Here is a 57,671-nt window from a genome sequence, read left to right on the forward strand (position 1 = left end):
ATGGAGTTTGTCTTTACCTCTGCGATGAAATTGAAACATCGGGGGAGAGCTGGTGGAATAGCTCAAGTTCAATTTTCGTGCGGTGAATTCGCTGGTTCGGATTCCACACAACGCCCGGAGGCGTCACGGGTTGCAGAAAAAACCTGCAGATTGAACACGCCGCCCTGATACCCACCCGTTCTATCTAGACCGACGAGACATAGTACGAAGATATGATACTACAAATTCGCCACTTATCGCGAATGACCCGAGGGCGAGGAGTTGTTTTTGAAAGATGCACGCGCTAGGAGACTTGTTTTGTGTTACTTAGCAAAAGCAGCCATACGGGATGCGGAAGCCAGAATACGTGCGGAACTCGGGTCCGAGCAAATCAGGCGCTTTCGCTGTTTGCGGCACCTGTACCCTCGCGCAGCCTTCTCCAGAGTTCATCCTGCCCCATACCGGTCTTCGCTGAGTACGGAAGCAGGGAATCGATTCCGTGTGCTTTTTTTAGCGCATTCAGCGAAGCCTGCAGGCGGTTTCCCACTCGATCAGCCTTGGTGGCGACCACCAGCAGGGGACGATTCGTCTGGCGCAGGTAGTCGATCATGTGCGTGTCAGAGGACTGGGGAGGGATATTTGCATCCACGAGGCATAGGCAGAGGCTCAGGCAGGGGCGCTTGGCCAAGTATGGCTCGATGAACTCCGGCCAAGTACGAGTGATAGCCCTTGGCACGCGAGCGTAGCCATAGCCGGGAAGATCGGCAAAGACGAGTTCAGGGCGAGGACGCCCAGGCCAACGAATCTCAAAGAAGTTGATGGTCTGGGTGCGTCCAGGTGTGTTGCTGGTCTTTGCAATTTTTGCACTTACCAGCGAGTTGATCAGGCTGGACTTCCCGACGTTCGAGCGCCCAAGGAAAGCGATTTCCGGAAGATCGGGCGCAGGAAAGTGTTCGGGGGCAGCCGCCGCCAGCATGAATCTCGCAAGAACCTTCATCCCTCTATCATAGCCTTAAAAGCGGCTCGTTGAATCCACGGCACTGCCCGGCGCTGAAGGTTGTACCGGCTCGGCAGGACGAACCACGTCCTTGGCGGTTTGGCTGCCCTGTGGCGTTTCCTTCTCTTCGTGATACTCGGCTTCAGTGTTCACGGCCCAGATGTTCGACTGGTCGAGGCGGTCGCTCAGGATGTTGTCAACGGCGGTCATGGCCGTCAGCATCGAGTGGTCCTGGTTGTTGTACTTGTGCATACCGTTGCGGCCCACAAGGAAAAGGTTCTGATAGCGCAGCAGGTAGTCACGAAGCTCATCGAAACGCTCGTAGGTGCCGAAATATGCCGGGTAGGTCTTTGGCATGCGCAGGACAGTGGCGTCGAGCACGTCGGCCTCATCAATGATGCCGATGGTCGCGAGTTCGCGGCTGGCGAGCGCGGCCATGTCCTTCTCCGGCATGGTCCACAGATCATCAGTCTGATAACAGAAATACTCGACCCCGATCCAGACAGTGTTGGGATCGCGAACGAGATACGGGCTCCAGTTGTTGAAAATCTGCAGACGTCCGGCTCGCACTTCGGGCTCCTGGATGTAAATCCAGTTGTCCTTAATGAGCGTGTTGGGACTGGTGGGGTCCTTCACCACGAGCTTTTTCACCAGCAGTCCGACGGTGACGAAATCGCGATACTGAAGCCCATCGCTTATTTCGGTGATGTTGGCAGGTGCGGGCGTGCTTAGTGAGTGAATCAGCTCCTTGATGGGCATGGTCGAGAAGAAGTAATCACCCTGGAATGTCTGAGCAGTACCGGCTTGATCCTTGCCAGCAACGCTGACAACACGATCGCCTTCGACTTGAATGCTATCCACCTGAAACTGAGTGTGAACGACGCCTCCCATTTCTTTGACCTTACGGGCGACAATCTCCCAGAGCTGTCCGGGGCCGAGGCGAGGATACATAAACTGCTCGATCAGGGAGGTCTCCACCTGCTTCTGGCGAAGGTCCTGTTTCGGCTGGAATAGCTTGCGAAGGTGGTGCGCTATGGTTTTCGTGATCGAGAGCCCCTTGACGCGCTGGGCACCCCATTCGGCGCTGATTTGATCGCATGGCACGCCCCAAACCTTTTCTGTATAGGATCGGAAGAATGTACGGTAGAGCTCGCCTCCAAAACGGCTGATGAAGAACTGCTCAAGATTGTCGATGCGTTTGGGCGGGAAGAGCGAGTTCCAGAGGTAACTGAAGCCGATGCGGATCACCCTCAATAGCCCCAAGTTGGCGAGCGTTTGCGCGCTAAGCTGGATAGGGTAATCGAAAAATCTGCGCAGAAAATAGATACGAGATTTGCGCTCGCGAAGCAGCATTGTCTCCGGCCCTGAACCGACGGGGGTGTCGGCAGGCAACGGGCGCTGCTTATTCTGGTAGTGGATGAGCTGTTCTCCCGTATTTGTCGCGGGGGCAGCATGGTCGAGCGGCATCTGCTCGAGCCACCAGTTCATGACACGGTCACTCTTAGAGAAGAAGCGGTGGCCGCCAATGTCAATGCGATTGCCCTTGTACTCCACAGTGCGCGAGATGCCGCCCATATAGGTGCTCTTCTCCAGCACGACGGGCTGAATGTCCGATCGCTTAAGCAGTTCGTATGCGGCAGTAAGGCCAGCCGGTCCGGCGCCGATGATGATGGCAGTTTTCTTCATTTTTTCAATCACGCTGTCTAGTGAATGTAGGTTTCGGCATAAAGGCTGTCAACCCGGAAAAGTGCCACGTCCCGGTGAGCCAGCGGGGTGAAGCCTCCCAGATCGTGAGAAATAAAGTCTATGTCAACGCGGTGAGCGGGAACCTCATCGTCTCGAAGTTCCTGGAGCAGCCAGTTGTCGTCAGGGCCCAGTACGTAATAGTCGGGCTGGGCCGTCTGGAAATCCTTCAGTGAAACGATCGGAATGGAATAGATCTCGGGTGCCGCGGCGAGGTTCTGTTCGGGTGAATCTTCACGCTTGTACTTGCGAATCGCCTTCAGGTCCATTGGGAAGATCAGCCGTTCAGCGAGTTCCGGCGGAGCATAGTAGTGGAGCGGAGTTGCGAGCAGCGAGTCGGGTACAAGGATCATCCCTTGTTGAGGCAGCTTGGCGATGATGCGATCGAGTGCCTGGCGCTGATTACTGTAGTCTCCTGCGATGTCGCCCGCCCGACAGGCAAACCAGAGAAAGCTGATAGCGAGACAAGCCAGCGCAGCGGCGGTATTCCGTCCGAAAAGCTTGAATCCGGCGATGGCAAATGCAATGGACACGCCAATACAGAAGGGAATCACGAAACGGGCGCTGATCATGCCACTACGTAGGACGGACATCAGGTAGCCGAGCACCGGATAGCCTGCAAGCAATGTCACAGCCACGAACTCAGGGAGCCGGAGGATTGGTGTGCGCCGAAGTCCGAGCTGTAGTCGCTCATAGGCAAGCACGACGAATATGGCATAGATGATCGACACGGCGAGCCAAACGCTGGCCTCCAACATTTGCGTATAGGCGTCGATCATGAACTCTGGGTAGGGCTTGTTCCAGGCGTAGGGCGAGAAGCGTGCCACAGCGGCGCGCACGAGCGGCAGATACACCAGCAACGGCGTGGCCCCGGCGGCGAAGGCTATCCAGACACGCCAGAACACTCTTCGGCGCTGGAGGCTGGCTACGAGTTCTCCGGCGGCAAGCGGGAAAAACGCGAGCACTCCGTAGTAGTTCGACGAAAGCCCGAGAGCCAGCGAAATGGCTAGGAGAGCGGCCGCAGTGCGTTTGCGCCGCGATTCATGCGTCCAGCGCCAAGCTAGCAGAGAGATTGCGGCAAAGCATACGAGAAACGAATAGGATCGCGCCTCATAGTGATAGTCGAAGGCATGGGTTGTCATGTAGAAGAAGACTCCCACGGCAGAGAATATTGGCGAGATTCGGCGAACAAGAAATTCGTAGATGCAGAAGAGGGTGATCGCCCCCGCTAAAATCGCCGGAAGTCGAACCGCAATCTCCGAGGTCCCAAATGCGCGGATAGAACCGAGGGTGAGTATGTGCGATAGAGGCGGATTTGGATCGGCAGCGCGCATCAGCAGGTTCCAAATGGCATGGAAACTGCCTTGGCGCGCGATATTGAACGTGATGATCTCGTCGAACCAGAACGGCTTGAGGGCGGCCAAGGCGAAGGCAGCCGCAAAGTACAGTCCGAGTTGCACTGAGAGCACGACCCCACTGTGAGCATTCACAGCGGCATACAAGCGCTCGGTCCATGGCAAAGTTGGGCTAACGCCCGGTGTGGATGGGAGTGGGCGTTGCTCGACAGTCGCCATGCTTACAGCAAATCTCCTGGAGAATATTCAAGTATTACTTGTACCGTTGGGATGAGCATGTGAGATGCCATGTTGTATCCTGCCCGTACTGGACCGGGGCCAGCGCGAACCAGAGCTGGTGACTCAATTTCTTTTTTTCTCGGGTGGGGTCCGGTCGTGTAGATTGGACACGGTGGCCTTCATCTAACTGAAGTGACCGGGTGTCCTAAGGGAATGCAGAATTCGAGCCACAAATGCGGCTTGCGAACGGTGGCAGTCGTGGAGGCTTTGAAGGGCATAGCAGTAATTGCTCTCTGCCTCACGCTCCTATCTTTATTGCACAAGGATCTGGATGTGGTGGTGGACCACATCGTGGACGTGCTGCGATTGAACCCGGATTCCCGGGTGGCAGACTGGTTCTACGATCTGGCCGACAGGACGACAGGACGCGGTATCTGGACGGCAGTGTCGGTCGGTTTTGTGTACTCGACCGGCAGGCTGGTAGAAGCATATGGCCTGTGGTATGAAAGACACTGGGCAGAGTGGTTCGCCGTGATTTCCGGGGCCGTCTACGTGCCTTTTGAAGTCTTCTCGTTGATTGCCCATCCGCACTGGACAAAAGTCGTCGTGCTGATCATCAATCTGCTGATCGTGTTTTACATCCTAAGGGTCCTGCTCGAAAGTCGCAGAGAGCGTTTTGCCCAGCATCAGAAACCGTTGCAAGAGTCTGGTCCGATAAGGTCATAACGCAAGGCGTGCGGCACACGTTTATGGCGTAATTCGCTTCCATGATTGAGTTCGTCCGAGAAGCGAAATCCCTATATACCCTCTCATGAAAAGCTTGTCGGAACCAACGGCCCAGATTTTTCCTTTGTACTCCTTGCCGTTTTCCGGATCCACGACTGTTCCTCCGACCCAGTCGTCGCCCTCAGGCTTGAAGTTGCGCATGATAATCAGACCTTGAATCGGCTTATCCTTCAGCTCGCCAGAACATTTCGTGCAGACGTCACCTGGTTTGCGTCCAGGACGAGGCTCGATAACCTTGCCGAAAAGCTTGCCATTCACCAGATAAGTTTCCACCTTGCCGCCAGGCTTGCCTTGATCATTTATTACCTGCCACGTGCCAACGGCATTCTCAAGAGCTGGTGAGAGTTTCTGTGCGTGAGCTCCTGCTGTGAAACATAGCGACAAAGTAACGATGGTGGCGGTGCGGTATGCACTCAGGAAAATGTTCTTCATATTTGACCCCCTTTTCGGGCGGTAATACGACGCAAGGATTCTAAACTGCAACTTCGTTTTGCGGTGACAGGTGGAACACTTCCATTCAGCAAACAGAAAATCCCTCCGCGAAGGAGGGATTCTCTCTGAAGCCTTGGCGCGTCTTACGCTTCGGTGGCCACCGGTTCGGTGCCTTTTCGCGGACGACGGTTCGCCTGCAGGATCTTCTTGCGCAGGCGCAGCGATTTCGGGGTGACCTCGACGAGTTCGTCATCCGAAATGAACTCCAGGCACTGCTCGAGATTGAGAGTGCGGAACGGAATTAAGCGGATGGCTTCGTCGGAGGTGGAAGCACGCATGTTGGTCAGCTTCTTCTCGCGGACAGCGTTTACGTCGATGTCGTTCTCGCGTGAATGCTGGCCAATGATCATGCCTTCGTAAACTTCCACGCCGGGGCCGACGAAAAGTTCTCCACGATCCTGCAGACCGCTGAGAGCGTACGCCGTTGTGGTACCGCTGCGGTCTGAGGTGATGACACCGGCTGCTCGCTGAGGAATCACCCCGAGCCATTCGGTGTAGCCATCAAAGAGCGAGTTCATCACGATGGTTCCGCGCGTTTCAGTGAGCATCTCGCTGCGCAGGCCGATGAGGCCGCGGCTCGGTACACGGAACTCGATGCGCACGCGACCGTAGCCGTGGTTATGCATCTTGCGCATCTCGGCCTTGCGAACACCAAGCTTCTCGATGACCACACCGATGAACTCCTCGGGAATGTCCACCGTCAGCAGTTCAACGGGCTCCATGAGCTTGCCATCGATGGTGCGGGTGACGATCTCGGGCTTGCCTACTGCGAGTTCGAAGCCCTCGCGCCGCATCATCTCGATGAGGATGGCGAGTTGCAGTTCGCCGCGTCCCATCACGCTGAAGGTGTCTGGAGCAGTCTGATCGACGCGGATCGAAACGTTGGTCAGCAACTCCTTTTCGAGACGCTCGCCGAGATTGCGCGAGGTGACGTACTGGCCTTCACGTCCGCTGAACGGTGAGGTGTTCACCAGGAACTGCATGGCGATGGTGGGCTCGTCAATCAGAATCTTTGGCAACGGATCGGGAGTTTCATAGCTCGTGATCGTCTCGCCGATGGTGATTCCGGCAACTCCGGCGACAGCCACAATGTCTCCAAGCTCGGTTTCGGTGATGTCAGTGCGCTTCAGGCCGCTGAAACTGAAAAGCTTGGTGATCTTAATCTTTTCGATTTCGCCGTTGAGCTTGGCAATAGCAACTTCTTCGCCGGTGCGCAGCGTGCCATTGAAAACGCGCGCAATGGCGAGGCGTCCGAGGTAATCGCTGTAATCAAGATTGGCGACCAGAATCTGCAATGTGGCGGAGGCGTCCCCTGCAGGTGCAGGAATCGTGTTCACGATGGCTTCGAACAGAGGTTGAAGGTTCGTGCCCGGAACATCAGGATCAGTCGTAGCCGTGCCGAGCTTACCGTTTGTGTACAGGACAGGGAAGTCGAGTTGCGATTCTTCCGCATCGAGGTCGATGAAAAGGTCGTAAACCTCGTTGAGGACTTCCTGTGCGCGAGCGTCGGGACGGTCGATCTTATTGATGACCACGATGGGTTTCAGCCCAGCTTCGAGAGCTTTGCTCAGAACGTAGCGCGTTTGCGGAAGAGGGCCTTCGCTGGCGTCGACGAGCAACATGACGCCGTCCACCATTTTCAGTGCGCGTTCGACTTCCCCGCCGAAATCGCTGTGGCCCGGGGTATCCACGATGTTGATCTTGAGGTCGTGATAAAAAACTGCCGTGTTCTTGGCAAGGATGGTGATTCCGCGCTCACGTTCGAGGTCGTTCGAGTCCATGACGCGGTCCACAAGCTCTTGGTTTGCGCGAAATACGCCGCTCTGGCGCAGCATGGAGTCAACGAGCGTGGTCTTTCCGTGATCGACGTGGGCGATGATGGCAATGTTGCGAATCTGGGTGGTCAAAACCTTTAGTCCTTTTGAACAACTCGTGCAAGCTTTTTGTGGGGCGCAGCGCTTGCAGCGCGCGCATGAGGCAGGGGAACTCTGCCGCGAGTCCGTTGCACGATTCTGTGACGAAGCGAATGAACGAAAACTCAGGTATGCTGCATCGATTATATCCTGAGTGCGACATTACTGCAGCTAACGTAACCAGCAAACGTTCATTCCAGGGCGAATCTGCTTCAAAGTGCGAGAGTTGCTGCGATAAACTGCACCTGAATCATGCCAACTTCGACGATTCCCGAAGACAAAAAGCCGGCGCCGGCCGCGTCAGAGCAGGGCACGACTGCGACGCGCTGGTCACGCGTTGCAGCCAACATGCAAACGACACCCTGGCTCCTGCGAATGGGGCTGATTCTGGTGTTCGCGATCTATGTGCGAACCGTGGCCTTCTCGACGGTGTACGACGATAACATTCCGAGTTCGTGGAGTCCGCGGTTACAGGACATCGGACAGTTCTTTGTACACGATATCTTCGGCTCGGACGGGACAGCTCACTCGGTATATTACCGCCCGATTGCGATGTGCTGGGGATTTCTGCTGGGCTACGTTACGGGCGGGGCTCCGGGATGGTCGCACCTGTTTGCGGTTCTGATGCACCTGGCGGTGGTGATTCTTGCTTTCGAGTTCGGACGGCGATTGCTGCACGATGATAGACTGGCGCTGTTCTCGGCATTGTTGTTCGGCCTGCATCCCTCGAAGGTCGAAAGTGTTGCGTGGATCGGCAGCAGTGTTGTCGATGGATTAGCTGGAGTCTTCTTCTTTGCGTCGTTGATCTGGTTCCTTGATTGGTATGGGAGTAACTCGAGGACCAAGCTTGCCGGCTCGGTGCTGATGTTTACGGCAGCGATCTTTACCAAAGAGACCATGCTGGTGATTCCGGCGTTGATCGCTGTTTATTTGTGGCTCAATTCTCCGCGGGCGGAGCGAATCTCGCGGATACTAACAGCGTTGCCCGCTTACACCGTGGTTGCGGTTGTGTACATGGCAATCCGCCATCAGGTCATCAAGCCTCCGGCCGCTAGTGCTGAATACATTCACCCCACATACACTCACGCGAATCTCTGGACAGGACCATTTGCGATCTGGTGGTATGTGCGACATCTTGTCGCGCCCTGGGGGCTCGCTGTCGAATACGCGGTCACAATCTTTCACCAGCCTACATTTCGAAATTTTGTGCTGCCGGGCCTCGGCGCTCTGCTCTTGATGACGGCGGTTGCGTTGTTATGGCTGAGGTGGAAATCGAGCACAGCCGCCTTCCTGATTTTCTGGTTTGTGTTGACGCTGTCTCCTGCGGTGCTGCTCTCGACCATGGTTGGTCAGCACGAACGCTATCTCTACATTCCGGGCTATGCGTTTTGCGTGATGGTGGCATGGGCGGTTCTCAAGCTTGGCCCTTTACAGCCGAAGGTCCGTGTGTCCCTAGTGTTAAGCGTAGTTGCGCTATGGTCTGCGTTAACGTGGCATGAAACCGGATTCTGGGATTCCGAGTGGACACTCTGGCGACGCGTGGACCAGATCGCTCCGAGCCAGGCGAAGGCGCAGTTACAACTCGCCTCTATGTATGAAGACGAGAAGAACTTTGCGAAAGCGATCGAACTGATGGATCAGGCGCTTGCATATCATCCTGTGTCCGTAAAGGTCTGGGAGGCGCGTTCGGCGATTCTCCTGGATGACAAGCAGTACGAGAAGGCGCGCACGGGGCTGAAAAGAGTTTTGGAGTTGACCGAACCCGCTGCGTGTCAATCTGTCAGCGGAGACAATTGTGTATTGCGTGCCGAAGCTGCTTACAAATTGGGAAAATTGGATCTTGCGACTGGCAATATTGCAGAAGCCGAACGCGCTATGTCGATAGCGCTTAAATTGAACGAGCGCGGTCCGGGCTATCACGGTTTGCTTTCGCAGATTCGGGCTGCGCAGGGGCGCGCAGACGAAGCCAAGACGGAATCGGCAACGGAGCGGCGATATAGGATCGAGCAGCAGCGTGAGGCCAGCGCAAAAGCGCATCCGTGAGAGAATGAGAAGACAACTCACGGTGCGGTTCACTTCTGAATGATTCAGCTCACGGGTGCCGGTAAGCGATACGGCCACAAACTACTCTTCGAAAACCTGAACTGGTTGATCACTCCCCAGGACCGGATAGGTCTGGTGGGCGGCAACGGGACAGGAAAATCCACCCTGCTCAAAATCATCGGCGAGATTGAGACGCTCGACTACGGTACCATCACGCGCGGCAAAGGCGTGAGCGTGGGATACCTGCCGCAGGACGGATTGAACCTGAGCGGCCGCACTGTGTTTGCCGAGTGCCTGTCGGTTTTTGCAGATGTGCACGCAATGGAGCGCGAACTGGTAGACCTGACTCGTCGGATGAGCGAGGTCGATCCTGCCAGCGCAGAGTATGAACAGGTGAGTGAGCGTTTTCATCGCGTCCAAAGTGAGTTTCTGCATCGAGATGGCTACAGCCTTGAGTCGCAGGTAGGCGCCGTGCTGACCGGGCTCGGGTTCGGTAAGGATGATTGGCTGCGCCAGACCGAGGAGTTCAGCGGCGGTTGGCAAATGCGCATTTCGCTGGCAAAGCTGCTGCTGGCAAAGCCGAACATGCTGTTGCTCGACGAGCCTACGAATCATCTCGATCTTGAAACTCGCAACTGGCTCGAAGGGTATTTGAACGATTATCCATATGCATACGTTCTTATCTCGCACGACCGCTTCTTTCTCGACGTAACAGTGAAGAAGATCGTGGAGATATGGAACAAGGGCGTGCACTTCTATACCGGCAATTACGACAAGTACCTACGAGAGAAGCAGCAGCGGCGGGATTCACTGGTAGCCGCGTATCAGAATCAGCGCGAGCGCATTGAGCAACTCGAGGCTTTTATCTCGCGTTTCCGCTATCAGGCGACAAAGGCCAAACAGGTCCAAAGCCGCATCAAGGAACTGGAAAAGATCGAGCGTATCGAGGTTCCCGAGGAAGAGAAGACGATTCACTTCACCTTCCCTCAGCCGAAGCCGAGCGGCAGAATCGTTGCCGAATTCAGGAACGTCAGCAAGAGTTACGGCGAGAAGCAGGTTTTGCGAAACGTGAGCTTCACAATCGAGCGCGGCGAACGCATCGCGCTCGTTGGTGTGAACGGCGCAGGCAAGTCAACCATGATCAAGATGCTGGCGCAGACAGAGCCAGTATCGAGCGGTGAATACGCGCTCGGCCATAACGTTGAGGTGGATTACTTTGCGCAGGATCAATACAAGGAACTCGATACCGAAGCTCGCATGATTGACGACCTGAATATCGTCGCGCCGCGCTCGCAGACCGAGTTGCGCAGCCTGCTTGGCAGCTTTTTATTCAGCGAAGACGACGTGTTCAAGAAGATCGGCGTGCTCAGCGGCGGTGAGCGAAACCGTTACGCGCTGGCGAGGATGCTGCTGCACCCCTCGAACTTCCTCCTGCTTGACGAGCCGACAAACCACCTCGATATTCGCGCAAAGGATGTATTGCTCGAATCGCTACAGAAGTTTAGCGGCACGTGCGTTTTTGTTTCGCATGACCGCTACTTTATCGACCGCCTGGCGACGCGGGTATTTGAAGTTGCGGACGGTGGAGTAAACATCTACCCGGGCAATTACGAAGATTACCTGTGGCGTAAGGAAAACGTCGCTCAGGCGCTGGAGGAATCACTCCGCTCATCGATAGGCGGAGCTTCTAGCGCGCCCGCCGTTGCGGTGGCGGAGCCAGTAGTTGCTCCTGTGGTGGAAACGAAGCGGCGCGTGAATCCCATGAAGCGCAAGCAGATGGAGGATCGCTTGGCGAAGGTGGAAGAAGAGGTTAGCGACACGGAAGCCGCAATCGCCGAGTGTGAAGAGTCGCTGAGCCGCTTTGTAAGCGCAGAGGAGACACAGCGTGTTTCTGCTCTCCTGGAGCAAAAGCGCTCCGAATTGTCTTCGCTTGAGAACGAGTGGGCAGAGCTCAGTGAGCAGTTGGAGAGCGTCGATTAAGCTCTGCCCCAAATCAGCGTGCTTCTACTTGTAAGGGTAGAAGATGAAGAACAGCAGCGACAACGCAGCCAGTACCCACAATCCTGAATGCAGCTCGCGGGACTTGCCTTGCAGCGATTTGCAGAACGGGTAAAGCAGGAATCCTGCTGTGATTCCGACTGCAATGTTGTAGGTGAAGCACATAAGGGACACGACGGCGAAGGCCGGGATTGATTCCGTGTAGTCGGTGAAGTCGATCCGTGTAATCGGCGCTAGCATAAACAGCCCAACTACGATCAGCACCGGGCCATAAGCTTGTGGCGGAATAGCAGCCACGAACGGTGCCGCGAAAGCCGACAGCGCAAAGCAGACGGCGACTACGATGGCCGTGATTCCGGTGCGCCCGCCAGCCTCGATTCCGGTGGCAGACTCAACGAACGCTCCGGTTGTGGTGGTACCAAATAGCGGTGCGAGCGAAGTGGAAATCGCATCGGCCATCATCGGACGCTCGATCTGCGGTAAATTTCCATCCTTGTCCAGAAAGCCCGCGCGAGCAGAGATGCCAATGAGGGTGCCCATTGTATCCACGAAAGCCATGATGAAGATGATGAGCACGACTGGCAGCGACTTGGGAGACAGCGCGCCGCGCACATCTATCTGCCCGAAAATGGGCGACATACTTGCGGGTGCACCGAATAATCCATGAGGCCAGGGTGCTACGTGCGTAGCAAACGCGACCAAGGCCGTAATCACAATGCCAAGGAGAAGTGCGCCCGGCACTTTCTTGATCACCAGGGCGGAAATCAGCAGGAATCCGAAGATTGACACCAGTACGGGGGCAGCAGTGAGCGCGCCTGCCTTGACCGGAGCCCCGGCCACACCCAGTTCCACGATGCCTGTCGTGTTGAGTCCGATGAAGGCGAGAAATAAGCCGATACCTACGGCGAAGCTGTAGCGCAGCGAGGTGGGGATGGACTCCACAAGCCACTGCCGCAACCGCAAAACGGTCAGCAGGATGAATGCAATGCCCGCAATGAAGATCGCGCCCAGAGCGGTTTGCCATCGCAGTCCCAGCCCAAGACAAACGGTGAATGCGATGAATGCGTTCTCACCCATGTATGGCGCGATGGCAAAGGGGCGATTGGCATAGAAGCCCATAAGCAGGCATCCGACGACAGAGACCAGGATAGTCGCAGTCATCGACGGCCCTGCGGGGATTCCGGCGGTCTTGAGGATGGCAGGGTTTACCACGACGATGTATGCCATCGTGGTGAACGTGGTGAGCCCGGCGAGGATTTCACGGCGAAAATTGCTGCCGCGAGCCTCAACTTCGAAGAAACGGAGAAGAGCGTTCACAGAAATGTCCAGCGATGTAAGGGTATATTCCTGTTCCAATATATACCGCAGAATCGGCGCAGTGCGCGGCTGCTTGCTCGCGGCGTTCATGCGCGATAACGTCAATACAGCATGTTTGCACGAAGAACAAACTGGAACCTTGCGCTTAATCGCTTTTCGCTGGCGCTTGACGCCGCGCGCCGCAGTGGCGATCGTCTGCTGGACCTGACGGCCTCGAATCCTACGACTGTTGGGTTGGACTTCGAGCAGGAGCGCATATTGCGCTCGCTGCAACACGCTAACGCTCTCCAGTACGAGCCAGCCTCGAAGGGAATCCTGCCGGCTCGCGAGGCAGTGGCTGGCTACTATGCGCAGCGCGGTATTGCATTGTCGCCGGAGAGCATCATCCTGACGGTCAGTACCAGCGAGGCTTATTCGTACTGTTTTCGGCTGCTTTGCGATCCGGGAGACCAGGTTCTGGTGCCTTCGCCGAGCTATCCGCTGTTTGAGTTCTTGGCTGACATTCAGGACGTGGAACTCGTGCCATATGAGTTGGTGTATGACCACGGCTGGCAGATTGAGTTCGAGTCGCTGAAGCGTGCCATTACGCCGCGCTCGCAGGCAATCATGGTTGTGCATCCTAACAATCCAACCGGGCACTACACAAAGAGCTGGGAATTGGAACGACTGAACGCACTTTGTCGCGAGCACGAGTTGGCGATTGTGGCCGATGAAGTCTTTCTGGATTACGGGCTGGGGGATGAAAGCACACTGAGCTTTTCAGCGAACCACGCGGCACTGACATTCACGCTCAGCGGGCTCTCGAAAATCTGTGCGCTGCCGCAAATCAAAGTGGCGTGGATCGCCACGAGCGGTCCTGATGCCCTGGTGGAGACTGCACTGGAACGGATGGATGTGATTGCCGATACGTATCTCTCGCCGAATGCTCCGGTCCAATGGGGAATTCCTGAATTGCTGGAGACGCGGCATGGGATTCAAAGGCAATTGCGGGAGCGGGTTCAAGGTAATTTGCGGGAACTCGATCAGCAACTTGCCACCTGCAACATGACGACGAGGTTGGCACTCGACGCGGGATGGTATGCAGTACTGCGCACGTGTGCCATGCGCAGCGATGAGGATATTACGATCGAGCTGATGCAGCGCGACAGCGTGCTTGTTCACCCGGGGCACTTTTTTGACTTTCCGGCGCATGGATATCTTGTGGTGAGCCTCATCGCGCCTGAATCCGAGTTCCGCGAAGGCATTGGGCTGGTGCTCCGAAGGTTAGACGAGGGCGTATGATTTTGAAACCTTCGTGCGCGGCAGATATGATCTTTGTATGATTCACGAAATACTCGCGGTTGGCCCACTTCAGTGCAATTGCTCGATCATCGGCGACGAAACCTCGCATGAGGCGATGGTCATTGATCCCGGTGCGGATGTTTCGGAGATCCTTGCCATTGTGGCGCGCCATGGCCTGCAGGTGAAGCAGATCGTCATCACACACGCTCACCTCGATCACATTGGCGGCGCTATGGAACTTAAGAAGATCACGGGAGCCCCGATCCTACTGAATGAAAATGATTCCGATCTGGTCGCGATGCTACCGATGCAGGCACAGTGGCTGGGTATGAGGGATCCAGGCAGGGTGGAAATCGACGACAGCCCCTTCGCGGGGCAGAAGATTTCGGCAGGGAAGCTGAGTGGTGAAATCATGCTCACCCCTGGGCATACTGAAGGCTCCCTATGCATCTACTTTGAACCGGAGAAGAAGCTGATTGCGGGAGACACGTTGTTTGCTGGCTCGATTGGGCGGACAGATCTTCCGGGGGGCAGTTATCAGAAGATACTGCATTCGCTGCACACCAAGGTTCTCGATTTGTCGGATGATGTGATCGTGGTTCCGGGGCATGGGCCGCTGACGACAATTGGTGAGGAACGCGAACAGAACCCATTCCTCCAGAAATAGGGGACTGCTTGTTGTAAATGAAAAACCCCGCCAAGGCGGGGTTTTTGCGTAGAAGCTTTACTTACTTTGCCGGAGCGGTTTTCGCCGGAGCAGCCTTCTGATTGCCGAGCACCGAGCCGCCACTACCGGATCCACGTGTCGACATAATGGCCAGGGTGAACGAGGTAAGCATGAAGATGATTGCAGCCCAAGTGGTCAGCTTGGTCAGCAGGTTTGCGCCTGCGCGCGGTCCGAATGCGGTCTGGCTGCCCAGTCCACCGCCGAAGGCGGCTGCGAGATCGGCGCTGGCGCCGCTCTGGAGAAGAACGACGGCGATCAGGAACAGGCAAACAATAACGTGAATGATAGTGACCAGAACGAGTAACATGCTTTTCCTTCCCGGTGGAGGGAACACACCGGACATTTCTAAACTCTGCCTGCTTGGGACGTTTGGAACGTACAACTCCAGCCAGAAATAACCGGGGAGGACGTATGGTGCGGAAGGCGGGACTTGAACCCGCATGCCTCTCGGCGCCACCCCCTCAAGATGGTGTGTCTGCCAATTCCACCACTTCCGCACTGCTATCGCCACGGCGCATTGACTCGGCCGCAACGATCAATCCAGCTTCCAAAGAACGTGTACAGAGGCAGTTCGAGTATAACAAACTCGGCGTACTTGGGAAGCCCTTGTCAGCCCTTAGTCGAACATTGCTGTGGAATTCCGGCCGTGATTGCCCTCAACGGCCGGAATTACCGGTTCAAACTACCACTTTACGATCTTCACAAAGGAGTCTGGCTTGAGGCTCGCTCCGCCGACGAGCGCGCCATCGACATCGCTTTGCGAGAGCAGGGCATGGGCGTTCTCGGGCTTCACGCTTCCGCCGTACAGAATGCGAAGCTGGCTCGCGTACTCTTCGCCAAAAACATTGGCCGCTTCTTGGCGGATCAGGACGTGAGCTTCGTTCGCCATCTCGGGAGTAGCAGTCAATCCGGTGCCGATGGCCCATACCGGTTCGTAAGCCACGACCATTTTGGCAGCCTTACGGGCGGAGATTCCGCTGAAGGCGCGCGTGCACTGACGACGCAGAACGTCTTCGGTGACACCGGCCTCGCGCTCCTCTTTCACCTCGCCCACGCACACGATCGGAGTCAACCCTGCCTCGCAGGCCACCTTCAAGCGGCGGTTCACGGTGTCGTCGGTCTCGCCGAAGTACTGGCGGCGTTCGGAGTGTCCAATGATGACCCACTTGCATCCTGCGCCGATGAGCATTTCGCCGCTGATCTCGGCAGTGAAGGCGCCTTCTTTTTCCCAGTAGATATTTTGCGCGCCAATTTCGATGTTAGAGCCCTTCGCCTTTTCAACCACTGCCGCGATATCGACAAAAGGCGGGCAGACGACGATCTCGTCACGCGTATGATCGGCCACCAGCGGCACGAACTCTTCCATGAACTGACGGGCCTGTTCAGGGGTCTTATACATCTTCCAGTTTGCTGCGATGATCTTCTTGCGGCTCATAATCGCCTCATGTCTTTCCAGAGAAAATGAATCAATCGATTGCGACGGCTGCGAAAGTCCAACTCGACGCATTGCGCCGACGCTGTTCGTTCTTCGCAGCCTGTATGAATATCGACAACATATCAGGACTGAACAGCACGAAACGCACTTCCCGGACGCTGCGCGTTTCGATCAACTCTTCAACTACAGTACGAACCGCGATCTCCGCAGCGGCTTCCGGTGGATATCCGTAAACTCCGGTGGAGATGGCGGGAAAAGCTACAGAGTGCAGGCCCAGGCGGTCAGCCAGACGCAGCGAGTTTCGGTAGGCGCTGGCAAGAATGCCAGTTTCGCCTTGCATGCCGTCGCGCCAGATTGGTCCTACGGTGTGAATGACGAATGCCGCGAGTAGCGCTCCGCCCGTGGTTTGGACGGCCTCACCGGGAGGCAGGTGCCCCTGGCGAGCGACGATTTTCTTGCACTCTTCCAGGATCGCCGGGCCTCCGGCGCGATGAATGGCGCCATCGACGCCACCGCCTCCCATCAAACTGGAGTTTGCGGCATTGACGATGGCGTCAGTGGTCTGTTTCGTTATGTCACCGGCCTCAAAGAAGATTTGGGAGCCATCTCCGAGGCCCAGCCGAACGATGCTTTTCACGTCGTCTCGTGAGACTACTTGTCAGTCAGGGCTTCCACGCCGGGCAGTTTCTTGCCTTCGAGGAACTCGAGCGATGCGCCGCCACCTGTGGAGATGTGGGTGATTTTGTCGGCCACACCTGCCTTGTGAACGGCAGCCACGCTATCTCCGCCGCCAACAATCGAGGTAGCTCCCGGATTGTCAGCCACAGCGGCAGCGACCTTCGTCGTGCCCTTGCTGAACTGGTCGAACTCGAAAACGCCCATGGGGCCATTCCACACAATGGTGCGTGCGCCGGCGATCTCTTCCGAGAACTTCTCGATTGTCGCGGGTCCAATGTCGAGCGCCATCTTGTCGGCTGGAATCGGTTGCCCTTCCGGAAGGACCGTAGCTGCCGCGGTTGCGTCGAACTTGTCGGCTACGACGTGATCGACGGGCAGCAGTAGGCGAACGTTCTTCGCTTTGGCTTCGGTAAGCAGTTCCTTGGCGAGGTCGATCTTGTCGGCTTCCAGCAACGACTTGCCGATCTCCTGACCCTCGGCTTTAAGGAATGTGTAAGCCATGCCTCCGCCGATGATGAGTGCATCCACCTTAGGCAGCAGGTTGCGGATCACGCCGATCTTGTCGCTGACCTTAGCGCCACCGAGAATCGCCAGGAATGGCTTCGCGGGATGCTCGGTCGCCTTGCCAAGGTATTCAAGTTCCTTCTCCATCAGCAGGCCCGCGGCGTTTTTCTGGATGTAATGCGTAACGCCTTCCGTGCTGGCGTGGGCTCGGTGAGCGGAACCGAAAGCGTCATTGACGTAGAACTCGGCGAGGCTTGCCAACTGCTTTGCAAACGCCGGATCGTTCTTTTCTTCCTCTGCGTGATAGCGAACATTCTCGAGCAGTAGGGTTTGTCCACGTTCCAGTTGATTCGCCATTTCAGTCGCCTGAAGACCAATGCAGTCGGGCGAGAAGCCTACGTTCTGGCCGCGTCCCATGCGTTCGTCCAACAGGATGCGCAGGCGTTCGGCGACAGGTTTCAAGCTGTATTTCGGATCGGGCTTGCCCTTCGGGCGGCCGAGGTGGGAAACGAGGATCAGCTTCGCGCCGTGACGCAAAGCGTATTCAATGGTCGGTAGTGTTTCGCGGATGCGCGTGTCATCCGTGACCCGGCCGTTGTCGAGTGGAACATTGAAGTCCACTCTCATCAAAACTCTATGATTGTTAAATTGCAGGTCGCGGATCGAAAGCTTGGCCATGGCGTGCACCTGAGTATTTCGTATGACTGCGGAAGCTGGAACGATGCTATTGGAAGTTTGAAAAGGGTTGGAGATTGACTCCAACCCTTTTGGCATTACAGTCCCTTTTCGCCGAAGAAAAGGATCAGGTCTTTCACGCGGTTGCTGTAGCCCCATTCATTGTCGTACCAGGCGAAGGTCTTCACCAGGTTGCCGCCAAGAACGCGGGTGAGCTTGGCATCCAGCGTCGAAGAAGCCGCGTCGCCCTTGAAGTCGGAGGAGACGAGCTCTTCTTCGGTGTAGTGCAGGTATCCCTTCAGGGGAGCGGTCTCACTGGCCTTCTTCAGAGCAGCGTTGACTTCTTCCACAGTGGTGTTCCGGCCCACTTCGCAGACCAGGTCCACGGCCGAGACGTTCGGAGTCGGCACTCGAACGGCGAATCCGTCCAGCTTGCCCTTGAGTTCGGGGATCGCAAGATAGATGGCCTTTGCGGCGCCGGTCGAGGTAGGAATCATCGACAGGGCAGCGGCGCGGGCGCGACGGAGGTCCTTGTGCGGGAAGTCCAGAATGACCTGATCATTCGTATAGCTGTGAATGGTGGTCATGGAGCCCTTCACGATGCCGAAGTTGTCCTGCAGAACCTTCGCCACCGGAGCCAGGCAGTTTGTGGTGCACGAGGCGTTGGAGATGATGTGGTGCTTTGCCGGATCGTACTTGTCCTGGTTGACGCCGAGAACGATGGTGATGTCTTCATTCTTCGCCGGAGCGGAGATAATGACCTTCTTCACGGAGCCGCGGAGATGCTTCTTGGCATCTTCAGCATTGGTAAAACGGCCGGTGGATTCCACGACCACCTGGACGCCCAGGGATTCCCAATCGAGAAGTGCAGGATCTTTCTGCGCGAAGACCTTTACTTTTTTGCCATCGACGACGATCGAGTCGCCTTCTGCCTTAATGTCAGATTTAAGATTGCCGAGAATCGAGTCGTACTTAAGAAGGTGAGCCAGCGTGTCGGGGCTGGTCAGGTCGTTTACTGCGACGATTTCGATGTTTGAATCGTTAAGAGATGCGCGGAAAACGTTACGGCCGATGCGGCCGAAGCCATTGATGCCTACCTTGATTGCCATTCTTGCCTCCAGGCATTTAACAGTGCAGAGGACACTCCGATAGCGCAGTCCGGAGACCCATCTTGCAACCGATTGAAATGCTAGCACCGCCATCTGGATCGGGGCAAACTGTGAGCCGGACAGAACGATGGCCAAACCATAATCAAGCGAACATCATCCGTTGGATGGCAATCCATTGTGATTGAGCTTCAAGCAGGAAAAATGCGATTTTTCCCATTCGCGTGTGAACTCCGCGAGAGCTTGTTGGAAATGGGTTTGTACAGATGCAGCTGTAGTAAGTAAGACTCGCTCGAACGCCGCAGAACGTGGTATAAGTCCCATATGCGCAGATGGATGCGCGATCGCGTGAAGCGTCGCAATCAGCAGAACAAAAATCCGAAGCAGTCAGAAGAACAGCCCCAAGAACTGGCTCCTCTACAGCCGACGTTCCTTGATCGCGACACCTTTCGAGGCACGGATGAGACTCGTGAGGGTGGTTCTCCAGACAACGCGCCTGAGCCTGTTTATGAGGCACAGCCAGAAAAAGATCCGTTCGACGGAGAAGCTCCGCAAGAGCGTGCCTCGGTACGCCCGGCAGCTCGTCGCGAACGTTCACGACGTCGCGGGCGCGGAGGTCGAGGGCGGAATCGTACAGACCAGCAGCAGAAGGCTGTGCAGTCGCTCGCGGCTGGTCCTGAGCTTCCGATCCAACCGGGGCAGGCTACTGGCGAAGCTGCCGAGATCGATCAACCTGAGACCGGTGCTGATGCGCCGGAGCCCGAAGTTCCAGCCTTTGCTTGCAAAACAGAGGCTCCCAAGGCGAAGAAGGGCGCGGTCGTGCTGGCGATTGGACTGCCTGGTTCGGGAAAAAGCTCTTGGTTCAAGCGACACAATATCATTCCGTTGTCGAGCGACCTTGTGCGCGGTTTGTTGTTTGATGATGCTACCGAACAGCGCTTCCAGGATCTTGTATTTTCGTCCTTGCGTTCGCTATTGCGCGCGCGCTTGATCGCGGGACGCCCGATGAACTTCATCGACGCCACGAATTTGTCTCCCAAGGAACGCCATAGCTGGATCAAGATGGCGCATGATTTCGGCTACGAGGCTCACGCGGTATTCTTCGACGTGCCCACCGAAGTCTGTATGGAGCGCAATCGCAAGCGGTCACGAAACGTTCCGGACGACGTGATGTTGCGCATGGCTCAGAAACTGCGGCCTCCGAAGTTTGAGGAGGGATTCGCAAAAGTAATCGTGGTGCGTCTCAAGAGCAAAAGGGAAGCCGAGCCCACGGAGGAACCACCGGAAAGCGCGTCAGAAGACAGCGCACAGTAGAGAGTTTGACCTGCAAACGTAAAGCGTGGGCTCATCGCTCACGCTTTCTTATTTCACGAAATCATTCGCACGTTACTTGGCAATGGATTGCGTGCAGGCGTTACGGCCGGGAGGCAGATCGTGAAGCGCGTTCCGTGATTGAAGTCGGCTGTGCTACTGTGAACTTGGATTGTGCCGCCTAGTTTCTCGACGATATTGCGAGAGATCCAGAGTCCGATGCCGAGTCCTTTCTCGCCTTTGGTCGTGACAAATGGTTCAAAGACCTCCTCGAGCTTTTCAGGTTTGATCCCCGAACCAGTATCGGCAAATACCAACTTCACATCCTGCCCATCGGTATAGCACTCAAGGCGCAGCACGCCACCATCGGGCATTGCGTCGATCGAGTTTGAGATCAGATTTGTAAATACCTGTCTCAATTCGCCCGGAATCACCTCGATGAGTTCATTGGTTCTGAAGTTGCGTTCAATCTTGATGTGTCCCTGCTCGATCTGACGATGGAACGACTCGAGAGAGGCTTCCATCAACTCGCCAGGACGGATCTTTACCCGTTCGCCCGAGGTGCGGTGAGGAGCAAGAGTCTCCCTCGCGATATTTGCAAGCCTGTCCACTTCTTTCCGCGCCGAGCCCAGCAATGACTTAGAGTCGTCTGACAACTCAGGCTGTGAACTGAGCAGAAACAAAATGTCGTTCAGCGATGAAAGCGGATTGTTGATTTCATGAGCCAGGCTCGCCGATAGTCGGCCCGTGGCGGCCAATCGCTCAGAGCGACGCAGAGCTTCTTCTAATTGCGCATTCAATTTCTTTATGTGCGCTTCAGCCTTCTTGCGCTCCGAAACGTCGCGAATTGCGGCTGTGACCACGGTGCCATCGGCGGTACCCATTGGGCTCAGGCTTATCTCCACCGGAAACTCTGAGCCGTCCTTACGTAAGCCAAAGAGTTCAAGCCCGACGCCCATGGGGCGAAGTCGGGGATCATTGAAGAACTTGCCGCGGTGCCCGGAATGGTATTGTCGGTAACGCTCGGGAACGAGGACTTCAATCTTTTTGCCGACAAGTTCGGAGCGCTCATAACCGAACAATCGCTCAGTCTCCCTATTCACAAGGGCGATGCGGCCTTCTCGATCGACAATTGCCATACCGTCGGGAGCAGATTCCAGCAGTCCTCGAAAGTGCTGCTCACTGCGACGCACGGACTCTTCATCATTTCTGCGCTGCACGGCCATGGCGATAACATTCGCTACTGAGTGCAGGAAATTGATGTCGTCCGTCGTGAAACTTCGGGGAGTTGCAGTGAACGCGCCGAGGACTCCGAATGGGGAATTGTGTCCGGGAATACCGACCGTGATTCCGCTGCGGATCTTGTGTTCCTGAAGCAGCGGCGAGAGAACAAACGGCGCATCCGAGTTGTAATCCTCTACCACGGCTCGGCGCGAAGTGAGATACGTGTATCCGGCCTGAAAATCGCGGCTTACCTGTGTGGTGGCCTTATTTAGCTTGTCAGGCTTCCAGCCCAAACCCGCACAGAGCAGTAACTCGTTCTTGCCGGGTTGAAATTCCAAGACTTCGCAGAATCGAAGCTGTAGGATTTCAGCAATCGACGCGACGGCATTCTCGAGTAGCAGTGGTAGGTCGGAACTCTGCAGCGCGAGTTGACTCAATTCAGCGAGGGCTGATTGCTGTTTCGCTCTACTCTCCGTAACCGCCTCCAACTCTCGTTCCATGACCGTGTCTGGTATTTTGGATGCGAAATCTCGCTGGCTAGCTGCTTTGCTGAGTTCTGCCAATTGTGAGTAGCGCAGCTTGCGAATCCATCCACAAACATTATCGGCAGGTTTGAAACCGATCTAAAATCCCCGGGTGAGGTGATTGATGCGCGCTCTGCTGACGATGTTGTTGGTTTCCAATCTTGCGCTGGCACAACAAACGGCAGCGCCAGCTACAGACACTTCTGAAAAGCCTCCGAGTGCTCCTGTATTGACTGATCCCAATGCAGTTCCTGTCACTTCACCCACGGTACGCGCGGCCGCTCCTTCTTCGACCAATGCGGACGCATACACTTTGGCGGCAGGCACGCGCATAGCGATCACACTGAAGCATGCAATCTCCACAAAGAGTGCGCGCGAAAACGATCCGGTATACGCCGAGACTTCGTTCCCGGTGGTTGCCGACGGCAAGATCGTTATTCCCGTCGGAACCTACGTTCAGGGCGTGATTCAGCGTTCAAAGCGTCCGGGACGCGTGAAGGGACGCGGCGAACTGGTAGTGCACTTCAATACTCTGATCTTTCCGTCCGGATACACGCTCCTGCTGCCCGGTGCAATCGATAGCGTCCCTGGCGAGGAAAAGACCGCAATGAAAGATCGAAAAGAAGGCAGCATAGAGAGCCAGGGCACGAAGGGGAAGGATGCCGGAACGGTCGCCTCCACTGCCGGGACCGGAGCAGCCATTGGAGCCGTTGCGGCACGATCGGCAAAAGGAGCCGCGACGGGAGGACTACTCGGTGCCGGAGTCGGCATTGCGTCGGTACTGCTCACCCGTGGACCAGATGTCCGAATTGAGAGCGGTACTCTTGTGGATATGGTTCTCGAGCGACCTATAACGGTGGAGCACGCGCGTGCAAGCCCGACCGAGCCGCAAAAGGTTCGAGTCATTCGGTAGGGACGTCGCTGAACGAAACAGGGCAAGTTTTTCGAAGCAGAAAAGCGGAATCCGACACCTTTTTGCTAGTTTCAGCAAAATAGTTCTTGACTGAATGGCAATTCATTCAGTAGAGTTAATTCAACTTAATAAGGCGCACGTCGTTGCCATCCTCACCCCACATTCTCGACGTGCGCCGCCTTTATTTTGGGGCAAGTTTTTGTTGAACCCAAAGAAGGTTATGGCTCGTGGGTGCCGTCTTGGGATGATCCACTGATCCTCCCTTGATAGTTTGATCTTCCTCTCCGTTTCCATGCATCAGAGTTGTTGAAGTTAGTCGCTCTGGTCAGCGCGATAGCTTTCGCGTTCAGCAGGCTCTCAAACGTCAGATTTTTTTGCCGGGCTACGTTGGTTGCTGTGGATTGTTCGGAGAAGCTTCTTCGATGCTAAAACGAATTGAGAAAGTCGCCGTCCTCGGCGCGGGAACCATGGGCTCCCGCATCGCTGCGCACCTGGCCAATGCCGGGGTGCGTTCGTATCTGCTCGACATCGTGCCACCGGATGCTCCGGTAGGCGGGACGTCCGCCCGAAACAGGATTGCTGACGCCGGACTCGAGGCTGCGCGCAAGTCCAAGCCCGCGGCGTTCATGGAGCCAGGCTTCGCAAATCTAGTCACGACCGGCAACTTCGAAGACCACCTCGGCTCGCTTGCCGAGTGTGACTGGATCATCGAGGCCGTAGTCGAGAACCTCGATATTAAGCGCGCACTGCTGCGCAAGGTCGAAGCGGTTCGCCGGCCGGGAGCCATTGTCACCACGAACACAAGCGGCCTTCCTGTCCACTCCATAGCCGAAGGGTTCAGTGAGGATTTTCGCCGCAACTGGTTCGGCACTCACTTCTTTAATCCGCCGCGCTACATGCGATTGCTCGAGATCATTCCGACACCGGAGAGCGATGCGGCCGCGATCGAGGCGATTGCGCAATTCTCGAGCGTTCGTCTGGGCAAGGGAATCGTCTACGCCAAGGACACGCCGAATTTCATCGCCAATCGCATCGGTACTTTCAGCGTCGTCAACATTGTCCGCCTGATGCAGGAGTTCGACTTCTCCATCGAGGACGTCGATGCTCTTACCGGATCTGCCATAGGGTTCCCGAAATCCGCCACCTTCCGCACGATCGACATGGTCGGGCTTGACGTTCTTGGCCACGTGGTGAAGAACGCCAAACGCCTTGCTCCCGTGCTCGCTGGAGCCGGTGGTGGCGAGTCGGAGATGCTCGACGAGCGTGGCGACCTGGAACTTCCGAAGTTTTACGACCAGATGGTCGAGCGCATGCTGCTGGGCGATAAGACCAAAGCTGGGTTCTACAAGAAGCAACGCGGACCAGAAGGTGAACAGCGTTTCGCTCTCGACTGGAAAACGCTTGAGTATCGTCCAGCGCAGAAGCCGAAATTCCCAGCACTCGAAATGGCGAAGAACGTCGAATCGCTCGGCGAGCGCGTACGCATGCTGACAGGCTTTGGCGGGCAGAAGATCGATAAGGCTGGAGAGTTTCTCTGGACTGCGCTGTCGGAAGTTTTCACCTACTCAGCCAATCGTATTCCTGAGATCAGCGACAACGTCGTCGAGATCGATCGCGCCATGCGCATGGGCTTCAACTGGGAGATGGGACCTTTCGAGCTTTGGGATGCAATCGGCGTCCCGGAGACGGTAGAGCGCATGAAAAAGGAAGGGAAACCGGTTTCGGCCAATGTCGAAAAGCTCCTCGCCTCAGGCAAGAAGAGCTGGTACACCGACGCTTCCAGCACAGTGAGTGGCCGCGCGTATTTCGATCTTGCGACCGGAACCTACCAGGAAGAGAAGGTTGCGCCCGGCGTGTGGAGTGTAAGGGTCGCAAAGAAATCGAACGGAGTAGTGAAGTCAAACTCCGGCGCGTCATTGATCGATCTGGGCGATGGAGTTGGCTGCATCGAGTTCCATTCCAAGATGAACTCTCTCGGTGCCGACATCATTCAGCTCACGACGCAAGCTCTGAAACCCGGCGGACTCGGCGAAAATTTCGACGCGTTTGTGATCAGCAATGACGCGACGAATTTCTCGGTCGGCGCCAACATCATGTTGCTGCTCATGGCAGTTCAGGACGAAGAGTGGGACGAGGTGGACATGATGATCCGCCAGTTCCAGAACATGACGCAGCTAATCAAGTACTCGCCCAAACCGGTTGTAGCCGCACCTTTCGGCATGAGCCTCGGCGGTGGATGCGAAGTTTCGCTGCACGCTGCCGCACGTCAGCCTCACGCCGAACTCTACATGGGACTGGTCGAAGTGGGAGTCGGTCTGCTGCCCGGAGGAGGCGGTTGCAAGGAGATGACTTTGCGCGCCGTAGATGCCGCGCAGTCGATCCGTCTTGGTGCTCGCGGCGAGTCGGTCGAACTCATGGAAGCGATGAAGAAAGCATTCGAGACCGTTGCGATGGCGAAGGTTTCGACCTCAGCCTTCGAGGCTCGCGGACTCGGCTTCCTGGGACGGGCTGATGAGATCACGATGAATCGCGAACGTGTTCTCAGTGATGCCAAGGCGCGCGCGCTTGAAATGGCTCGCTCGGGTTATCGCGCTCCTGTTCCGCGTAATGATGTTCCGGCTCCGGGCGAAAACATTCTTGCGACTCTGAAGCTGGGCGTTCATCTGATGCGGCAAGGTGAGTTCATCAGCGATCACGAAGTGAAAATCGCGACGAAGGTAGCCGAGGTACTGTGTGGCGGCGCATTGACGCCTGGAACTCCCGTTAGCGAGCAGTATCTGCTCGACCTGGAGCGCGAGGCGTTCAAGAGCCTGTGTGGCGAACGCAAAACACAGGAGCGAATTCAGTTCACGCTCAAAACCGGCAAACCACTTCGCAATTAAATCGACCGAGGAGATAGCGAGTCATGCGTGAAGCAGTCATCGTTAGCGCCGTCCGCACCGCGGTCGGCAAGGCTTACAAAGGTTCATTACGTGCCACTCGTCCGGATGATCTGGGCGCGGCGGCCATTCAGGGAGCGCTTGCGCGCGTTCCGCAACTCGATGTGCATGAGATCGAGGACGTCATCCTAGGCTGCGCCATGCCTGAGGCAGAGCAAGGAATGAACGTGGCGCGCATCGCTTCTCTACGTGCCGGTCTTCCGGTCGAAACATCGGCCATGACGATCAATCGATTCTGTTCGTCTGGCTTGCAATCCATCGCGATTGCGGCCGACCGCATCGCAGCAGGCGGCGCTGAGGTAATCGTCGCTGGAGGCACCGAGTCAATGACCATGATTCCAATGGGCGGGCACAAGGTGTCATGCAATCCGTCGCTGGTTCAGAACTATCCTGACGCGTATCTCTCGATGGGACTGACTGCCGAGCGGCTCGCAATCCGGTTTGCAATCACGCGCGAGCAGGCGGACGAGTTCAGTTACCAAAGCCATCAAAAAGCTCTTCGCGCCATCGAGTCGGGCGCGTTTGAGGACGAAATCGTCCCCGTACACGTCACGTTCCGCACGCCTGTAGCACAGGCCACTCGCGGCGGCGCGGCGGTGCAGCTTTCGGCTCAGGCTTTCGAGTTCAAGGTGGACGAAGGTCCTCGTGCTGACACAACCGTGGAAGCCTTGAGCACTCTGAAGCCGGCGTTTCATGCAAAGGGTACGGTGACCGCCGGAAACTCCTCGCAAATGAGTGATGGTGCCGCGGCTGCGGTAGTCATGAGTGCCGAACGCGCCAGAGCCCTCGGCCTGAAGCCGCTCGCCCGATTCGTTGCTTTTGCTACGGCGGGATACAAACCCGAAGAGATGGGCATCGGCCCGGTGTACGCGGTTCCAAAGGCGTTGAAACTCGCTGGCCTCACGCTCGATCAGATTGGCGTCTTTGAACTGAACGAGGCGTTTGCTGCACAGGCGCTCTCTGTCATCAACGAGCTTGGTCTTGATCCTGCGAAGGTCAACCCCAACGGCGGAGCCATCGCGCTTGGTCACCCTCTTGGTTGCACGGGAGCCAAGCTCACCGCAACGCTACTGCGCGAAATGAAGCGGCGCAAGGAGCGCTACGGAATCGTGACGATGTGTGTCGGCGGTGGAATGGGCGCTGCCGGAATCTTCGAAAACCTCGAATAACTCGGTCAGTTCGGATGAACGCGCGGGCACTCCGCGCCTTTCAAGATATCTGGAGGAAGAATGGCAACCACTGTGACCCCGGCGCAAAATAAAGTTGTAGGCGGAAACTTCTTGATCGAGGAGACCAATCCCCAGGAAGTTTTCACTCCCGAGGACTTCAACGAACAGCACAAACTAATCGAGCAGACTACCGAGGACTTCGCGCTTCAGGAGATTCTGCCTAACGTAGATCGCATCGAGAAGAAAGACTTTGCCTTTAGCCGCGAGTTGCTGAAGAAAGCTGCTGAGCTTGGATTGACGAGTGTCGATATCTCTGAAGAGTACGGCGGCACCGAGATGGACAAGGTGTCCTCGGCCATCATCGCCGACCGCATCGCTAAGAGCGGCTCCTTTGCGGTGACTTTTAGCGCCCACGTCGGCATCGGTACTCTGCCCATCGTGTGGTTTGGAACAGAAGATCAGAAGAAGCGCTATCTGCCGCTGCTCGCCAGTGGGGAATGGGTTGGCGCATACGCGCTGTCCGAGAGCAGTTCCGGTTCTGATGCCATGCACGCCCGCACCAAGGCCGTGCTGTCGGAGGACGGCAAGCACTACATCCTCAACGGCGAGAAGATGTGGATCACCAATGCGGCCTTTGCCGACCTGTTTGTCATCTTCGCTAAGGTGGACGGTGAGAAATTCACGGCGTTTCTGGTCGAGCGCACCTTCCCCGGCTTCAGCGTTGGCCCCGAAGAGCACAAGCTTGGAATTCGCGGTTCCTCGACTTGTCCGCTCATCCTGAACGACTGCAAGGTTCCGGTTGAGAACGTTCTCGGCGAAATCGGCAAGGGCGCCACGATCGCTTTCAACATTCTGAATGTGGGCCGTTTCAAACTGGGCGCCGCCGCCGTAGGTGGTGCGCGCACCTGCCTCGTGAACTCGCTCAAGTGGGCGAAGGAGCGCAAGGCCTTCGGTAAGTCGATCAGCGATTTCGGCATGGTTCGCGAACTGCTCGCCGATATTGCGATCGGGATCTATGCGGGCGAGGCGTTGGTATATCGCACCGTCGGCATGATGGATGCGGCCACCGCAGATATCCCGAAGGGCTCTCCCGAGGAGTCGAAGCTTATTCGCAAGGCGATTGAGGAGTATGCAGTCGAGTGCTCGATCATCAAAGTTTGGGCCTCTGAGATGTTCGATAAGGTAGTGGACAACCAGGTCCAGATTTTTGGCGGCTACGGTTTCGTCGAGGAATATCCTGCCGAGCGCGCCTATCGAGACTCGCGCGTCAATCGAATCTTCGAAGGCACGAACGAGATCAATCGTCTCATCATCACCGGTTGGTTGCTGAAGCGCGCAATGAGCGGCCAGCTTCCTCTGCTCCCGGCGATCAAGAAACTGATGGATGAGATCATGTCTGGTCCGAGCTTTGCCGAAGAAGATACCGGCAAACTCGCGGCGCAGCGGAAGATGATCGAAAACGCCAAGAAGATCGGCCTCATGGTGGCCGGTGCCGCTTCACAGAAGTACATGCAGCAGATTACTGATCACCAGGAAGTGATGGGCGCCATTGCCGACATCGTCATCGAGATCTACGCGATGGATTCGGTTCTGGCTCGCACGCTGAAGATGATGGAGAGCAAAGGCGAGGCAGATTATGATGTAGCTGTTGCAATGACGGACGTGTACCTGCAGGCCGCGTTTGCACGCGTGGAAGCGGCGGCGAAGAAAGCTCTGGCCGACGTTGCCGATGGTGACATGCTGCGAACGCAGATGACTATACTTCGCCGCTTGGTGAAAGCTGATCCGGTGAATGTGATTGCGGCTCGAGAGAAGGTTGCAGCCCGCATGCTGGATGCAGGGCGGTTCGCATTGTAAGATTTGCTTGCATGAAAACAGGCGAGGCTTGTGCCTCGCCTGTTTTGTGCTCAAACGTATTTCTTCGCAGCGCTATTCATACTGCGTGAAGCGAAGTTTCCACAACGTCAAACACACGTTCCATTTGTTCTAGTGCGATGGCACCTATCCTTCGACGTGTCCGTCTGGCCTCGTACATGGAAATCATCCATGCGGCCAGGCACAGTGCGCCAACTGTAACGACGCGATTCATGCTACAACCCTCTTTTGTTGAGTCTGACGTGTTAGATGGTGTCCATGCGTTCATGGATACTGTTCAAGGTCAACTTATTCCTCATCTATCTCCGCTACATTGAACGCGCAAGATGCTGTCGCGGAATGACAATATGCGGGTCTGACGATAGATGAATGCTGACGTTGTCTCACGAAGAAAATCGCGGTACATGTGATAACTCTGAGCTAATCTTTATAATCCCGGAGTCGATGTCGGCGTTGCCGTCGGCTGTACATACCTGCTCAACTGGCTTAATGCGTCTTTCAGATGTGCTCGTTCGAGATCGTTGATGTTCGGATCCGAGAGGCGCGTGTTGATCCACGCAACGGCTGCACGAGGAGATACATGCGGCGTCGCCGGAGCAATCTCGGTTACGAGCAGGTTGCCATTTTGTTCCTGAACGCGGAACGTCACGCGATCATTGAAATTTGCGGCTGTGTATCCACTGGATTCCTGGTAGTACCCGATACCCTTGTAGGTCGCGCTGACACTTTCGGAAGGGGTTTCCTGTGGAACGATGTCGAAACGAGTGACAATCACGACGCTGGTGAATTCTGGGTTCGTGCGAATTGAGGTAAACGGTTTAAACCGAGTCCATCCATCTGTTTGCAGGCGGGCACCCTCGAAATCCAGGCGGCAATAGTTTGAGAGCAGAATCTTCTGTCCCGCAAAGAGCTCAGCGAAACTACGGCCGCGCAGTTTTACTCCAGGCTGCGAATAGGACCCGTACTGAGCCAGCGCGGAGGAAGACACCAGGACTACAAACAGAAAAGCAACCAGTTTGCGATACATGTTTAGGAACTCCGAATCCAGCGTAAAACGCCCAACCCTCGGATAGCAAACTGGGCTAAGTTTCTGGTTTATCGCACAACGCTTTTCTGAGCGAAGATCTCCGGAAGCAAAATGGAAAGGAGGTAGCCGCCGAGCTATCTCCAGCGGGCGAATATTTGTCGTAGGATTAAAGCCGAAAGCCTGCCCGCAATCTGCATGGTGAAAGAGCATCTCAATTTCGTTCGTGTCACGACTTTGCTGTTGGTTCTGTTCGCGGTTGGCTTTGCAGCCGAGCCGCGCAGAGTCAGTGTGTACGCTGCTCAAGCCAGCTATCAGGTAGATATTCTGGTGCGCGACGGCATCGACTATGTCGGCATCACCGATTTGCTTGAGCCTCTTGGGCGACTCGAAACCCACGTTAACGGCAAGGCACTCAGGCTGAATTTCAATGGCGCTGAGAGCGAATTCCAGGACGGAAAGCGGCAGTATCGTGCTCGCGCGAGTCTTCGTGATTTGCCAGCGAATTTCCTGCTCCTCAATGGTCGCGGATATATTCCTGCCAGTGCTTTGGGTCAACTGGTAGCGCCTATTACTGGGCAGTCTGCCGAGTACCACTCTTCCCCCCGGCGATTGTTTGTTGGTCCTACTCAGGTGCGATATTCAGCCGAGCTCCGGCACTCGCCTGCACGGCTTGTTCTTACCTTTCCCGCTCCGGTCAGCCCCGCCAGTGTCATCGAGAAGGGAAGAGTGCGACTGAAGTTTCGCCGTGATCCGCTGGTGAGCAGTGGCGCGGACAACATCACCTACAACGACCCATTTCTGCATAGCACCAGCTTCGCCGAAATTCCGGGTGGTGCAGAGTTCATTGCCAACATTCAGCAGCCCGCGACAGTTTCCACCGGAGATGGTGGACGCACGGTCACGATTTCAGCAGTGCAGGCGTCCGCTACGGTTCCGGTGCCTACTCCGGCGCCGCCGTCGTCTAGTCCAGTGGCGCCGAGCCAGAATCGCGCCCTAAGCGCACGTGTTCGGCCATTTGTGATCCTTGACGCCGCGCATGGTGGTTCCGAGACTGGCTCGGTATTCTCTCCCGACCTAAATGAAAAGTGGGTGGATCTCGCACTCGCCCGCAGACTTCAGAAAGAGCTCGATGCGCGCGGTATCCCAGTGGTGCTCACACGTATTGCTGACAACCTGCTCACGTCGGACCAGAGAGCCGTCTCTGCCAACACGTCTCACGCCGCCTTGTACATTGCTCTGCACTCAACGGCGAGTGGTCACGGAGTTCGCGTGTACACGTCCCTGGTTCCCCCGGCGCAACCTGGACAGACGAGCCAGAATTTTCTTCCGTGGGAGTCGGCGCAGTCGCCCTATATGGCGCAGTCAAGTCTCGCAGCCTCCACCATTGCCGCCGAATGTGGCTCAAGCGGATTTGCCGTGCGCACCTCGGCTGTGCCAATACGTCCGCTGAACTCGGTGACCATTGCTGCTATCGCGGTGGAGGTAGCGCCTTCGGGCGATTCTGTTGCGGAGCTCGGAACGCCCGACTACCAGCAAAAAGTTGTAGCGGCTCTGGCTGCCGGTATCGCAAACCTTCGAGGCAAGCTGGAGGTCGCTCCGTGATCTCACGAACGTTGCAGTACGTCATTGCTTCGCTGGTTGTGGCCATTCTCGCGATGGGTTTCTACCTTGTGCATCTGAAGCGCAAGGCGGAGTCCATGGGCGCGGCTCCGGTGACCCAGTCGCTTGCGCCTCCCGTGAGTGGTCCGGCTGAGCAGTTGACGCTCTACATTGCAAACGATGCTGAAGATTCACTGCGGCCCATCACGATATCGTCGGCTCTTCCCTCCGATCCCGGCGAGCGCGGGCGGTTGGCGCTGCACGCACTGATCAGCCGATACTTGCAGAAGGATTCAACGCACCCTCTGGGCCCGGGCGCGGATGTGCACGACGTCTTTTTCCCTGATCCTGCCTCTGCTGTCGTCAATCTCAACGCGGCGTGTGCAAACGCGCACCGCAGCGGGATCGAAGTGGAGCAGTTAACTGTTTTCTCGATGGTGCGCACACTCAAGGCTCAATTGCCGCAGGTCACCCGCGTCCGCTTTCTCGTAGATGGAAAGACTCGGGAAACGCTCGCCGGGCACATCGATCTCGCAAACTGGCTCGATGTGGCGATGGTGGCTGACGCCTCGAAAGAGCTGAACTAGGCCTTTTCTGCTCGACTTCCCTCAGCAGCTACAGTGAGCATCCTGCTCCTGTCCGGCAGCATCGCACCTTGCCATGCACGTACCCTCGTGCACCTCGCCACATCCCCAGGCATCAGTCAGGAGGCTGCCATGAAACTCATGCTTAAGTTCAATCTGCTGCTGATTGTGCTGATAGCGATTGGGCTGTTCGTGGTATCTCATGTGGCCCGTTCCTTCCTGATGGACAATGCCAAGGCGCAGGTGCTGAAACAGGCTGAGTTGATGATGGAGAGCGCGAGTTCTACGCGCCAATACACGACAGAAGAAATCAAACCGCTGCTACAGGCAAGTGCCGCACACAAAAGGACGTTTTTGCCGCAGACCGTGCCCGCCTATGGCGCGACCAACATCTTCGCCCGTCTTCGAAAGAAGTTTCCCGAGTACACGTACAAAGAAGCTTCGCTGAACCCAACGAACCTTCAGGATCGCGCCGTCGAGTGGGAAACCGATATCATCCAGCACTTCCGTAATAACTCGAACGCAAAGGAACTGGTAGGTGAGCGCATGACGCCTACCGGCAAATCCTTGTACCTCGCTCACCCCATCACCGTGCAGCCGAGTTGTCTCGAGTGTCACAGCGTACCTGCGGCTGCGCCGCGTGCAATGGTTGCGAAGTATGGACCGAACAACGGCTTTGGATGGAATCTGAATGAAGTGATTGCTGCACAGATCGTCTCGCTTCCAACAGAGCTGCCAGTAAAGATCGCGACGAAGGCGTATGGCACTTTGATGTGGTCGTTGGCGGCTACGTTTGCAGCCATACTCGTCGCCATTAACCTCGTGCTCTACTTCCTCATCATCCTGCCTGTGCGCAAACTTTCCCAAGTGGCAGACCAGGTCAGTCTCGGTCAAATGGAGCCCGGGGAGCTTCCTGTTCACGGCAAAGATGAGATCGCGGAACTGACAGCGGCCTTCAACCGGTTGTTTGTGACCGTGACCAAAGCGCTTCGAATGCTTAGCTAGAACTCGCTCGTCCTCAGATGCCCCTGCACTGAGTTCAGGAATTTGCGCCGCGCCTCGGGAGAGTCTATCTCCTTCGCGACCAGATCGCACAATTCGCGCAGATCATGAGCACTACTCGATGCGCGCTTCACCAGCACGCTTGCGATCGGGCCAACATGACTTGCCAGATGCTTCGCAATATCCTGAAGCACTTCCGGCTGATGCAGTGCAGGGTGACCGCTCCCCGCCGGACTATGCGGGCGCACAGGCGTTCCCAAAGATGTGATCGGGACAGTACGGGTAACGAATAACCGTGACGCGTCGCCGGGGGCCGCGGCGTCGAGTGCCTCGCGAAATTCCGATGCCGCCTGCCATCGCTGAGCCTTGTCTTTTGCGAGCGCCTTCATCACCGCAGCCGATAGCGCTTCGGGCACTCGTGGATTGATCTGGCTCGGTGGCGTCGGAAGCCGTTGCAGGTGATTGGCGATGATCTGCGCATAGCTGGTGCCATCGATCGGTAGCCGCCCTGTGATCATCTCGTAAAGCGTCACCCCCACCGCATACAGGTCGGAACGCACGTCTGCCGGATCGCCTGATATCTGTTCAGGAGAAATGTAATGCATTGAGCCAACCACTCCGCCCGCGGACGTCAGTCTCGTGTCAGGCGCACTGAGCGCAAGGCCGAAATCGAGTAGCTTAATGCGGCACGACGGGGTAACCATGACATTCGTTGGCTTGATGTCGCGGTGAATCACGCCTTGCGCGTGCGCATAATCCAGTGCTTCCAATATCGGCCGGGTGAAATCCAGAGCCTGTTCCAGCGTGACTCCGTGGTTCATACGGCTGCCGAGGTCGGCTCCATCCACAAACTCCATCACCATCACGAGCTGGCCCTCGTGGTAGAAAGCGGTATGCAGTTGTGCAATGTTCGGGTGATTCAGATTGGCCAACACGCGAATCTCGCGGTTAAACCGCTCGAGGAGTTCCTCATTACCAACCGAGGTTGATGCGAGAATCTTCAAGGCCTCAATGCGGCCAGTGATCAGGTGCCGCGCGCGGAAGACTCTCCCCATGCCGCCATGTCCAAGCAGGCTGACGATTTCGTATGAGCCGATCAGCGTGCCAGGAGGCCAGGAAGCCATCCAGATATACTAGCGCGAAGTGCTGAAGGCTATTCTCGATAGTCGAGGCATTTTGGGCCACTCACAGCAGCCGAGTGGTATCCTGCAATTTTCTGCAGATTTCAATTAGGTTCCAAAACGAAAAGGACCAATCCGCAGCGATGATCAAAACCCTTGGGGTGTGCACGGCAGTTCTCTCTTTGTCCCTCATCTCTTTGGCACAACAGACTCAGGCGAAATCTGCGGAGATCACTGGCTTCCGGGATTCCGCTGCGGAGCACAAGCTGGAACAGCAGTTCCTTGCCGTTCCCCAGCCCAAGCTAGCCCAGGAGCATCTGCAAACTCTGACGAGGGTTCCACATATCGCCGGATCACCCGAAGATCGCGAGACTGCCGAGTACGTCGCGAAGAAGTTTCGCGAGGCTGGATTGGAGACGCGGATCGATTCCTACAAAGTGTGGCTTAACCTGCCCAGCCAAATCTTGGTGGAAGCCACAGCTCCTGCAGGGCTTACCATGCACGGCCCAACCCGAGAACACGTGGAAGGCGATCCCTTTCAGGATGATCCCCGGGTCGTCATGCCTTTCAGCGGCAGCTCCCCGTCCGGAGAGGTCGAGGCCGAGGTGGTCTATGTGAACTATGCCCGCCCTGAAGATTTTCAGAAACTCAAGCAGATGGGCATCGATGTCCACGGCAAGATTGCAATCGCGCGCTACGGTCAGAATTTTCGTGGCGTAAAGGCTCTCACGGCGCAGGAGGCGGGTGCCGTTGGCCTCATCATCTACTCTGACCCGATCGACGACGGCTACTTCCGCGGGGATGAGTACCCCAAAGGACCGTACCGTCCGGCGACAGGTGTTCAGCGCGGCTCCGTCCAGTTCACGTTTGAGTATCCCGGGGACGCCACGACACCGGGAGTTGCCGCTACAACCGATCTGCCGGCTGCCGACCGAATCGCGCCAGCAAAGGCGGCCAATCTTCCAAAGATTCCTGTGACGCCGCTGTCGTATCACGATGTGGCGCCTCTGCTTGCAAAGTTGGCAGGCCCTGAGACTCCACGCGAATGGCAAGGTGCGCTCCCGTTCACGTACCACGTAGGATCCGGCCCGGTTTGCGTACATATGAAGCTGGTAGAGGACTACAACTATACGACCATCTGGAATGTGATCGGCACCATCAAGGGAGCGACGCAGCCGGAGTCCATCGTCATTGCCGGAAATCATCGCGATGCCTGGGTGTACGGAGCTGTCGACCCAAGCAGCGGTACGGCCGCCATGCTCGAAGCGGTCCATGGCATCGGCGAACTGCTGAAGTCCGGCTGGCGCCCGCAGCGCACGATTGTCTTTGCTAGTTGGGATGCGGAAGAGCAAGGGCTCATAGGGTCGACCGAGTATGCCGAACAATTCTCGACTCCGCTGCAGAATGCCGTAGCGTACTTCAATATGGACGTTGGAGTGGCCGGCCCGGATTTCGGCGCATCGAGCGTTCCCAGTCTCAAACAGTTCATTCGCGAAATCACGCGTGAAGTTCCCAGCCCCAAGGGCGGCACCGTGTACGACGTCTGGAAGGCTCAGACCGAAGCTGCGCGGCGCCGCAAGAACAGCGCCGAAGCTGGGTCATTTGCCGAACGTCGTGGAGATGCTGATCGCGGGGACGTTCATGTTGGCGACCTCGGCAGCGGTTCCGATTATTCAGCATTTATCCAGCACCTCGGCGTACCTTCGTCTGACATAGGTTCGAGCGGTCCTTACGGTGTTTATCACTCGGTTTTCGATAACTACGCCTGGTTCACAAAGTTTGCCGATCCGACGTTTGTATATGAGCAGGAGATGGCGCGCGTGTTCGGACTGGAAGTCCTCCGCATGGCTCAGGCCGATGCTCTTCCATTCGACTACGAGACCTATGGCGTCGAGGTTCGCAAGCATTTGGAGAATGCGCAACGCCGCGCTGTGGAACTGGGGTGGAAAGGGCAACCGGACTTTGCCCCGGCGTTCAAGGCCGCTGATCGCCTGATTGCCGCTGCTCGATTCGTTCGTCCTTTCACATTAACGGCGACCGGCACCAGGCTCGCCACTTTGAACTCAGCGCTGCTGAATACCGAGCACGCGATGCTCGGACAAGGGCTTCCTCATCGCCCATGGTTCCGCCACACCATATATGCTCCTGGTAAATATACCGGGTACGCGGCTGTCGTCCTTCCGGAAGTGAATGAGGCGATGGACCGCAATGATGCCGCCGCTGCTTCCAAGGGCTTAGGCGAGATAACGACGGCCCTCGAGCGCGCCGCTGGAGTGTTGGAATCTGTATTAACCAATCTTTCGCGAGAATAGTCACAAGCAATTGTGACGCGTGTCGCTCGCTTTTGTGCGCGCGAAGTGATACTTATCCTGAACGTTTTCTGATTTTAACTGGGGGAGCTTTACGCTCATGGGGAAGGTAAGCGGAAAGGCGTTCTACAAAAATCTGTATTTTCAGGTGCTGGTGGCGATCGCTATCGGTATTCTTTTAGGACATCTCAATCCTAACGCTGGCGCCGCGATGAAGCCATTTGGGGATGGCTTTATCAAGCTCATCAAGATGATGATCGCCCCGATCATCTTCTGCACCGTCGTGCTGGGCATATCCGGCATGGAAGACATGAAGTCAGTGGGCAAGACCGGGGCCCTGGCAATCCTGTATTTCGAAATCCTGAGCACAGTTTCGCTCGTCATCGGGTTGGTGATCGTTGATGCGGTCCATCCCGGCACGGGAATGAACGTGAACCCTCTTACCCTGGACACGAAAGCGGTTGCCGCCTACACCGGTCCCGGCAAAATGCAGACGACAACAGGATTCCTTCTCGATGTGATTCCTGACACGATCGTGGGCGCCTTTGCGAAAGGCGAAATCCTCCAGGTACTGTTCTTCGCCATCCTGTTTGGCTTCGCGCTGCACATGATCGGCGGCAAGGGACGCATGATTCACGACGTCATCGAGGAATTCTCGCGGGTACTGTTCCGCATCGTTGGCGTGATCATGCGCGTCGCGCCGCTCGGAGCCTTTGGCGCCATGGCGTTCACCATAGGCAAGTACGGCATGGGAACGCTATTTCAACTTGGCAAGCTGATGGCGTGTTTCTACTCGACATGCTTGCTCTTCATCTTCGTAGTCTTGGGATTGGTCGCCTGGATGCACGGCTTCAGCATCTGGAAATACTTGAAGTACATTCGTGAAGAGCTGTTCATCGTACTTGGAACCTCCTCTTCCGAAGCGGCGCTGCCCCGCATGATGATGAAGATGGAAAACGTGGGCGTGCATAAGTCGGTTGTCGGTCTTGTAATTCCCGCCGGCTACTCCTTCAACCTCGATGGCACTTCCATCTACCTGACAATGGCTGCAATGTTCATCGCGCAGGCCACCAACTGCCATCTGTCGCTCGGGCAGCAGATTGGTCTGTTGGCCGTCCTAATGCTCACCTCCAAAGGCGCAGCAGGAGTGACCGGCAGCGGATTCATCGTGCTGGCTGCGACTTTGTCTGCTACCGGTTCGGTTCCGGTCGCGGGTGTCGCCCTGATCCTCGGCATCGATCGCTTCATGAGCGAAGCTCGCGCGCTCACGAACCTGATTGGCAATGGCGTGGCGACCATCGTAGTAGGCCACTGGTGCAAGAGCCTCGATGAGGTCAAGATGCGTCATGTGCTGCACGACGGAGCCACGATCGAGGCCGAAGAACCGGAAACCGTTGCGGTCTAGTCGAAGTGTTGAAGGTAGTCTGGAGCCCCGAGTTGCTGGTAGAAAGTAAACAATGAGAGGCAGCAAAACCCGATATACCTTCATTCTGGAATTCCTTGGCGGCACCTACGTCCGCCAAGCCTCTGGAGAGTCCCCTGAGCTGGCATTGCGCACTTGGCTGCGCAGTGCCAGCGACGAGGATTTTGAGTGGGCCACCTACCGCAAGTCTCTCCTGCAATCGACTGAGGGCGAACGCGCACAACCCGTGGAAGGTTGCCAAAACGTCTGGTCAGTCTCCGGCCTCGCTGGCGATCATCTTTTCCTCATTCACATCATCGCCACCAATAGCGGTCCCTCTGAGGGCACGCTCGTTGCCGAGAAGCAATTGGAGCACGCTGGCGCTGATCCGAAGCGTTGGGGTGGGTGGGGAGATCGCTGGTAGCCATCGCCTCAGGCCATCCTAGAAAGATCTGCGTTATGTCCAGCAGATTCGTAGGGCCTTACCCTGATTCAAAACCTCGTCTTCGACAATGAGAATTGCGATCGAGGGAAAGACATGTTCCGTGAAATGAATCGTTTTGTCGCCGCGCACGACCGCTATGTTGCGCTCGACGATGCCCGTACTGAATGCACCAATCCTGAGCAGCGGGAACTAATGCACATTGAGATACTCGAAGCCTATCTGGAAGTTCAGCGCAGAGCGCGCCGCATCGCCGGACTGCAGGCTGCCGAAGGAATCCGTTCCGAGAACTAAAGAGCATTAGCCAAGAAGAAGGCCGTGCATTTCTGCACGGCCTCTCCATTGTTCTTGCTTGAGCTGCTACTTCTGAGAAACCAGTTTCACCAGCCCTGAGTAGTCCTTCTTCTCCAATCCATGAACCTGCTTGTTGTACTCATCCACCTTAGAGGAGTAGTTCATGGAGCAGAACTTCGGACCGCACATAGAGCAGAACGACGCGTCCTTGTAGAACTTATCTGGGAGCGTCTCGTCATGCATCGAGCGCGCCGTCTCGGGATCGAGCGATAGCTCGAACTGTTTCTCCCAGTCGAACGTGTACCGGGCATGGCTGAGAGCGTTGTCGCGGTCCTGCACGCCGGGACGGTGCCGCGCGAGATCAGCCGCATGAGCAGCAATCTTATAAGCGATAATGCCGTCCTTCACATCCTTTTCGTTCGGCAATCCAAGGTGTTCCTTCGGAGTGACGTAGCAGAGCATTGCTGCACCATACCAGCCGATCATTGCGGCGCCGATCGCCGAGGTGATGTGATCGTACCCCGGCGCAATGTCGGTGACGAGCGGTCCAAGCGTGTAGAACGGCGCGCCGTCGCACCACTCCACTTCCTTGTCCACCTGCTCCTTAATCTTGTCTATCGGCACATGACCTGGACCTTCGATCATGACCTGCACATCGTGCTTCCAAGCGATGCGCGTCAGTTCGCCAAGCGTCTTCAGTTCAGCGAACTGGGCTTCGTCGCTGGCATCGGCAATGCATCCTGGGCGCAGGCCGTCGCCCAATGAGAAGCTGACGTCATACTTCGCCATGATCTTGCAGATGTCTTCGAAGCAGTCGTAGAGAAAGTTCTGCTTGTGGTGGTGTGCCATCCACTGCGCCAGGATCGCTCCGCCGCGGCTCACGATGCCGGTGATGCGCGAGGCGACCAGTGGCAGATATTGCACCAGCACTCCGGCATGGATTGTCATGTAGTCCACGCCTTGCTGTGCCTGTTCTTCAATGACTTCGAGCATCAGTGAAGCTGTCAGATCTTCAATGCGCTTCACTCGCGCGACGGCCTCATAGATCGGCACGGTTCCCATTGGCACGGGGGAGTGTCGCAGCAAGGTTTCGCGGATGCCATGAATGTCGCCGCCCGTGGATAGATCCATCATGGTGTCGGCGCCATAGTGCACTGAGGTATGCAGTTTTTTGAGTTCCTCCTGAACATTGGAGGTAACGGCCGAATTGCCGATATTCGCGTTGATCTTGCAAAGCGAGTCGACGCCGATGCACATCGGTTCCAACTCGGGGTGGTTGATGTTGGCAGGAATGATCATCTTGCCCTCAGCCACCCTGGTGCGCACCAGTTCCGGAGTGATCTTCTCGCGCTCGGCTACGTACAGCATCTCTTCCGTGACCTGGCCCTTACGCGCAAAGTGCATTTGCGTCATGTTCGTATCGCAAGTGCGCGCTGATTCTTCACATCTGCGCGCAATCCACTCCTGCCGCAGTTTAGGAATTCCGTCTGAGATTTCGTGTGGCGAGACGCTGCCGGTTGTATTCCCGTTTGATCCGTTGCTTCCGCTCATTCCTGCAACCCCTTCCTGCTTCGATAACCGCAATTATACGACGCGGAGGTGTGAACAACTCCAGGCTCTTACTTTGTGAGTCTTGGGGCAACTCTGATGCATCCAAACAACGGGTTTAAGTGCATTTAGCCCGTTGCCTTGACCCATGTGGCTCGCTGAAGTACGCTCTTAGTCAACGGGGAAGGGGATGGCAGTTCTGATAGCGCTTGCTGCTCTCCTTGGGATGGAAAATGAATAAATATTTAAAGTTCGGTGTGCCCATCGTGCTCATCGTCACCGGCCTCGCCTACCTTGCCTTCAGTGGCGTTCAGGAGAGCAAGAGCTACTATGTCACCATCAAAGAGATGAACGACATGGGCAGTGGCGTTTACACGAAGCGCCTCCGTGTAGCGGGCAATGTGCAGCCTGGGTCGATCCACCGACAGGGCACTCACGTCGAGTTCGTTCTTGCCGAGCAGGGGCGCACTCTCAACGTGGTGTATTCCGGTACGGAAGCGCCGCCCGACACATTCAAGGACAATTCACAGGCGTTGGCAGAGGGCAGCTACGGTCGCGATGGCGTGTTCCATGCCAAGCAATTGCAGGCCAAGTGCGCATCGAAATATGCTCCTGCACAAAATGGTGCTCAGGGAGCAGGAGCAGAGAAAGCTCAAGCTGCCGCGCCCTCCATGTCCCAGTAAAGGATCTGGAGGCCGCCATCACGCCTCGAACCCGCCACTTCCCGGAGAGGACGCGTTACACTCGCATAACGTGTGACTGATAAGACCCAACTGCAATTCGCTGTTTCCGTTCGGGACGTAGTACGCCATTTCGGACGCTTTGCCGCATTGCGCGGAATCACCGCCGATTTCGCTCCCGGCAAGCTTTACGTATTGCTGGGCGAGAACGGTGCAGGTAAGAGCACTCTGCTGCGGGTGATCGCTGGCCTCCTTGCCCCTTCGCGCGGCACTGTCCGTGTGCTTGGTTCTGAAAACATACGCTCTGTTGCCACTCGCTTCGGTTATATGGGGCATGCTCCATTGCTTTACGACGAGATGTCGGCGCTTGAGAACATGGAGTATTTCGCAGCCCTCTACGGCATCACCGATCGCACGCGCTGTGAAGATGCGATTCGTACCGTTGGTCTTGACCCATCGCTTGAGCGGCGCGTCGGCCAGTACTCCCAAGGTATGCGGCAGCGCATTTCACTTGCGCGCGCCATTGTGCACGGCCCTGAACTGCTCTTCCTCGACGAACCGTTTTCCAATGTCGATGTGCGATCGGCAAAACAGATGACGAGCCTTCTGGCCAAGATGCGCGATCGCGGGACGACAATCTTCGTAGTGACTCACCAGGCCGCGCTCATGGAGCCTGTCGCTGACGAGTGTCTCGTGCTCGATGCCGGACGCCTCATCGCGCGCGAGCGGGGAATTCCTGCACGTTTGCTGACGCCGTATTTGTCTGAAGAACGTGCTGCACTGCGGAGCAATGTTGCGGAGCCCAGTCTGGAGGCCGATCGATGACCTCTGCTCCTGGCATATGGGCGATTACGCGGCGTTCGCTCGCAAAGGACTTGCGGCTCGAATGGCGTTCCAAGGACGCCATCAACAGCATGCTGTTCTTTGCACTGCTCGTGGTCGTAATCTTTAGTTTTGGTTTTGACCCTACGGCTGAGGAGTCGCGCAAAATCGCCGGAGGCCTGCTATGGGTTGCGATTCTCTTCGCCACCGTCGTTGCTCTTAATCAGACGTGGACGCGCGAGCTGCGCAATCAGGTGCTGGATGCATATCGTCTGTCGCCAGCTCCGGCTCAGGCGCTGTTTCTCGCCAAGGCCGTTGGCAATTTCATCTTCGTTTCTGTTCTCGAAGTTCTGATGGTGCCGCTCTTTGTCGTGTTCTACAACCTGCGCTCGGTTGGCCCTGTATGGCAGTTGGTGGTTGTCGCCCTGCTCTCCACCTGGGCGCTGGTTGTGAATGGAACATTCTTTGCGGCGCTTTCGATTCGCACGCGCAGCCGGGAAATCATGCTGCCGTTGATACTGTTTCCAATCTCTATACCCGCTTTGCTGGCGATGGTCGATGCGACCACCTCGATCCTCACGGGCGACAACTCGCCTATCTTTTGGATTCGTCTTCTTGCGGTGTATGATCTCGTGTTTACCACGGTCTGTTTGATACTGTTTGAGCCGGTGCTTAACGCCGAATGAACACTCTATTCAAAGTTCTCGCAGCCTTAACCGTAGCGCTTCTTGCCTATGGATTCGCGCAGGCCATGTACATTGCGCCTACCGAAGCTACCATGGGTGATGTACAGCGCATTTTCTACTACCACCTGCCGTCGGCCTGGGTAGCGTTCCTGCTGTTCTTCGTGAATTTCCTTGCCTCCACCTGGTACCTAATTCGACGCTCGCATAGAGCTGACGCGCTTGCCTTGGCATCGGCGGAGGTAGGTGTGTCCTTCTGCACCATCGTGCTGCTGACGGGCCCCATCTGGGCGCGTCCTATCTGGGGCATCTGGTGGACGTGGGATGCGCGACTCACCAGTACGCTTGTCTTGTGGCTCATCTATGTGAGCTACCTCGTGCTCCGTCATTACGCCAGCGGCGGCCAAGTTCCTGTGCTCGCCGCAGCGCTTGGAATATTCGGGTTTGTCGATGTTCCGATCGTGTATATGGCTATCCGCTGGTTCCGCACGCAGCATCCACAACCCGTAATTGGAGGCGGTCAGGGATCGGGACTCCATCCGGCGATGTGGGTAGCCGTGCTCTGGAATCTCGCTGCTTTTGCCATGCTGGCAATCCTGTTCGTCTGGGTCCGCTATCGCCAGGCACTCGAGGAGCGGGCGTTGGAAGAAGCACACGCGCAGGCGGCGCTTGATTACGAGACGGAGGGCTCGCGATGAACAACGCAGCGAACAATGTATATCTCTATGCTGCCTATGTTGTTGTGTGGGCTGTCCATGCGGTTTATGCGTGTACTCTGCTGGCCCGCAACAAGCGCATGAAACGTGAAGCGCGCGAACTCAAACAGCGCTAGCACTTCTAATATTTTCGATACGCCGCGACTCTGATCGCGGCGTTCTGCTGTCAGGTGACCTCACGCAACTTTCTCGCGCCGCCGTGTTTCCACATATATGTACGCGCCGTGAGGGCGCAGCCGCACTCCGCATTGCTGGATGCAGCATTTGCCACGGAGCGGCGATCTAAGCACGCAAGCGTTTGTTTCGCCAAGAAAGTTGAGGAGATATGAAAAAGTTAGCTGGACTGGTTGCTGCCTTGCTGATCTGCAGTATTGCAGCGTTTGCTCAGGGGCATCAGGAAGGACACCCGGGAGGCGGTCACGAGGTCGGTGGCGGCCACATTCCGCAACGCGGCCCCGCACCTGTAGTGCGTCCCGCGGGGAGGCCTGACAATCGCGGCGATCATCCTGTGTTCCGCGACAATCCCGGACATCCAGAGGGACCGCACGTGCACCCCGATGACCGCTGGATTGGTCACGACACTGGACGCGGTGATATCCACTACCGGCTGGATCGCCCTTGGGCGCATGGGCATTTCCCGGGAGAGTTTGGGCCCCGTCACTTGTGGCGGATTGAGGGCGGACGTCCGGATCGTTTCTGGTTTGGCGGATATTTCTTCAGCGTAGCTCCTTACGACTACCCGTACTGCTCCAATTGGGATTGGGGCGGTGATCAGATTATCCTCTACGACGATCCTGATCACGTCGGCTGGTATCTGGCTTACAACGTACGCCTCGGAACCTACGTTCACGTCCAGTATCTTGATTGATTGCGCATTGCGGAATGATGAAAGCCCCGGATCAACCGGGGCTTTCGTGTGCAGGGGCTTTCGAAGGCTACAGTTGCTTCACGGTTTCGACCGTTACCGCATAGTCGTCGTTGGCGTGCCCGGCCTCCACCGCCTTCTGGTAAACCTTTTCAATCTGCTGTAGTGCGGGCAATTGCACATTCTGTTGCTTTGCGGCGTCGAGCATCAGGTGAATATCTTTCAACATGAGCCGCAGCGGGAAGTTGGGACTCCAATCATTCTTCAGCACGAAGCTTGATTTGTAATCCGTAACGCCGCTCTTGATCATTGAGGAGTTGATCAGGTCCACGAGCTTTTCAGGAGGAACACCGAGCTTACCTGTCAGCGCCAGTGCTTCGGCAAATCCCTCGAAGATCGAAGCGATCATCAGATTCATTCCGATTTTTGCACTCTCTCCTGCCCCTGTTTCGCCGACGCGTATTACTTTCTTCCCTAGCGCCATGAACAGCGGATCCAGTTGCTGAACCACCTTTTCCGGTCCACCGACGATGAAGAGAAGCTGCGCGTTTTCCGCGCCAATCTTCGATCCTGTTACGGGAGCGTCCACGAATTCCGCACCTTTTGCGCGTACTCTGGCCGCAAAATCCAAGGTTGCTTTCGGCGCGATCGTGCTTGAATCGATGACGGTCACTCCGGGACGCAAAACCGATTCAACACCCTGCGGTCCAAAGAGAACACCTTCAACCGCTTTCGTATCGGCGACGCAGATCCAGATGACCTCGGCGTTTTTGGCAGCCTCGGCTGGAGAAGCCGCCACGCGCGCGCCGTCAACGGTTTTCGGCGTGCGATTCCATACCGTTACCTCGTGCCCGGCCTTAACCAGGTTCGCCGCCATCGGACGCCCCATGATTCCCAATCCCAAGTACGCAATCTTCACCAGACTTCCTCGCTTTCGTAAATTCAAAAATGATTAAAAGCCAGCCTTACTAATCTTGCAACTCTCAGCAGGTAAAAACAAACGTTACAATCTTTGCCCGATGTTTCTGCGTCCAATAGAGTGCGATGCTAAACATTAGTATCAGCAGCAAAGCGGGGCAGCTTCGTAAACTCGTTCAGCACTCCGCCATGGCGAAGCGCACTGGGCGCACCTATCGTCCCGTTCTCGCCGCGGCGGGGCAAATGGGTGTCACTTTCATCGGGCATTCATCTTTTTTTCTGCAGGTTGGCGGCGCGAATGTAGTCATCGATCCAATCTTCGCTCCATGGCTCTTCGTTTTAAAGCGCCTTCGACGACCGGGGCTCCGCATTCAGGATCTTCCACCGCTTGATGCTGTTCTGGTGACCCACGCTCACTTCGATCACCTTCACCGTCCTTCGCTACGCGCCATCGCCCGTGCGAGCCGCAAACGTGGTCGGGCGCCCGTGCTTATCGTTCCAGAGAACGTTACTGATCTTGTGTACGATCTTGGATTTGATCGTATCGTGGAGCTTAGCTGGTGGAAGGAAGTTCGTCTCGGAGACACTCTCGTCACGGCTACTCCGTCCAAACATTGGGGCGCGCGCGTGATCCGCGACATGCATCGTGGTTACGGTGGATACGTGCTGGCCGACGGTACGCATTCCGTCTATCACTCGGGAGACACTGCATTTTTCAGTGGATTTCGCGAGATCGGTCATCGCCTGCAACCGAAAGTCGCGCTGCTGCCCATCGGGGCTTATTATCCCGATAGCTTCCGCGCCGTGCACACCAGCCCCGAGGAGGCTTTGCGAGGATTCGTTGATATGGGGGCACAGTACATGATTCCCATGCACTTTGGCACCTTCAAGCTATCGCAGGAACCGATCGATGAGCCAGTAAAGCGCCTCATGGCGGCAGCCCGTAGAATCGGTGTCGAAGATCGTGTTCACGTGCTCGAAGAAGGTGTACCCGAATTCTTCTAGCGCACTACCACGCCAGCAACACGCGAATGTCGCGAACGTTCGTCCCCGTGTATCCGGTCATGATGGTGTCACCCAAGCCGGTGAAGAACGGGTAGGCATCGAATCTCGCCAATGCATCGCTCGCACTCAGCCCCTTGTCGGCCGCACGCTCGAGAGTGGTGCCATCCGCGACCGCGCCTGCTGCTGGGCTGTTGCCGTCGATTCCATCAGTGCCGGCGCTGAGAATCGAAATGTTCTCGCCCTTGATGCGTTCTGCGCAATACAACGCGAACTGCTGATTGCGTCCGCCTTGACCGGGCTTGCCGTCCACCGTCACAGTTACTTCTCCACCGGAAATGAGGCACACACGCGAGACCCCCTTGCGCAGTTCGCGAATACGATCGAGCAAGTAGTCCGCCGCTTTGCGATAGTCCCAGTCGTCGCAGGAGTTATCAATCTGGACAGCGAAGCCCTTCATGGCTGCGTTTTCCACTGCGGCCTTTTGCGCTGAAACGTTCGAGAGAATAGGCCACCAGCGCGCCCGCTCAAATAGCGGATCGCCTGCTTTAGGTGTCTCTTCCAGGCTACGCGTCTCGAACAATGTCCTTACACTCGCGGGCAACTGCGGCATCAGCTTATAGCGCTCAACGATTTCGTAGCACTGCTCCACTGTGCTGGTGTCCGGCATCGTCGGTCCGCTCGCCAGCGAATCCAGTGCATTATCCGGCACATCTGAAATCAGAATCGAGAGCTGGTGAGCTGGTGCGGCAGCAAGTGCAAGGCGTCCGCCCTTCACGGCCGAAATATGCTTGCGGACCGCATTGATCAGTGCGATCGGTGCGCCGGAATGAACCAATGTGCGGTAGGTCTGTACCAGGTCGTCGTAGCTGATGTCGTCGCTAATTGGCTTCTCGACAATAGCCGAACCGCCGCCGCTGATGAGGTAAATCACGAGCGAGCGACCGTTCAACGACTCTAACGACCGCAGAATCGCGTCTGCCGCTCGCATCGATTCATGATTGGGCATGGGATGCCCGCCCTCAAAGTAGCGGAAGCCAAAGACCTGCGACGAAGGAGCCGTCGGGGCGCAGACAATGCCCGTGGCCCCCACCCCGGGTCCCAGTCGCGACATCAAAGCTTCGAGACTGCTGTGTGCAGCTTTTCCAAAAGAGACTACGAATACACGAGAAAAGGTCCCGAGATCATAAAGGTCTTCGCCGACACGCAGAATCCCACGTTCGTAGTGGATGTTCTTGCTGAAACCCCGTTCAATACTGCTCTCATCCAACGCGTGTTGAAAGATGTCACGCGCATTTGTACGCATCTCGGTCGCGGTGATGGTAGTGGAACCCTTGTCGGTCGCAGTCATGCGGGGATTATACGGCAGGCACGGGCGCCGGCCCTACAACTTCTCGCACCCAAGAACTAAGTTCCGTACGCATTTGGTCCAGATGCCCGGTGAAGAAATGGTCTGCATCGGGCACCAGCACCAGACGCTTCGGCTCCGCTACGGCGTCGAATATCTGCTCAAGTCGGGCGGCAGGGGCATACTGATCCTTCGCCCCGCTCAGCAGAAGCTTGGGTAGGTGGCTGGCTTCGAGCGCCTCATACGTGTATTCGCGACCATCGGCGTTTACCGGGATACCAAGTCCGATCAGCGCCTCCATGTTGGGATACTCCACGGCTGCGCGCAGACCGACCGCCGCTCCAAACGAAAATCCGGCGAAGATCAGGGGGAGGGAAAAGCGTCGGCTCACATAGTCCAGCGCAACGCGAACATCGTTCTCTTCACCCTCTCCATAGTCGTGCTCCCCGGCACTGGTCCCAACGCCACGAAAGTTAAAACGTAACACCGGGAAGCCGAACGAGTTCAACGCCTTCATCGCATGGAAGACGACCTTGTTGTGCATGGTGCCACCGAAAAGCGGGTGCGGATGCGCGACCACGCACGCATACTGCGCACCCGGCACACCGAAATTCAGCAGTGCTTCGAGCTTTCCAGCTTCGCCTTCGAGATAGAAGGATTCAATGCTGCCGTGCCGAACCGTCATCCACGCGCCTTCAGCTTTATGGAATCCAGCACAGCCACTCCAGTCTTGCCTTCACGCGATGTGAGTGGTCGGTTCGTATGGCAAGTGCCCAGCAGCAGGGTCTGTCCGTTCGAGATGAAGCGAACAAACCAGTTGTCACCTTCCTCATCGCGGAAGCGCGCACTGGCCTTCTGCTTGGTCGCGTTTCCACGCTGCAGGCCTTTGGCGACCGGAGCTGTTTCGAGGAAGTGCTGCAGGTAATCGCGGGCATCGAGTGACTTGACGCTCTGGTTACGCTGATACGCCGTCACGATCACTGTCGTCTCGCTGGCTTCCGACTCGACCTGTAGATCATCATTCGTCTGCCGCAGACTCCAGAACGCCGGCACCGCGATGCTCACATGCCCACGTGGCACAATGTAAGTTCCAGGGTGGAATCCGTTGCTGCTCGCTTTAGAGGTTTTCGTTTTAGCGGAGGCCGGAGCTGCTTTCCGGGCTGCTAATTTCTTTGCCGCTTTCCTTGGTGTCGCGGTCTTCTTTGTGGTCTTCGCTTTAGTGGGCATGTTCTCACTCTAGCGCGAAGCTGCGCTGCTGGTCTATGGATCAACGAAAATCGGATCAACGAAAATCGTCCACATACGAGTTAGGAGCAACCCCATCGACGTGAGCGAATAAGTTCATGAGATGTGCTGCCGCTGTGTGAGTGCATTTGCCAGCGCGGTTCGCAAGTCATTTGGGTCGCGTATGGGCGGTTGGCAGGTGAATCCACTGCACAACAGAGCTACAGCTCCCGAGTCTATTCCCGGAACCGCCGCGATCATCTCGCTGAGTGCATCAGGCAAATGCTCGTTGAGTTTTGCCGGGTCTTTTACGCGGAGCACTATTTTGTTTAAGGCAAATGGGGCGAGCGCCTCCGCATAGAGTGCATCCGCCTGGGCGCCTTCACCCACGACAATCACCTGCGTGTGTGCTCGCGACATCCACACCGCTGCGACACCGTAGGTTCCGGCATGTATTCCGAACTGCCCCGCCACCCCCGCAAATACCTCCAGCGTTTCTTTCGCGTGCCGATGCAAGCTCTCATCCTGGCTCAAAGCATGCAGTCGCAATAGCGCTATCGCTGCGGCGGAGTTTCCCGCGGGAGTGGGCGAATCCTGGAATGGTTTTCGACGGGTATTCAGAGCCCCAATCGTTTCTGCGTTCGAAACGTCCAGGTCGAAGAATCCGCCTTCCTTCGTATCGTAGAAACCTGCCAATATGTGAGCTGTGATATCTTCCGCCCTCTTGAAGTACTTCAGATCGCTCGTGGACTCGTATGCGTCGAGACAGGCCAGGGTCGTGAATGCATAATCGTCGAGCACGCCTGTCGGACGTTGAGCACCGCCATCTTCTGCATAGGCGATCACGTGCAGCAATCCCGACTCTGGTTTATAGGCCTCTGCGAGAAGGCGTTCGAGCGAACGCAGTGAAAACTTCTCTTCATCCTTATCGCCGAGCGCTCGCGAAGCTTGCAGGGCGGCTGAAATGCACAGTGCGTTCCAGTTCGTGTACAGCGTGCGATCAATATATGGAGTAGGCCGCTGAAGCCGCGCTGCGTACATCTTCTCTTTCGCCGTAGCGAGCAGGGTTGTCGTTTCTGCTAGTGTGCGATTCTGCTCCTGCGCAATCTGCTCAATCGAGTCACGAACCCACAGCACGTTCTTCATGGGATTGTGGTGCATCTCCCCCTGCGGGCCAAGGTCGTAGTGAGCAGCGGCGACCGCGAGTTCATCCGCGCTCAACACGGCGCGAGCTTCATCTAGTGTCCACGTAAAGTAATCGCCATCATCCTCGAGGTTGATGTCGGCATCCTGTGATCCGTAATATCCGCCACGTTCGCGGTCGCTCAGCCACTCCCTCATCCAGCGCAGGATGTCGCGAGCCACATCGGCAAAGAATGGATTGCCTGTCGCTTGCCACGCGTGAACGTAGTTCTTCAGCAGCTCGGAATTGTCGTATGCCATCTTTTCGAAATGCGGGACGCACCAGCGTTCGTCCACCGAGTATCGGTGAAAGCCTCCCGCTAGCTGGTCATACACTCCGCCGCGAGCCATATTCTCTAACGTGAGATTGATAACTCGACCCACCTGCTCTTCGCCGGTGCGCGCATACCAGTCCGTGAGCAGATCCATTACCGGAGGATGCGAGAATTTCGGTGCATTACTGAATCCGCCGTGCTCACGATCAAATGCGCCGAGTGCCGCCTGCACCATCTCCTCTACGATGTGTGGCGAGAATTCTCCTCGATGGCCTTGCATACCTTCCGCGTGCATCAGGGCATGCATCAGGCCATCGCTCTCGCTCTCCACTTCCTCACGCCGTTCTTTGAATGCCTGTGCAATGGCCAGCAGCACGCGCTGGAAGCTCGGCCGCCCATAACCATCGACGGGAGGGAAGTAGGTCCCGCCGAAGAATGGTTTACCTTCGGGGGTTAGAAAGACTGTCAGCGGCCAGCCACCCTGTCCTGTCATCGCCGCAACTGCTGTTTGATATCTCGCGTCCACATCGGGGCGCTCGTCGCGGTCAACTTTGACTGGCACAAAATATTCGTTCAGGATGTTCGCGATCTCGGCAGACTCGTAAGACTCGCGATCCATCACGTGGCACCAGTGGCACCACACTGCGCCTATATCCAGCAGCACTGGTTTATCTTCAGCCTTTGCTCGCGCAAAAGCCACGGCGCCCCATTCGTTCCATCTCGTGGGCTGGTGGCTGGCAGATCGGAGGTAAGCGGAGGAGGCTTTAACGAGAGCGTTGGACTGGCTCGTGCTCATGCCGACAAGTGTAACGCGAAGCGCGTCGTCCCGTGCTCGACGCCAACAAAAGAGGCCCGGATCAGCTCCGGGCCTCTTGTGCTGAGTCGATTTAAGCTTCGATGTGGCTCTCCAGGAAGTAGAGGTCCTGGTCAGCTTGTCGCACGATTTCGGTAAACAAGTCTGCAGTAGCCTCGTCCCCCAGATCGTCTGCCTGATCGATTGCCTTGCGTGCGAGATTAGAGTACTTCGCCAGCACTGAGGAAAGGGCGCGAAGATGTTCTTCGCCCTTCACGGCGTTCAAATCATATTCTGGAAGGGAAGAATTCTTCGCCGCAATGCGCGCCGTGCCCAGGGCAACACCGCCAAGCGCGGTAGTCCGTTCGGCAATCAGGTCCACAAACTTTTCGGCATGCTCGGCAACTTCGTCAAAAAGGAGATGCAACTGGTAGAAATGGATTCCCTTTACGTTCCAGTGCGCTTGCTTCGTCTGCGTCGAAAGATCGAGTGAGTCAGCCAGACGGGCATTCAGCAGTTCAATCAGCTTTTCTCGTATGTCTTCGCTAATGTCGATTTTCGTTTTGAAGAGGGGATGTTTCGTTGCGGTCGGCATAATGTTTGCTATTCCTCACTATGTTCGATGCGTGCCCCAAACGAAAGATTGTTCATCTCAGCAAAAACGAGCCCACCTGAACGTACAGCTCCACTGCATGCATCAGTTCCGCCTTGGAAATAAATTCCCGGTCCGTGTGCGCCACCAGGATTGAACCCGGTCCCAAGAGTACTGGCTTCCCCCAGGCCGTCAGCTTCGGAATATCGGTTGTGAAGGATGCCGTCATGGTTGGAATTTCGGGCACGGTGACGAAACGCATGTAGGGCAGATCCAGCACGAAAGCGACATCGGCCAGCGAACCGACAGCCGAAACGATCTGCTCACGTAATTTTTCCGAAGGCCCCACAAGCCGGTACAACAGTTGGGCTTTCGCAAAATCCGGAATAACGTTTGTCGCCCGCCCACCCTCGATAATGCCGATGTTCATCGTGCTCGGTCCAATCTCAGGATTGTGCGGCAACTCCATCGTGCGTAGCTTCTGCAAAGCATCGAGCAGTTTTTCGATCGCCGATTCGCCCAATTCCGGATAGGCCGAATGCGCCATGCGTCCATGCGCAGTGACTTCCACGCGCAGCGCACCTTTGGAAGCGAGTGCGATGCAGCTCTCCGTGGGTTCTCCGTTCACCAAGAACTTTGAGCCGCGTTGGTTTTCATTGGCCACTGTCGCGCCAAGCGAGTCACGTTCCTCTCCGACGACAAAAAGCATTCCGGCCGAAGCTCCACTTTTCCCCAACTGCTCACAGGCGGCGACCTGTGCTGCGATGATTCCTTTTGCGTCGCACGCACCGCGGCCATAGATGTTCTTGTCGTCTTCAGAAGATGGAAGAAACGGCGGAACAGTATCCGTATGCGTCGAGAAGACCAGCGCGGGAGCGTCCACATTTGCAGGTTTTGCAAATACATTGAAGCGAGCGCCTTCCACCGGCATTCGTTCGACAACGTATCCAAGCTTTTCAAGATAGTCTGCAAGGAAGCTGGCGACAGCACCTTCGTTGCCGGTGATCGATTCAATGTCGATGAGTTGCCGTGTGAGCGCGACGGGATCCATAGCGAACAGAATAGCAGGCACCGCATTTCAGGCGAAACGCGTGCTCACCGCTCTGCTCACAAAGAAAAGGCCTGCCACAGGGGCAGGCCTGCTAGTTGGAACAGTTCTACTGGCAACCGCTGAATGCAAGCGTCTTTGCAGTGACCGTTCCGCCTGCCGCTACTGTCAGCGGAGTCGCTCCGTCCTGCTGCACCGAGGTCGTCAGTTCCGAAGGCGTGCACGTTGCCGTAGAGCCCGAACCTGGCTGGAACGCTAATGCATCCACCGAGTAGTTCACACTCGTGCCGGCGATCTGCGCGTAAGTCGCGCCGTTTGCCGTGTAAGCTCCGATGTACGGAAGGACTGCAGGTACTGCCATGGCGTAGGTCACGCAATCCGTGTTTGCCGCACAGGCGCTTCCGGTCGCGGTAATTGCCGAGAGCAGCGTAGTCTTGGCGTCAATTAGCGGAATTGTGACGTTCACGTTCGTTCCGCCAATCGGCATCTGCTGCAATGCGGAGAGGATCAGGTCCTCGCTGATCGCACCTGATGTGCTCGCCGTGGATGCCACACCCGACACCGCCCCAAGCTGCGTCGTCTGCGGATACATCGAGATCGCCCCCAGCGCAAAGCCTGGCTGAACTCCTGTCGTCACAGTCGCGGCATAGGTTGTCGTGGTAGCGCCGGAGGTCGTTTCCAGCATGGCAACGACGATGTAGGTTCCCGCCGGAACAGGGCAGAAGATGAAGTTTCCATTTCCGTCGGGAGTGGTCTGCATCACCATCCGATAGATGCCGCTTGCATCCGGAGCTTCGAGAGCCACAACGCTCTTTGAAGCGATGAGCGGAGTCTTGGTGGCCGCATCGACCAATTGGCCGGTGACGGACGTTGAACTCGTGCTGACCTCGCCAGCATGCAGCACGGGCTTCAGTCTGAAGTGCCCATTGCCTTGCACGACCATCGACGCGCACGCGTCGAAGTCGATGACCAGACCCTTGACCTGTCCGGGGTCAACCGTGAACTTCCCGCCCGCAATCTGGCCAGAAGGAATCTTGATGCCGGTTTGAGTCTCGCTCGAAAGGTCGAGTGCTGTGATGTGGCCGTTGTACACAACGCAGTTATTGGTACTGCCGCACTGGTTTCCAGACACCGTTGCCGAATCCGGCGCAAGCAACAGCCGAATCTGCTGATATGTACCTGCCTGTATCTGTGTGTTCGAGCCAAGTTGTGCCAGAATGCATCCGTTGCCGCCAAGCGCCAGCAGATCCACTTGCATCGGGGCCGATTTCAGCGCCGGCGTCAGATCAATCCATCCGCTGTCGCCCGGTTGCGCTGTTGCGCTCTGATGAATCTGCACGTCCGCAATGGTGACGTACACGTGTGTGTAGGGACCCGTAGGCGCAGCGCACGTTGGGGGATCGCTCAACGAAACATTGACGGTCGCCATCTGCGACGATGATGAAGAGCTCGAGCTACCGCAGCCTGCCAGCCAAAACGCCATGGCCATAGTTACTATAATGGCAAGGACAACGAACTTTCTTTGCTTCATGATTTCAAATTCCTCCAGGTGACCGGCGTATGTAAGTTGCATGCGGTTTTCCATTCCAGGAGGGTCACAGCACCTTCGTGTGAATCGTTGAAACTGGCTCGAATTCAGAAACTTACCTCCGGGCTGTTCAAGTCTTTTGTGCAATACTCTTGTCTTGATCGCCACACGATGAACAAAACTGCCCGGACTAAGTAAGTTTTACGGCATCTCTGACTTGCGCCTACAAAACACATCGGCAGTGTTGGTAACTAGTTTTAAAACACATTCAAAAAAGAAAGGGTCCCCTGCCGAGCAGGGAACCCGATTCTATCGCAATGAGCGAATCTACTCGCCCGAACGAACGATGCGCATTTTGTAGAAGCTCATCCAGACGAACAGCGCCGAAACGAAAAGGAATCCGAGTGCCAGAACGTGCGTCAGCATCGAACTCTTTACCGTAAGGGTCACCGCCAACTGCACGGCCAGAAGGCCGAAGAGCGTGGTGAACTTGATGACCGGGTTCATGGCCACCGAAGAAGTGTCCTTGAACGGGTCGCCAACCGTGTCGCCCACGACTGTTGCGTCGTGCAGCGGAGTGCCTTTGGCCTTTAGTTCCGTCTCCACAATCTTCTTTGCGTTGTCCCAGGCTCCGCCGGCGTTCGCCATGAAAATCGCCTGGTACAGGCCGAAGATTGCGATCGAGAACAGATACCCGATGAAGAAGAACGGCTCCATGAACGCGAATGCGAGCGTGGCGAAGAATACTGCCAGGAAGATGTTGAACATGCCCTTCTGCGCGTACTGCGTGCAGATCTCAACGACCTTCTTGGAATCCTCGACGCTGGCCTTTTCCACGCCTTCGAGCTTGATATTGTCCTTGATGAACTCCACCGCGCGGTAGGCACCCGTGGAAACCGCCTGTGTAGCTGCGCCTGTGAACCAATAGATCATGGCTCCGCCAGTGATCAGGCCGAGCACAAAGGGCGCGTGCAGCAGCGATAGCCGGTCGGTATTCTGCGTGAGCCCATTTGTCAGGCCCATGATGATCGAGAAGATCATCGTTGTCGCGCCCACCACGGCAGTTCCGATGAGCACTGGCTTGGCCGTTGCCTTGAACGTATTGCCCGCGCCGTCGTTCTCTTCCAGCAGGTCCTTGGCACGCTCAAAGTTCACATCAATGCCGTACTTCGATTTAATCTCCGATTCGACATTAGGAACCTGTTCGATGAGCGAAAGCTCATACACCGACTGAGCGTTGTCCGTTACCGGGCCGTAGGAGTCCACGGCAATCGTGACCGGGCCCATACCGAGGAAGCCGAACGCCACTAGGCCAAAGGCGAACACTGCCGGTACCAGCATCAGATTTGCGAGTCCGTGCAGGCTGACGTAGTAGGCAACCGACATCAAGCCAACCATTGTGAGTCCAAGCCAGTAGGCGGAGAAGTTTCCGGCCACGAAACCGGAGAGGATGTTCAGCGAGGCTCCGCCTTCACGGGAAGAGGTCACCACCTCGCGCACATGTCCGCTCGAGGTCGAGGTGAACACCTTGACCAGCTCTGGAATGACGGCTCCAGCCAGGGTTCCGCAGCTGATGATGGAGGCCAATTTCCACCACAGGGTAGAGTCGCCTCCGAGAGTGGGGATCATAAGGTAGCTGACGATGTATGTCAGCACAATGGAAATGATCGAGGTTAGCCACACCAGTGAGGTCAGCGGCGCTTCGAAATCCATGTGGTCGCTGTTGCCGTACTTCGCCTTTGCAAGCGCATTGTTCAGGAAGTACGATCCGGCGCTGGCCACCAGCATCATCACGCGCATTACGAAGATCCAGACCAGCAGCTGAACCTGAACTGTGGCATCGTGAACACCCAGCAGGATGAACGTGATCAACGCCACGCCGGTTACGCCGTAGGTCTCGAAGCCGTCGGCGGAAGGTCCAACCGAGTCGCCCGCGTTGTCGCCCGTGCAGTCGGCAATCACGCCAGGGTTGCGAGCGTCGTCTTCTTTGATCTTGAAGACGATCTTCATCAGGTCGGAGCCGATGTCGGCAATCTTCGTGAAGATGCCGCCCGCAATACGCAGAGCCGCCGCGCCGAGCGATTCGCCAATTGCGAAGCCGATGAAGCAAGGACCAGCGTAGTCGCCTGGGATGAACAGCAGAATACAGAGCATGATCAGCAACTCGACGCTGATCAGCATCATGCCGATGCTCATGCCGGCCTTCAGCGGAATGTCATAAACCGGGAAGGGCTTGCCGCGCAGCCCGGCGAATGCCGTACGGGAGTTCGCAAACGTGTTGACGCGAATGCCGAACCAGGCCACACCATAGCTGCCGGCGATTCCGACAAGGCTGAATGCCAGAATGATCGGCAGGGTAATCGCAACCGATTTGCCCGGAACCGGGGCCAGCCAGCCAAAGTAAGTCGCGATGATGACTGCGATGAAGGCCCAGAGTACCAGGATGAACTTGCCCTGGGTGATCAGATAAGTCTTGCAGGTCTCGTAAATCAGCTCCGAGATTTCGAGCATGGCACGGTGAACCGGCAGCTTCTTCAAGTGCGTGTAGATCGCCAATCCAAACAACAGCCCAAAGATGCTGAACAGAATGCCAATCAGCAGCAGCTTGTGCCCATCAATGGCACCGTTGAAGAAACTCACGCTGCTCAGGTCGGGAAGCCTCAGTGCTGCTTCGCCGCCGACCGGCTCGGCAAGGGCTGCAATGGAAGTGAAAAGGGTAAGGGCCACCAGCGAAATGCCGCGACGAAGCGAAATCTTTTTGCTCATCCGGCCCAGGGAGTTCAGGCTCTGCGAGAGCCACACATTCATATCTTCCTCCGAAATAAAACTCGTTACGGGTTGTAACTGCAGTTCATATTCAGCCGTGCGCAGAACGCAGAACATCGGTGCGGCCGGGGCCACACTCAAATACGTTTCCGGTCACGACTGACCCGAAACGCGCTTCCACTTCAAGGGAATTTGAGGCTTGGCCGCGTTGGGTGTCACAGGAGCCGCTTGCGAGACGCTCCAATTTCCGGCAAGTTTTCCACAACGTACAGCTACTCACCGGGAATCGAAGGTTTATACCACGTTGGGGAGCACAGATTCAATGACATACCACACGCTCGGAGGCCAGATTGGTGAGTCCCTCTACTGTGCCCGCATGTTGTTTTTGATCTGTCGCGCCAGTTTTTCCATCTCCTCGGCCTTGCGAACGACCTCCAAGGACAGCACATCCTCACCCGCTTTGTCCACATAGGCCTTCAGCTCCGTCGCCAGGTCCAGCAGCTTCTGAGAGTCGCGTTTCATGTCTGAAGCGCGCTTTGAAAGCTGCTGCTTCTGCATCTTTCGATGCATTTCGAGCTCCTGCTGAGTCTCACCGGGGATCTCGCCAGGTCGTGCAATGGGAGGCTGTTGCGACGGAATGCGCTGGGCGGGTACGGACAAACTCATAGACGACGCAAAAATGACAAGAATGATGAGCA

Annotated in this window: 50 protein-coding genes and 1 tRNA gene (2 of these 51 cut by a window edge); 24 read left to right on the forward strand and 27 right to left on the reverse strand. The window is 56.4% G+C overall.

What is annotated here, in order from left to right; all coding sequences use genetic code 11:
• The 4 genes from AC6IY8_RS03470 to AC6IY8_RS03485 form a co-directional block, all read right to left on the reverse strand.
• Positions 1-2 carry a 2-nt sliver of a hypothetical protein gene (locus AC6IY8_RS03470; RefSeq protein ID WP_497777302.1) on the reverse strand. 226 nt of this gene lie to the left of the window's left edge, so only 2 of the gene's 228 nt are visible here; the start codon is cut by the window's left edge — 2 of its three bases fall inside, at positions 1-2; its stop codon lies off the left edge, out of view.
• Between the two features lie 368 nt (positions 3-370).
• The gene (gene yihA / locus AC6IY8_RS03475) at positions 371-976 is read right to left on the reverse strand and encodes a ribosome biogenesis GTP-binding protein YihA/YsxC (RefSeq protein ID WP_497777303.1); all 606 of its coding nucleotides are present in this window, start codon (positions 974-976) and stop codon (positions 371-373) included.
• A 15-nt stretch (positions 977-991) separates the two neighbouring features.
• On the reverse strand, positions 992-2,674 hold the full coding sequence (locus AC6IY8_RS03480; RefSeq protein ID WP_497777304.1) for an NAD(P)/FAD-dependent oxidoreductase: 1,683 nt from the start codon (positions 2,672-2,674) through the stop codon (positions 992-994).
• A gap of 5 nt (positions 2,675-2,679) precedes the next feature.
• Positions 2,680-4,293 (reverse strand): glycosyltransferase family 39 protein, encoded by a 1,614-nt coding sequence (locus AC6IY8_RS03485; RefSeq protein ID WP_497777305.1) that lies wholly within the window; start codon positions 4,291-4,293, stop codon positions 2,680-2,682.
• Between the two features lie 213 nt (positions 4,294-4,506).
• Here AC6IY8_RS03485 and AC6IY8_RS03490 point away from each other — a divergent pair, with 213 nt between their 5' ends.
• Positions 4,507-5,019 carry a DUF2127 domain-containing protein gene (locus AC6IY8_RS03490; RefSeq protein ID WP_497777306.1) on the forward strand — a complete coding sequence of 171 codons (513 nt, stop codon included), beginning with the start codon at positions 4,507-4,509 and terminating at the stop codon, positions 5,017-5,019.
• Positions 5,020-5,040: 21 nt separating this feature from the next.
• On the opposite strand, the gene AC6IY8_RS03495 is transcribed toward AC6IY8_RS03490, so the two are convergent.
• Positions 5,041-5,511 (reverse strand): DUF2147 domain-containing protein, encoded by a 471-nt coding sequence (locus AC6IY8_RS03495; protein WP_497777307.1) that lies wholly within the window; start codon positions 5,509-5,511, stop codon positions 5,041-5,043.
• A 143-nt stretch (positions 5,512-5,654) separates the two neighbouring features.
• Entirely contained in the window at positions 5,655-7,478 is a 1,824-nt protein-coding gene (gene typA / locus AC6IY8_RS03500) for a translational GTPase TypA (protein ID WP_497777308.1), read from the reverse strand.
• A 258-nt stretch (positions 7,479-7,736) separates the two neighbouring features.
• Between typA and AC6IY8_RS03505 the strand changes: the two genes are divergently transcribed.
• The gene (locus AC6IY8_RS03505) at positions 7,737-9,527 is read left to right on the forward strand and encodes a tetratricopeptide repeat protein (protein ID WP_497777309.1); all 1,791 of its coding nucleotides are present in this window, start codon (positions 7,737-7,739) and stop codon (positions 9,525-9,527) included.
• Positions 9,528-9,566: 39 nt separating this feature from the next.
• Positions 9,567-11,507 carry an ABC-F family ATP-binding cassette domain-containing protein gene (locus tag AC6IY8_RS03510; protein WP_497777310.1) on the forward strand — a complete coding sequence of 647 codons (1,941 nt, stop codon included), beginning with the start codon at positions 9,567-9,569 and terminating at the stop codon, positions 11,505-11,507.
• Positions 11,508-11,531: 24 nt separating this feature from the next.
• Here AC6IY8_RS03510 and AC6IY8_RS03515 read toward each other — a convergent pair whose 3' ends face one another.
• Positions 11,532-12,932: an NCS2 family permease gene (locus AC6IY8_RS03515; protein WP_497777311.1), complete on the reverse strand. Its 1,401-nt coding sequence runs from the start codon at positions 12,930-12,932 to the stop codon at positions 11,532-11,534.
• A gap of 21 nt (positions 12,933-12,953) precedes the next feature.
• Between AC6IY8_RS03515 and AC6IY8_RS03520 the strand changes: the two genes are divergently transcribed.
• Together AC6IY8_RS03520 and AC6IY8_RS03525 are read left to right on the forward strand one after the other, a co-directional pair.
• Positions 12,954-14,123 carry a pyridoxal phosphate-dependent aminotransferase gene (locus AC6IY8_RS03520; RefSeq protein WP_497777312.1) on the forward strand — a complete coding sequence of 390 codons (1,170 nt, stop codon included), beginning with the start codon at positions 12,954-12,956 and terminating at the stop codon, positions 14,121-14,123.
• A gap of 37 nt (positions 14,124-14,160) precedes the next feature.
• On the forward strand, positions 14,161-14,790 hold the full coding sequence (locus tag AC6IY8_RS03525) for an MBL fold metallo-hydrolase (protein WP_497777313.1): 630 nt from the start codon (positions 14,161-14,163) through the stop codon (positions 14,788-14,790).
• A 61-nt stretch (positions 14,791-14,851) separates the two neighbouring features.
• Here the strand turns inward: AC6IY8_RS03525 and secG are convergent, their stop codons facing one another.
• The 6 genes from secG to gap form a co-directional block, all read right to left on the reverse strand.
• Positions 14,852-15,157, reverse strand: a complete 306-nt coding sequence (gene secG / locus AC6IY8_RS03530; protein ID WP_497777314.1) for a preprotein translocase subunit SecG — start codon at positions 15,155-15,157, stop codon at positions 14,852-14,854.
• A 105-nt stretch (positions 15,158-15,262) separates the two neighbouring features.
• A tRNA-Leu gene (locus tag AC6IY8_RS03535) sits at positions 15,263-15,347 on the reverse strand.
• 185 nt (positions 15,348-15,532) lie between these two features.
• Positions 15,533-16,285 (reverse strand): triose-phosphate isomerase, encoded by a 753-nt coding sequence (gene tpiA, locus AC6IY8_RS03540; protein ID WP_497777315.1) that lies wholly within the window; start codon positions 16,283-16,285, stop codon positions 15,533-15,535.
• Positions 16,286-16,316: 31 nt separating this feature from the next.
• Positions 16,317-16,922, reverse strand: coding sequence for an O-acetyl-ADP-ribose deacetylase (locus tag AC6IY8_RS03545; RefSeq protein WP_497777316.1), 606 nt, complete (start codon positions 16,920-16,922; stop codon positions 16,317-16,319).
• Between the two features lie 14 nt (positions 16,923-16,936).
• Positions 16,937-18,145 (reverse strand): phosphoglycerate kinase, encoded by a 1,209-nt coding sequence (locus AC6IY8_RS03550; protein ID WP_497777317.1) that lies wholly within the window; start codon positions 18,143-18,145, stop codon positions 16,937-16,939.
• Positions 18,146-18,240: 95 nt separating this feature from the next.
• Complete coding sequence (gene gap, locus AC6IY8_RS03555; RefSeq protein ID WP_497777318.1) at positions 18,241-19,251, reverse strand: type I glyceraldehyde-3-phosphate dehydrogenase; 1,011 nt, start codon at positions 19,249-19,251, stop codon at positions 18,241-18,243.
• A gap of 321 nt (positions 19,252-19,572) precedes the next feature.
• On the opposite strand from gap, the gene AC6IY8_RS03560 reads away from it, so the two are divergent.
• Positions 19,573-20,562: an AAA family ATPase gene (locus tag AC6IY8_RS03560; protein ID WP_497777319.1), complete on the forward strand. Its 990-nt coding sequence runs from the start codon at positions 19,573-19,575 to the stop codon at positions 20,560-20,562.
• Between the two features lie 53 nt (positions 20,563-20,615).
• Here AC6IY8_RS03560 and AC6IY8_RS03565 read toward each other — a convergent pair whose 3' ends face one another.
• Positions 20,616-22,283: a PAS domain S-box protein gene (locus AC6IY8_RS03565; RefSeq protein WP_497777320.1), complete on the reverse strand. Its 1,668-nt coding sequence runs from the start codon at positions 22,281-22,283 to the stop codon at positions 20,616-20,618.
• Between the two features lie 148 nt (positions 22,284-22,431).
• Here AC6IY8_RS03565 and AC6IY8_RS03570 point away from each other — a divergent pair, with 148 nt between their 5' ends.
• From AC6IY8_RS03570 to AC6IY8_RS03585, 4 genes are all read left to right on the forward strand, one after another.
• On the forward strand, positions 22,432-23,220 hold the full coding sequence (locus AC6IY8_RS03570; protein ID WP_497777321.1) for a hypothetical protein: 789 nt from the start codon (positions 22,432-22,434) through the stop codon (positions 23,218-23,220).
• Positions 23,221-23,642: 422 nt separating this feature from the next.
• Positions 23,643-26,102: a 3-hydroxyacyl-CoA dehydrogenase/enoyl-CoA hydratase family protein gene (locus tag AC6IY8_RS03575; protein ID WP_497777322.1), complete on the forward strand. Its 2,460-nt coding sequence runs from the start codon at positions 23,643-23,645 to the stop codon at positions 26,100-26,102.
• Between the two features lie 23 nt (positions 26,103-26,125).
• Positions 26,126-27,328, forward strand: coding sequence for an acetyl-CoA C-acyltransferase (locus AC6IY8_RS03580; protein ID WP_497777323.1), 1,203 nt, complete (start codon positions 26,126-26,128; stop codon positions 27,326-27,328).
• 60 nt (positions 27,329-27,388) lie between these two features.
• Positions 27,389-29,185, forward strand: a complete 1,797-nt coding sequence (locus tag AC6IY8_RS03585; RefSeq protein WP_497777324.1) for an acyl-CoA dehydrogenase FadE — start codon at positions 27,389-27,391, stop codon at positions 29,183-29,185.
• Positions 29,186-29,630: 445 nt separating this feature from the next.
• On the opposite strand, the gene AC6IY8_RS03590 is transcribed toward AC6IY8_RS03585, so the two are convergent.
• Positions 29,631-30,230 (reverse strand): hypothetical protein, encoded by a 600-nt coding sequence (locus AC6IY8_RS03590; RefSeq protein ID WP_497777325.1) that lies wholly within the window; start codon positions 30,228-30,230, stop codon positions 29,631-29,633.
• Between the two features lie 195 nt (positions 30,231-30,425).
• Between AC6IY8_RS03590 and AC6IY8_RS03595 the strand changes: the two genes are divergently transcribed.
• From AC6IY8_RS03595 to AC6IY8_RS03605, 3 genes are all read left to right on the forward strand, one after another.
• Positions 30,426-31,832: an N-acetylmuramoyl-L-alanine amidase family protein gene (locus tag AC6IY8_RS03595; RefSeq protein WP_497777326.1), complete on the forward strand. Its 1,407-nt coding sequence runs from the start codon at positions 30,426-30,428 to the stop codon at positions 31,830-31,832.
• On the forward strand, positions 31,829-32,416 hold the full coding sequence (locus AC6IY8_RS03600) for a GerMN domain-containing protein (RefSeq protein ID WP_497777327.1): 588 nt from the start codon (positions 31,829-31,831) through the stop codon (positions 32,414-32,416). Before AC6IY8_RS03595 ends, AC6IY8_RS03600 begins: the two co-directional genes overlap by 4 nt.
• Positions 32,417-32,545: 129 nt before the next feature.
• Complete coding sequence (locus tag AC6IY8_RS03605) at positions 32,546-33,418, forward strand: Tll0287-like and HAMP domain-containing protein (protein WP_497777328.1); 873 nt, start codon at positions 32,546-32,548, stop codon at positions 33,416-33,418.
• Here the strand turns inward: AC6IY8_RS03605 and AC6IY8_RS03610 are convergent.
• Positions 33,415-34,539 (reverse strand): serine/threonine-protein kinase, encoded by a 1,125-nt coding sequence (locus tag AC6IY8_RS03610; RefSeq protein WP_497777329.1) that lies wholly within the window; start codon positions 34,537-34,539, stop codon positions 33,415-33,417. The two genes, AC6IY8_RS03605 and AC6IY8_RS03610, sit on opposite strands and share 4 nt — an antisense overlap.
• A gap of 179 nt (positions 34,540-34,718) precedes the next feature.
• Between AC6IY8_RS03610 and AC6IY8_RS03615 the strand changes: the two genes are divergently transcribed.
• From AC6IY8_RS03615 to AC6IY8_RS03630, 4 genes are all read left to right on the forward strand, one after another.
• A complete protein-coding gene (locus AC6IY8_RS03615; RefSeq protein ID WP_497777330.1) occupies positions 34,719-36,848 on the forward strand; it encodes a M28 family metallopeptidase in 2,130 nt (709 codons plus the stop codon).
• A gap of 97 nt (positions 36,849-36,945) precedes the next feature.
• Positions 36,946-38,250, forward strand: a complete 1,305-nt coding sequence (locus tag AC6IY8_RS03620; RefSeq protein ID WP_497777331.1) for a dicarboxylate/amino acid:cation symporter — start codon at positions 36,946-36,948, stop codon at positions 38,248-38,250.
• A 52-nt stretch (positions 38,251-38,302) separates the two neighbouring features.
• Positions 38,303-38,671 (forward strand): hypothetical protein, encoded by a 369-nt coding sequence (locus AC6IY8_RS03625; protein WP_497777332.1) that lies wholly within the window; start codon positions 38,303-38,305, stop codon positions 38,669-38,671.
• A gap of 114 nt (positions 38,672-38,785) precedes the next feature.
• Positions 38,786-38,983 carry a hypothetical protein gene (locus tag AC6IY8_RS03630; RefSeq protein WP_497777333.1) on the forward strand — a complete coding sequence of 66 codons (198 nt, stop codon included), beginning with the start codon at positions 38,786-38,788 and terminating at the stop codon, positions 38,981-38,983.
• 66 nt (positions 38,984-39,049) lie between these two features.
• Here the strand turns inward: AC6IY8_RS03630 and thiC are convergent, their stop codons facing one another.
• Positions 39,050-40,534, reverse strand: a complete 1,485-nt coding sequence (gene thiC, locus AC6IY8_RS03635) for a phosphomethylpyrimidine synthase ThiC (protein ID WP_497777334.1) — start codon at positions 40,532-40,534, stop codon at positions 39,050-39,052.
• A 230-nt stretch (positions 40,535-40,764) separates the two neighbouring features.
• On the opposite strand from thiC, the gene AC6IY8_RS03640 reads away from it, so the two are divergent.
• The 6 genes from AC6IY8_RS03640 (at position 40,765) to AC6IY8_RS03665 (ending at position 44,300) form a co-directional block, all read left to right on the forward strand.
• Entirely contained in the window at positions 40,765-41,214 is a 450-nt protein-coding gene (locus AC6IY8_RS03640) for a cytochrome c maturation protein CcmE (RefSeq protein ID WP_497777335.1), read from the forward strand.
• A gap of 72 nt (positions 41,215-41,286) precedes the next feature.
• Positions 41,287-42,036: a heme ABC exporter ATP-binding protein CcmA gene (gene ccmA, locus AC6IY8_RS03645; RefSeq protein ID WP_497777336.1), complete on the forward strand. Its 750-nt coding sequence runs from the start codon at positions 41,287-41,289 to the stop codon at positions 42,034-42,036.
• Entirely contained in the window at positions 42,033-42,719 is a 687-nt protein-coding gene (locus AC6IY8_RS03650; RefSeq protein ID WP_497777337.1) for a heme exporter protein CcmB, read from the forward strand. The genes ccmA and AC6IY8_RS03650 overlap by 4 nt, the downstream gene beginning before the upstream one ends.
• Complete coding sequence (gene ccsA / locus AC6IY8_RS03655; protein WP_497777338.1) at positions 42,716-43,414, forward strand: cytochrome c biogenesis protein CcsA; 699 nt, start codon at positions 42,716-42,718, stop codon at positions 43,412-43,414. The genes AC6IY8_RS03650 and ccsA overlap by 4 nt, the downstream gene beginning before the upstream one ends.
• The gene (locus AC6IY8_RS03660; protein WP_497777339.1) at positions 43,411-43,548 is read left to right on the forward strand and encodes a hypothetical protein; all 138 of its coding nucleotides are present in this window, start codon (positions 43,411-43,413) and stop codon (positions 43,546-43,548) included. Before ccsA ends, AC6IY8_RS03660 begins: the two co-directional genes overlap by 4 nt.
• A gap of 209 nt (positions 43,549-43,757) precedes the next feature.
• Positions 43,758-44,300 (forward strand): hypothetical protein, encoded by a 543-nt coding sequence (locus AC6IY8_RS03665; protein WP_497777340.1) that lies wholly within the window; start codon positions 43,758-43,760, stop codon positions 44,298-44,300.
• Positions 44,301-44,367: 67 nt separating this feature from the next.
• On the opposite strand, the gene AC6IY8_RS03670 is transcribed toward AC6IY8_RS03665, so the two are convergent.
• Positions 44,368-45,216 carry an NAD(P)-dependent oxidoreductase gene (locus tag AC6IY8_RS03670; protein ID WP_497777341.1) on the reverse strand — a complete coding sequence of 283 codons (849 nt, stop codon included), beginning with the start codon at positions 45,214-45,216 and terminating at the stop codon, positions 44,368-44,370.
• Between the two features lie 125 nt (positions 45,217-45,341).
• Between AC6IY8_RS03670 and AC6IY8_RS03675 the strand changes: the two genes are divergently transcribed.
• Positions 45,342-46,220: an MBL fold metallo-hydrolase gene (locus AC6IY8_RS03675; RefSeq protein ID WP_497777342.1), complete on the forward strand. Its 879-nt coding sequence runs from the start codon at positions 45,342-45,344 to the stop codon at positions 46,218-46,220.
• A 4-nt stretch (positions 46,221-46,224) separates the two neighbouring features.
• On the opposite strand, the gene AC6IY8_RS03680 is transcribed toward AC6IY8_RS03675, so the two are convergent.
• The 9 genes from AC6IY8_RS03680 to AC6IY8_RS03720 all read right to left on the reverse strand — a co-directional run.
• Positions 46,225-47,568 carry a glycerate kinase type-2 family protein gene (locus AC6IY8_RS03680; protein ID WP_497777343.1) on the reverse strand — a complete coding sequence of 448 codons (1,344 nt, stop codon included), beginning with the start codon at positions 47,566-47,568 and terminating at the stop codon, positions 46,225-46,227.
• Between the two features lie 7 nt (positions 47,569-47,575).
• On the reverse strand, positions 47,576-48,250 hold the full coding sequence (locus AC6IY8_RS03685; protein ID WP_497777344.1) for an alpha/beta hydrolase: 675 nt from the start codon (positions 48,248-48,250) through the stop codon (positions 47,576-47,578).
• Positions 48,247-48,792 (reverse strand): hypothetical protein, encoded by a 546-nt coding sequence (locus tag AC6IY8_RS03690; protein ID WP_497777345.1) that lies wholly within the window; start codon positions 48,790-48,792, stop codon positions 48,247-48,249. The genes AC6IY8_RS03685 and AC6IY8_RS03690 overlap by 4 nt, the downstream gene beginning before the upstream one ends.
• Before the next feature lie 114 nt (positions 48,793-48,906).
• A complete protein-coding gene (locus AC6IY8_RS03695; RefSeq protein ID WP_497777346.1) occupies positions 48,907-51,042 on the reverse strand; it encodes a thioredoxin domain-containing protein in 2,136 nt (711 codons plus the stop codon).
• A 91-nt stretch (positions 51,043-51,133) separates the two neighbouring features.
• Entirely contained in the window at positions 51,134-51,634 is a 501-nt protein-coding gene (gene dps, locus AC6IY8_RS03700) for a DNA starvation/stationary phase protection protein Dps (protein ID WP_497777347.1), read from the reverse strand.
• A gap of 52 nt (positions 51,635-51,686) precedes the next feature.
• Complete coding sequence (locus tag AC6IY8_RS03705) at positions 51,687-52,703, reverse strand: M20/M25/M40 family metallo-hydrolase (RefSeq protein WP_497777348.1); 1,017 nt, start codon at positions 52,701-52,703, stop codon at positions 51,687-51,689.
• 85 nt (positions 52,704-52,788) lie between these two features.
• A complete protein-coding gene (locus tag AC6IY8_RS03710) occupies positions 52,789-54,210 on the reverse strand; it encodes a DUF4382 domain-containing protein (RefSeq protein ID WP_497777349.1) in 1,422 nt (473 codons plus the stop codon).
• A gap of 324 nt (positions 54,211-54,534) precedes the next feature.
• Positions 54,535-57,015, reverse strand: a complete 2,481-nt coding sequence (locus AC6IY8_RS03715) for a sodium-translocating pyrophosphatase (protein WP_497777350.1) — start codon at positions 57,013-57,015, stop codon at positions 54,535-54,537.
• A gap of 321 nt (positions 57,016-57,336) precedes the next feature.
• Positions 57,337-57,671: the 3' portion of a hypothetical protein gene (locus tag AC6IY8_RS03720; RefSeq protein WP_497777351.1), read on the reverse strand. It continues 16 nt past the right edge of the window; 335 of the gene's 351 nt are visible here — the last part of the coding sequence; its start codon lies beyond the right edge, outside the window; it ends in the stop codon at positions 57,337-57,339.

It is taken from the genome of Koromonas soli (assembly GCF_059726265.1).

What these genes read in the sequence shown, in the direction of transcription:
- yihA (WP_497777303.1), bottom strand. Translation starts at nt 976, where the DNA reads ATGAAGGTTCTTGCGAGATTCATGCTGGCGGCGGCTGCCCCCGAACAC.
- AC6IY8_RS03485 (WP_497777305.1), bottom strand. Translation starts at nt 4,293, where the DNA reads ATGGCGACTGTCGAGCAACGCCCACTCCCATCCACACCGGGCGTTAGC.
- AC6IY8_RS03490 (WP_497777306.1), top strand. Translation starts at nt 4,507, where the DNA reads ATGCAGAATTCGAGCCACAAATGCGGCTTGCGAACGGTGGCAGTCGTG.
- AC6IY8_RS03495 (WP_497777307.1), bottom strand. Translation starts at nt 5,511, where the DNA reads ATGAAGAACATTTTCCTGAGTGCATACCGCACCGCCACCATCGTTACT.
- AC6IY8_RS03505 (WP_497777309.1), top strand. Translation starts at nt 7,737, where the DNA reads ATGCCAACTTCGACGATTCCCGAAGACAAAAAGCCGGCGCCGGCCGCG.
- AC6IY8_RS03510 (WP_497777310.1), top strand. Translation starts at nt 9,567, where the DNA reads ATGATTCAGCTCACGGGTGCCGGTAAGCGATACGGCCACAAACTACTC.
- AC6IY8_RS03515 (WP_497777311.1), bottom strand. Translation starts at nt 12,932, where the DNA reads ATGAACGCCGCGAGCAAGCAGCCGCGCACTGCGCCGATTCTGCGGTAT.
- AC6IY8_RS03520 (WP_497777312.1), top strand. Translation starts at nt 12,954, where the DNA reads ATGTTTGCACGAAGAACAAACTGGAACCTTGCGCTTAATCGCTTTTCG.
- AC6IY8_RS03525 (WP_497777313.1), top strand. Translation starts at nt 14,161, where the DNA reads ATGATTCACGAAATACTCGCGGTTGGCCCACTTCAGTGCAATTGCTCG.
- secG (WP_497777314.1), bottom strand. Translation starts at nt 15,157, where the DNA reads ATGTTACTCGTTCTGGTCACTATCATTCACGTTATTGTTTGCCTGTTC.
- tpiA (WP_497777315.1), bottom strand. Translation starts at nt 16,285, where the DNA reads ATGAGCCGCAAGAAGATCATCGCAGCAAACTGGAAGATGTATAAGACC.
- AC6IY8_RS03550 (WP_497777317.1), bottom strand. Translation starts at nt 18,145, where the DNA reads ATGGCCAAGCTTTCGATCCGCGACCTGCAATTTAACAATCATAGAGTT.
- gap (WP_497777318.1), bottom strand. Translation starts at nt 19,251, where the DNA reads ATGGCAATCAAGGTAGGCATCAATGGCTTCGGCCGCATCGGCCGTAAC.
- AC6IY8_RS03560 (WP_497777319.1), top strand. Translation starts at nt 19,573, where the DNA reads ATGCGCAGATGGATGCGCGATCGCGTGAAGCGTCGCAATCAGCAGAAC.
- AC6IY8_RS03565 (WP_497777320.1), bottom strand. Translation starts at nt 22,283, where the DNA reads ATGGAACGAGAGTTGGAGGCGGTTACGGAGAGTAGAGCGAAACAGCAA.
- AC6IY8_RS03570 (WP_497777321.1), top strand. Translation starts at nt 22,432, where the DNA reads ATGCGCGCTCTGCTGACGATGTTGTTGGTTTCCAATCTTGCGCTGGCA.
- AC6IY8_RS03575 (WP_497777322.1), top strand. Translation starts at nt 23,643, where the DNA reads ATGCTAAAACGAATTGAGAAAGTCGCCGTCCTCGGCGCGGGAACCATG.
- AC6IY8_RS03580 (WP_497777323.1), top strand. Translation starts at nt 26,126, where the DNA reads ATGCGTGAAGCAGTCATCGTTAGCGCCGTCCGCACCGCGGTCGGCAAG.
- AC6IY8_RS03585 (WP_497777324.1), top strand. Translation starts at nt 27,389, where the DNA reads ATGGCAACCACTGTGACCCCGGCGCAAAATAAAGTTGTAGGCGGAAAC.
- AC6IY8_RS03590 (WP_497777325.1), bottom strand. Translation starts at nt 30,230, where the DNA reads ATGTATCGCAAACTGGTTGCTTTTCTGTTTGTAGTCCTGGTGTCTTCC.
- AC6IY8_RS03595 (WP_497777326.1), top strand. Translation starts at nt 30,426, where the DNA reads ATGGTGAAAGAGCATCTCAATTTCGTTCGTGTCACGACTTTGCTGTTG.
- AC6IY8_RS03605 (WP_497777328.1), top strand. Translation starts at nt 32,546, where the DNA reads ATGAAACTCATGCTTAAGTTCAATCTGCTGCTGATTGTGCTGATAGCG.
- AC6IY8_RS03610 (WP_497777329.1), bottom strand. Translation starts at nt 34,539, where the DNA reads ATGGCTTCCTGGCCTCCTGGCACGCTGATCGGCTCATACGAAATCGTC.
- AC6IY8_RS03620 (WP_497777331.1), top strand. Translation starts at nt 36,946, where the DNA reads ATGGGGAAGGTAAGCGGAAAGGCGTTCTACAAAAATCTGTATTTTCAG.
- AC6IY8_RS03625 (WP_497777332.1), top strand. Translation starts at nt 38,303, where the DNA reads ATGAGAGGCAGCAAAACCCGATATACCTTCATTCTGGAATTCCTTGGC.
- AC6IY8_RS03630 (WP_497777333.1), top strand. Translation starts at nt 38,786, where the DNA reads ATGTTCCGTGAAATGAATCGTTTTGTCGCCGCGCACGACCGCTATGTT.
- thiC (WP_497777334.1), bottom strand. Translation starts at nt 40,534, where the DNA reads ATGAGCGGAAGCAACGGATCAAACGGGAATACAACCGGCAGCGTCTCG.
- AC6IY8_RS03640 (WP_497777335.1), top strand. Translation starts at nt 40,765, where the DNA reads ATGAATAAATATTTAAAGTTCGGTGTGCCCATCGTGCTCATCGTCACC.
- AC6IY8_RS03650 (WP_497777337.1), top strand. Translation starts at nt 42,033, where the DNA reads ATGACCTCTGCTCCTGGCATATGGGCGATTACGCGGCGTTCGCTCGCA.
- ccsA (WP_497777338.1), top strand. Translation starts at nt 42,716, where the DNA reads ATGAACACTCTATTCAAAGTTCTCGCAGCCTTAACCGTAGCGCTTCTT.
- AC6IY8_RS03660 (WP_497777339.1), top strand. Translation starts at nt 43,411, where the DNA reads ATGAACAACGCAGCGAACAATGTATATCTCTATGCTGCCTATGTTGTT.
- AC6IY8_RS03665 (WP_497777340.1), top strand. Translation starts at nt 43,758, where the DNA reads ATGAAAAAGTTAGCTGGACTGGTTGCTGCCTTGCTGATCTGCAGTATT.
- AC6IY8_RS03675 (WP_497777342.1), top strand. Translation starts at nt 45,342, where the DNA reads ATGCTAAACATTAGTATCAGCAGCAAAGCGGGGCAGCTTCGTAAACTC.
- AC6IY8_RS03680 (WP_497777343.1), bottom strand. Translation starts at nt 47,568, where the DNA reads ATGACTGCGACCGACAAGGGTTCCACTACCATCACCGCGACCGAGATG.
- AC6IY8_RS03685 (WP_497777344.1), bottom strand. Translation starts at nt 48,250, where the DNA reads ATGACGGTTCGGCACGGCAGCATTGAATCCTTCTATCTCGAAGGCGAA.
- AC6IY8_RS03690 (WP_497777345.1), bottom strand. Translation starts at nt 48,792, where the DNA reads ATGCCCACTAAAGCGAAGACCACAAAGAAGACCGCGACACCAAGGAAA.
- AC6IY8_RS03695 (WP_497777346.1), bottom strand. Translation starts at nt 51,042, where the DNA reads ATGAGCACGAGCCAGTCCAACGCTCTCGTTAAAGCCTCCTCCGCTTAC.
- dps (WP_497777347.1), bottom strand. Translation starts at nt 51,634, where the DNA reads ATGCCGACCGCAACGAAACATCCCCTCTTCAAAACGAAAATCGACATT.
- AC6IY8_RS03710 (WP_497777349.1), bottom strand. Translation starts at nt 54,210, where the DNA reads ATGAAGCAAAGAAAGTTCGTTGTCCTTGCCATTATAGTAACTATGGCC.
- AC6IY8_RS03715 (WP_497777350.1), bottom strand. Translation starts at nt 57,015, where the DNA reads ATGAATGTGTGGCTCTCGCAGAGCCTGAACTCCCTGGGCCGGATGAGC.